The sequence below is a fragment of the Brumimicrobium aurantiacum genome, assembly GCF_003402975.1.
Classification (GTDB): domain Bacteria; phylum Bacteroidota; class Bacteroidia; order Flavobacteriales_D; family Crocinitomicaceae; genus Brumimicrobium; species Brumimicrobium aurantiacum.
In genome coordinates, this window is the sequence record NZ_QURB01000007.1 from 173014 (window position 1) to 215724 (window position 42711).

The 42711-nt window shown below is 33.3% G+C and carries 43 protein-coding genes (1 of these 43 only partly in view); 25 read left to right on the forward strand and 18 right to left on the reverse strand.

Annotated elements, in window-relative coordinates:
* The 5 genes from DXU93_RS11770 to DXU93_RS11790 form a co-directional block, all read left to right on the forward strand.
* On the forward strand, positions 1-772 hold the 3' portion of the coding sequence (locus tag DXU93_RS11770; RefSeq protein ID WP_116881492.1) for an XRE family transcriptional regulator. The gene continues 41 nt to the left of window position 1, outside the view; 772 of the gene's 813 nt are visible here — the last part of the coding sequence; its start codon lies beyond the left edge, outside the window; the stop codon is at positions 770-772.
* Positions 773-991: 219 nt separating this feature from the next.
* The gene (locus tag DXU93_RS11775) at positions 992-1363 is read left to right on the forward strand and encodes a response regulator (protein ID WP_116881493.1); all 372 of its coding nucleotides are present in this window, start codon (positions 992-994) and stop codon (positions 1361-1363) included.
* Positions 1364-2800, forward strand: a complete 1437-nt coding sequence (locus DXU93_RS11780) for a sigma-54-dependent transcriptional regulator (RefSeq protein ID WP_116881494.1) — start codon at positions 1364-1366, stop codon at positions 2798-2800.
* Complete coding sequence (locus DXU93_RS11785; protein ID WP_116881495.1) at positions 2797-4200, forward strand: sensor histidine kinase; 1404 nt, start codon at positions 2797-2799, stop codon at positions 4198-4200. Before DXU93_RS11780 ends, DXU93_RS11785 begins: the two co-directional genes overlap by 4 nt.
* A 4-nt stretch (positions 4201-4204) precedes the next feature.
* A complete protein-coding gene (locus DXU93_RS11790; RefSeq protein ID WP_116881496.1) occupies positions 4205-5647 on the forward strand; it encodes a hybrid sensor histidine kinase/response regulator in 1443 nt (480 codons plus the stop codon).
* Here the strand turns inward: DXU93_RS11790 and DXU93_RS11795 are convergent.
* Positions 5631-7115, reverse strand: a complete 1485-nt coding sequence (locus tag DXU93_RS11795; RefSeq protein WP_123776125.1) for a hypothetical protein — start codon at positions 7113-7115, stop codon at positions 5631-5633. The two genes, DXU93_RS11790 and DXU93_RS11795, sit on opposite strands and share 17 nt — an antisense overlap.
* Before the next feature lie 161 nt (positions 7116-7276).
* Here DXU93_RS11795 and DXU93_RS11800 point away from each other — a divergent pair, with 161 nt between their 5' ends.
* The 4 genes from DXU93_RS11800 to DXU93_RS11815 are packed head-to-tail and all read left to right on the forward strand — an operon-like array spanning position 7277 to position 11732.
* Positions 7277-7921: a protein-L-isoaspartate(D-aspartate) O-methyltransferase gene (locus DXU93_RS11800; protein ID WP_116881498.1), complete on the forward strand. Its 645-nt coding sequence runs from the start codon at positions 7277-7279 to the stop codon at positions 7919-7921.
* Positions 7921-8625 (forward strand): hypothetical protein, encoded by a 705-nt coding sequence (locus DXU93_RS11805; RefSeq protein ID WP_116881499.1) that lies wholly within the window; start codon positions 7921-7923, stop codon positions 8623-8625. The genes DXU93_RS11800 and DXU93_RS11805 overlap by 1 nt, the downstream gene beginning before the upstream one ends.
* Positions 8626-8627: 2 nt before the next feature.
* Positions 8628-9392 (forward strand): hypothetical protein, encoded by a 765-nt coding sequence (locus tag DXU93_RS11810; RefSeq protein ID WP_116881500.1) that lies wholly within the window; start codon positions 8628-8630, stop codon positions 9390-9392.
* A 9-nt stretch (positions 9393-9401) separates the two neighbouring features.
* On the forward strand, positions 9402-11732 hold the full coding sequence (locus DXU93_RS11815; protein WP_116881501.1) for a choice-of-anchor B family protein: 2331 nt from the start codon (positions 9402-9404) through the stop codon (positions 11730-11732).
* Between the two features lie 23 nt (positions 11733-11755).
* Here the strand turns inward: DXU93_RS11815 and DXU93_RS11820 are convergent, their stop codons facing one another.
* Together DXU93_RS11820 and DXU93_RS11825 are read right to left on the reverse strand one after the other, a co-directional pair.
* Positions 11756-11971, reverse strand: coding sequence for a hypothetical protein (locus DXU93_RS11820; RefSeq protein WP_116881502.1), 216 nt, complete (start codon positions 11969-11971; stop codon positions 11756-11758).
* A gap of 11 nt (positions 11972-11982) precedes the next feature.
* Positions 11983-12816 carry an alpha/beta hydrolase family protein gene (locus DXU93_RS11825; protein ID WP_116881503.1) on the reverse strand — a complete coding sequence of 278 codons (834 nt, stop codon included), beginning with the start codon at positions 12814-12816 and terminating at the stop codon, positions 11983-11985.
* Between the two features lie 157 nt (positions 12817-12973).
* Between DXU93_RS11825 and DXU93_RS11830 the strand changes: the two genes are divergently transcribed.
* From DXU93_RS11830 to DXU93_RS11845, 4 genes are read left to right on the forward strand one after another with little or no spacing between them, the layout of a single operon-like run.
* Complete coding sequence (locus tag DXU93_RS11830; RefSeq protein WP_116881504.1) at positions 12974-13357, forward strand: hypothetical protein; 384 nt, start codon at positions 12974-12976, stop codon at positions 13355-13357.
* A 1-nt stretch (position 13358) separates the two neighbouring features.
* Complete coding sequence (locus DXU93_RS11835; protein WP_116881505.1) at positions 13359-14360, forward strand: CBS domain-containing protein; 1002 nt, start codon at positions 13359-13361, stop codon at positions 14358-14360.
* On the forward strand, positions 14357-15355 hold the full coding sequence (gene aroF / locus DXU93_RS11840) for a 3-deoxy-7-phosphoheptulonate synthase (protein ID WP_116881506.1): 999 nt from the start codon (positions 14357-14359) through the stop codon (positions 15353-15355). Before DXU93_RS11835 ends, aroF begins: the two co-directional genes overlap by 4 nt.
* On the forward strand, positions 15355-16032 hold the full coding sequence (locus DXU93_RS11845) for a KdsC family phosphatase (RefSeq protein WP_116881507.1): 678 nt from the start codon (positions 15355-15357) through the stop codon (positions 16030-16032). Before aroF ends, DXU93_RS11845 begins: the two co-directional genes overlap by 1 nt.
* Positions 16033-16398: 366 nt before the next feature.
* Here DXU93_RS11845 and DXU93_RS11850 read toward each other — a convergent pair whose 3' ends face one another.
* Genes DXU93_RS11850 through DXU93_RS11860 form a run of 3 tightly spaced genes read right to left on the reverse strand, consistent with a single transcriptional unit; the run spans position 16399 to position 18695 of the window.
* Positions 16399-16932, reverse strand: coding sequence for a hypothetical protein (locus tag DXU93_RS11850; protein ID WP_116881508.1), 534 nt, complete (start codon positions 16930-16932; stop codon positions 16399-16401).
* A complete protein-coding gene (locus tag DXU93_RS11855) occupies positions 16932-17687 on the reverse strand; it encodes an META domain-containing protein (protein ID WP_116881509.1) in 756 nt (251 codons plus the stop codon). Before DXU93_RS11855 ends, DXU93_RS11850 begins: the two co-directional genes overlap by 1 nt.
* Positions 17688-18695 carry an amidohydrolase family protein gene (locus DXU93_RS11860; RefSeq protein ID WP_205679265.1) on the reverse strand — a complete coding sequence of 336 codons (1008 nt, stop codon included), beginning with the start codon at positions 18693-18695 and terminating at the stop codon, positions 17688-17690.
* 261 nt (positions 18696-18956) lie between these two features.
* Here DXU93_RS11860 and DXU93_RS11865 point away from each other — a divergent pair, with 261 nt between their 5' ends.
* From DXU93_RS11865 to DXU93_RS11895, 7 genes are all read left to right on the forward strand, one after another.
* On the forward strand, positions 18957-19676 hold the full coding sequence (locus DXU93_RS11865) for a hypothetical protein (RefSeq protein WP_116881510.1): 720 nt from the start codon (positions 18957-18959) through the stop codon (positions 19674-19676).
* Between the two features lies 1 nt (position 19677).
* Complete coding sequence (locus tag DXU93_RS11870) at positions 19678-20580, forward strand: alpha/beta hydrolase (RefSeq protein ID WP_116881511.1); 903 nt, start codon at positions 19678-19680, stop codon at positions 20578-20580.
* Positions 20581-20656: 76 nt separating this feature from the next.
* Entirely contained in the window at positions 20657-23335 is a 2679-nt protein-coding gene (locus DXU93_RS11875; RefSeq protein WP_116881512.1) for a T9SS type B sorting domain-containing protein, read from the forward strand.
* Between the two features lie 150 nt (positions 23336-23485).
* Positions 23486-24151 carry a metal-dependent transcriptional regulator gene (locus DXU93_RS11880; protein ID WP_116881513.1) on the forward strand — a complete coding sequence of 222 codons (666 nt, stop codon included), beginning with the start codon at positions 23486-23488 and terminating at the stop codon, positions 24149-24151.
* 11 nt (positions 24152-24162) lie between these two features.
* On the forward strand, positions 24163-24603 hold the full coding sequence (locus tag DXU93_RS11885; RefSeq protein WP_116881514.1) for a peroxiredoxin family protein: 441 nt from the start codon (positions 24163-24165) through the stop codon (positions 24601-24603).
* Between the two features lie 84 nt (positions 24604-24687).
* Positions 24688-25647: a M23 family metallopeptidase gene (locus DXU93_RS11890; RefSeq protein WP_116881515.1), complete on the forward strand. Its 960-nt coding sequence runs from the start codon at positions 24688-24690 to the stop codon at positions 25645-25647.
* 50 nt (positions 25648-25697) lie between these two features.
* Positions 25698-26579, forward strand: coding sequence for a patatin-like phospholipase family protein (locus DXU93_RS11895; RefSeq protein WP_116881516.1), 882 nt, complete (start codon positions 25698-25700; stop codon positions 26577-26579).
* 69 nt (positions 26580-26648) lie between these two features.
* On the opposite strand, the gene rlmD is transcribed toward DXU93_RS11895, so the two are convergent.
* From rlmD to DXU93_RS11920, 5 genes are all read right to left on the reverse strand, one after another.
* Positions 26649-28079: a 23S rRNA (uracil(1939)-C(5))-methyltransferase RlmD gene (gene rlmD, locus DXU93_RS11900; protein ID WP_116881517.1), complete on the reverse strand. Its 1431-nt coding sequence runs from the start codon at positions 28077-28079 to the stop codon at positions 26649-26651.
* An 80-nt stretch (positions 28080-28159) separates the two neighbouring features.
* Positions 28160-28936, reverse strand: coding sequence for an acyl-ACP--UDP-N-acetylglucosamine O-acyltransferase (lpxA, locus tag DXU93_RS11905; protein WP_116881518.1), 777 nt, complete (start codon positions 28934-28936; stop codon positions 28160-28162).
* Positions 28926-30338: a bifunctional UDP-3-O-[3-hydroxymyristoyl] N-acetylglucosamine deacetylase/3-hydroxyacyl-ACP dehydratase gene (locus DXU93_RS11910; RefSeq protein WP_116881519.1), complete on the reverse strand. Its 1413-nt coding sequence runs from the start codon at positions 30336-30338 to the stop codon at positions 28926-28928. The genes lpxA and DXU93_RS11910 overlap by 11 nt, the downstream gene beginning before the upstream one ends.
* Before the next feature lie 28 nt (positions 30339-30366).
* Entirely contained in the window at positions 30367-31395 is a 1029-nt protein-coding gene (lpxD, locus tag DXU93_RS11915) for a UDP-3-O-(3-hydroxymyristoyl)glucosamine N-acyltransferase (protein WP_116881520.1), read from the reverse strand.
* Positions 31396-31488: 93 nt separating this feature from the next.
* Complete coding sequence (locus DXU93_RS11920) at positions 31489-32760, reverse strand: HD domain-containing protein (protein WP_116881521.1); 1272 nt, start codon at positions 32758-32760, stop codon at positions 31489-31491.
* A gap of 23 nt (positions 32761-32783) precedes the next feature.
* Here DXU93_RS11920 and porX point away from each other — a divergent pair, with 23 nt between their 5' ends.
* The 4 genes from porX to DXU93_RS11940 are packed head-to-tail and all read left to right on the forward strand — an operon-like array spanning position 32784 to position 36733.
* On the forward strand, positions 32784-34334 hold the full coding sequence (gene porX / locus DXU93_RS11925) for a T9SS response regulator signal transducer PorX (protein WP_240623454.1): 1551 nt from the start codon (positions 32784-32786) through the stop codon (positions 34332-34334).
* Positions 34335-34367: 33 nt separating this feature from the next.
* Positions 34368-34784 carry a tRNA (adenosine(37)-N6)-threonylcarbamoyltransferase complex ATPase subunit type 1 TsaE gene (tsaE, locus tag DXU93_RS11930; protein ID WP_116881522.1) on the forward strand — a complete coding sequence of 139 codons (417 nt, stop codon included), beginning with the start codon at positions 34368-34370 and terminating at the stop codon, positions 34782-34784.
* Positions 34781-36001, forward strand: coding sequence for an alanine dehydrogenase (locus tag DXU93_RS11935; RefSeq protein ID WP_116881523.1), 1221 nt, complete (start codon positions 34781-34783; stop codon positions 35999-36001). The genes tsaE and DXU93_RS11935 overlap by 4 nt, the downstream gene beginning before the upstream one ends.
* A 36-nt stretch (positions 36002-36037) precedes the next feature.
* Positions 36038-36733 (forward strand): hypothetical protein, encoded by a 696-nt coding sequence (locus tag DXU93_RS11940; protein WP_116881524.1) that lies wholly within the window; start codon positions 36038-36040, stop codon positions 36731-36733.
* Positions 36734-36917: 184 nt separating this feature from the next.
* Here DXU93_RS11940 and DXU93_RS11945 read toward each other — a convergent pair whose 3' ends face one another.
* Genes DXU93_RS11945 through DXU93_RS11960 form a run of 4 tightly spaced genes read right to left on the reverse strand, consistent with a single transcriptional unit; the run spans position 36918 to position 39700 of the window.
* Positions 36918-37163 carry an RDD family protein gene (locus DXU93_RS11945; protein WP_116881525.1) on the reverse strand — a complete coding sequence of 82 codons (246 nt, stop codon included), beginning with the start codon at positions 37161-37163 and terminating at the stop codon, positions 36918-36920.
* 12 nt (positions 37164-37175) lie between these two features.
* On the reverse strand, positions 37176-37778 hold the full coding sequence (locus DXU93_RS11950; RefSeq protein ID WP_116881526.1) for a DUF1684 domain-containing protein: 603 nt from the start codon (positions 37776-37778) through the stop codon (positions 37176-37178).
* Positions 37779-37796: 18 nt separating this feature from the next.
* Positions 37797-38459 carry a YggS family pyridoxal phosphate-dependent enzyme gene (locus DXU93_RS11955; RefSeq protein ID WP_116881527.1) on the reverse strand — a complete coding sequence of 221 codons (663 nt, stop codon included), beginning with the start codon at positions 38457-38459 and terminating at the stop codon, positions 37797-37799.
* On the reverse strand, positions 38456-39700 hold the full coding sequence (locus tag DXU93_RS11960; protein ID WP_116881528.1) for a DUF1015 domain-containing protein: 1245 nt from the start codon (positions 39698-39700) through the stop codon (positions 38456-38458). The genes DXU93_RS11955 and DXU93_RS11960 overlap by 4 nt, the downstream gene beginning before the upstream one ends.
* Positions 39701-39873: 173 nt before the next feature.
* Here DXU93_RS11960 and rimO point away from each other — a divergent pair, with 173 nt between their 5' ends.
* A complete protein-coding gene (gene rimO, locus DXU93_RS11965) occupies positions 39874-41190 on the forward strand; it encodes a 30S ribosomal protein S12 methylthiotransferase RimO (protein ID WP_116881529.1) in 1317 nt (438 codons plus the stop codon).
* Between the two features lie 51 nt (positions 41191-41241).
* Here the strand turns inward: rimO and DXU93_RS11970 are convergent, their stop codons facing one another.
* From DXU93_RS11970 to DXU93_RS11980, 3 genes are read right to left on the reverse strand one after another with little or no spacing between them, the layout of a single operon-like run.
* Positions 41242-41643 carry a hypothetical protein gene (locus DXU93_RS11970; RefSeq protein ID WP_116881530.1) on the reverse strand — a complete coding sequence of 134 codons (402 nt, stop codon included), beginning with the start codon at positions 41641-41643 and terminating at the stop codon, positions 41242-41244.
* Entirely contained in the window at positions 41636-41980 is a 345-nt protein-coding gene (locus DXU93_RS11975; RefSeq protein ID WP_116881531.1) for a hypothetical protein, read from the reverse strand. Before DXU93_RS11975 ends, DXU93_RS11970 begins: the two co-directional genes overlap by 8 nt.
* A 30-nt stretch (positions 41981-42010) precedes the next feature.
* The gene (locus DXU93_RS11980) at positions 42011-42235 is read right to left on the reverse strand and encodes a YtxH domain-containing protein (protein WP_116881532.1); all 225 of its coding nucleotides are present in this window, start codon (positions 42233-42235) and stop codon (positions 42011-42013) included.
* Positions 42236-42711: the final 476 nt, after the last annotated feature.

Here is a 42711-nt window from a genome sequence, read left to right on the forward strand (position 1 = left end):
AAATAGAAAGCTTTCCCAAGAGGAAGTAGCCGGAAAGTTAAATTTAACCCGTTCATCTTATTCAGGTTATGAAAATGGTGTCGCTGAACCTGGTGTAGAGAATTTATTGAAAATGAGTAAGTTCTATCGAATCCCTTTAGATGATTTATTGAAACGTGATTTTTCTAAACTTACGGAAAATGACTGGGAAGCTATCCAGAAAGGAGTTTATGCAGATGTTAAAGGTAGAAGACTTCGTGTTTTGACTTCAATGGTCTCTGAGCAAAATGATGATGTCATTGAAATGATTCCACAAAAAGCCAGTGCGGGGTATACCTTAGGTTATTCTGATCCAGATTATCTAAAGGTTTTGCCAACTTTCCAACTTCCATTTTTAAAGAAAGACAAAAAATACCGTTCTTTTCCTATTCAAGGAGATAGTATGCCACCTGTTTCTCCTGGTTCATATGTTGTTGCAGAATATATACAAAACTGGGAATCACTTAAAAACAATCATCCATATATCATCATTACTAAAGAAGAAGGAATTGTTTTTAAAATCGTAAATAAAATTCCTGGTAAAGAAAATGTGATCCAACTTTCCTCTACAAATCCATTATACGAACCTTATTTGTTGGATATTAATGAGGTGATAGAGATTTGGAAATTTGTGAATTATATTTCCCATGACCTACCTGAAGTTACTATTTCAGAAGATGATTTGCTGAAATCTGTAAAATCTATACAAAAACAAGTCAATGAAATGAGATCGTTCATGCAAACTGATCAATAGTTATTCTTTGTGTTTAATCTTTAGGGGGTCTGAAAGAAACAAAACATTCGTTTGTAGCATTAAAAATATTGATTATTAATTTGTTGTGCTAATTATCGTCATTATGTAGTTGTCTTTCTACAATCTATTATTGAATTATATAAAATTTCATCTTTATTATGTTAATTTTGAACTAAGTTCAACTTGTATTGTTCTAGAGATAGGATTAATATTATTAAAATGAAGCAACCAGTTTTACTTATCGTAGATGATGAAAAAGACATCAGAGCGCTCTACCACTCAATTGTGAATCGAAATTTTGATTTTGGAATTATTGAGGCGGAATCTTTAGAGGCTGTTAAAAATCTTCTTCCTCATACAGTTCCAGATTTTGTATTACTCGATCTTTGTCTAAAAGATGGTAGTGGATTTGATGTTATTCCTGCTTTGAAAAAAGTGAATCCAGAGGTTAAAATTTTGATTATCACAGCCTTTAATCATTGTAAAGAAAAAAGAAAAGCTGTTGAAATGGGAGCTGTTGGATTATTGGCAAAACCATTTGATCAAAATCAACTGATTGACCATTTAAAAACAATGCATTATCCTGATTAAATGGTGAAAAAGAAAATTCTAATCATTGATGATGATGTTGACATCTGTATGCTTTTAAAAAGATTTTTTGAACGCAATAATTACGATGTTGAAATAGCTTTCAAAGGAAAAGAAGGAATCGATCTTTTGAAGGACAACAAAGTGGATCTTGTACTTACTGATTTTAGACTTCCAGATAAAAATGGTTTCGAAATGCTTGAAGCCATTAAATCAATTAATGAAGAAATACCAGTAATCATTATTACGGGATATTCTGAAGTCAACCAAGCGATTAAAGCAATTCGACTAGGAGCGCATGAATATGTGACCAAACCAATTTACCCTGAAGAAATACTTTTACTAATTCAAGATGCTTTAAGTGATTCAACAACTAATGTGGAATTTGAAAAAGAATCCACGTTTTCTGAACAGAAACCAGTTGAGCAAGAAAACGATAAAAGGAACCCTTCTCAGGTAAGTTCGGATACTTATATCATTCCAAACAGTGAGTCTTCAAAAAAAATACAGCAGCTCATTAATTTAGTTGCTCCAACCAATATGACAGTAGTTATAATTGGAGAAAGTGGGACAGGTAAGGAGGTTGCTGCAAGAATGATTCATGATGCAAGTGAAAGGAAAGGACAAGCTTTTATTCCCGTTGATTGTGGGGCATTGCCTCAGGAATTAGCTTCCAGTGAATTGTTTGGACATGTAAAAGGAGCCTTTACTGGAGCAACATCTGATAAAAAAGGAAGTTTTGAGTTGGCACATAATGGAACACTTTTTTTAGATGAAATAGGAAACTTGTCATATGAAAATCAAGTGAAGTTACTTCGCGTTCTACAAGAAAGAGTGATCAGAAAAGTAGGAAGTGAAAAAGATAAATCAATTGATGTAAGAATCATTGTTGCAACCAATGAAGATTTATCTGTTGCTATGGAAAAAGGAGATTTTAGAGAAGATATTTATTATCGAATCAATGAATTTAAAATTGAATTGCCACCATTGAGAAATAATCATGAAGCATTAAACGATTATATTCAGTTTTTCATTGACAAAGCAAGTGATGAACTAGGAATGAAGGTGAGCTCACTAAACGAAGAGGTGCTTAAATTATTCTCTTTATATGACTGGCCAGGAAATTTACGAGAACTTAAAAATGTAATTAAGTATGCTGTTTTGATGTCTGAAGGTTCAATTATTGAAAAACAAAATCTTCCAGTTGATATTTTAAAAGCTTTGAAAAATTTGCAAAACAAAAACTCATTTAGAGGTGTTAAAGAAGGGCAAGAAGAGTCCCTACTTTTAAAGGATATTACCGCAAATGCAGAAATTAAAGCCATACTGAATGCTTTAGAGATAGCAAATAATAATAAGACTCAAGCTGCTGAAATACTTGGTATAGATAGAAAAACGCTTTACAATAAGCTAAATAACTATGATTTATTGGATACATGATTAAAGACAAAGGATATAGCTATTATAATTATTTTTTATTCCTCTCATTATTTTTAATCGCGGGATATTTTATTACTTCTCTTTATTTGATGAATCGCTCGTCTCGTTCTGGTAAGCAGGCTGAGATGTTTGGTTATACTGTAGAAAAAACCAATAAAGTGATTCAACAAGTTACCCAATTAGAAACTTCTGCTTACAGTTTTATTCTAACAAAAGGGAAAAGAAGTAAAGCGATTTACTTGCATAAAAAAGAAGGTCTTCTTAAAGATGTTGATAAACTGATCAACCACTGTCTAAAATTAGAATTACCTTTTCATGAAACAGAAAAATTAAATAAGCTGATTATTCAACGTATTAAGACGCTAGAATATTTAATGAGCGAAGAAAATATGTCTTCTGATCATCAAATTGAACATATGGCTTTCGGTAATGAAACAACATTACAAATCTTAAACACCTTGAAAAAGATTCGATCTGTGAATGGACAGATGCGTGAAAGTAACCAAAGAGATGCTAAAATTGCAAATCGAAATGCGATGGTTTTACTGGCAATTTTTGGTGCGATTATGATTTTGATCGTATTCATTAGCTTCTTTAAAATGAGAAAAGAAATCATGAGAAGTGAGCGTTACCTTAAAGAAATTAATCAAATTAATTTTGAATTGAGTTCCATGAACGAAAATCTTGAGAATTTCGCATACGTGGCTTCACATGATTTAAATGAACCACTACGAAAAATCAAAACTTTTGGAGATTTAATCGAAATTGAACTGAGTAATGAAGAAATAAGCAGAGAAACAATTGTTCAACATGTTAATCGTATGCAATCTGCATCAACGAGAATGCAAGATTTGATAGAAGATCTACTTTCCTATTCTCGAATTTCTAGAGATTATGAAATCAATAAGAAAATCGACTTAAATAAAGAAGTTTTAACGGTTTTAAGTGATTTAGAAATTAGTATAAAAGAAAATAATGCCGAAATCATAATTAATCGATTACCACATGAAATTTTAGCTGACGAAGTACAAATGCGTCAATTATTTCAGAATTTAATCAGTAATGCAATTAAATTTAAGAAAGCCGACCAAGACCCGATTGTAAAAATAGACAGCGAAAGAGTTATTGCTCGTCAAACTGGAATTGAAGAGCTTCAGGCTTATGACAATAAAGAATATTGGAAGATTTCGGTTAATGATAACGGTATTGGTTTTGAAGAACAATATTCAGAAAAGGTATTTGCTGTTTTTCAACGACTACATGGACGATCTGCTTATGAAGGTACAGGGATTGGTTTGTCGATCTGTAAAAAGATAGCTGAAAATCACAATGGTTCAATTTCAGTAATTTCAAAGATTGGAGAAGGAGCAACTTTTGAAATTTATTTACCCGTAACATGATGCTATGAGTTTAAAAGTATTGATTATCGACGATGATGAAGATGACTATGTGATTATGAGTCATTATTTGTCTAAAATTAAAACCGAAGAATATGATGTTTTTTGGTGTAATGATTTTGACCTTGCGGAACAAGAAATTTTGAAAGATGAACATCATATTTATTTAATTGATCATTTTCTAGGTAAAGGTGAAGGTATTCAAATTATAGAAAGAATACGTGAACGTGGTATTCTTAAACCAATGATTTTATTGACAGGTTCTTCAAACTATGCCGTTGATGAAGAAGCAATGTCAAAAGGAGCCTCTGATTTTTTAATCAAAAAAGAAGTACGTGTTGATACTTTAGAGCGGGCCATGCGTTATGCTTTGGAAAGATATAATCAGGAAAAGAACATAAGAGCTCAAGAAAAAAAGTACAGAAGCCTTTTTGAATTAAGTCTAGAACCTTTTTTGGTCCTTAATTCAAATATGTGTGTTACAGAATATAATGCAGCTTTTTTAGATGTTTTCCACGATGCTAATACGCCAACACAATTACTTCAAAATACTTGTTTTAGTCAACTTTTTAAATACGAATTTGATTTCAATTCTTTAAAAAATCAATTGAACAAGGATGGCTTTGTGAAAGGTTTTAAAACAACTTTAGTCAATAAAGGTGTTGATGTGGTAGTTGTTTTATCAATTGCCCACATCCCTTATGGAACGGATGGAGATAAAGCTTATCACGTGGCCATTAGTGACTTAACAAAGTTGATGGAACAAGAGGCAGAGTTAAAAAAGGTAGAGAAAATGAGTATGTCTGGTCGTATGGCACGAATGATTGCGCATGAGGTACGTAATCCATTGACCAATATTCGATTGGCTGTTAGTGAATTGTCTGTAATTTCCTCTGACGAAGATGAAAAATCTGATAAAAAGCTTTTGGAACAGATGATAGACCGAAATACCATTCGTATATCCGATTTGATTGATGATCTACTCAAGTCTGCGCGTCCTCCTGAGTTAGAATTGGTCAATACTGAATTGAGAAAGGTGTTGGATGCAGCAATTCAATTTTGTGATGATAGGGTGAAATTATTAAATGTTCAATTGACACTTGATTATTGCGATGATGTTTTTGAAGGTTATTGGGATCCAGAAAAACTTAAGATTGCCTTGGTGAATATCATCATCAATGCTATTGAAGCAATGGCCGATAAAGAAAATCCAGAACTTTTAATAACCTTAACTAAAGAAGGAAACCGACCAGTGATTTTAATTAAAGATAATGGGAAAGGTATGGATGAAGAAACCCAAACAAATTTATTTGATCCATTTTTTACCAAAAGAAAAGATGGTCTTGGTTTAGGAATGACTGCTACATTGAACATTATCAACATGCATAAAGGAAAAGTTGTTGTAAATTCTACAGAAGGACACGGGACGAAATTTAAAGTGACCCTTTAATCCACTTTTGCTTTAATTTTTTGTAGTCTAATTTCATTGCAAGCAATATTAGTATAGCAATGTGAGCAGGAATGATATATCTAACTATTGCTCCTGATACTGGTGTTGTCCAGCCCACAATCATAGCCACAAATGCCCCAAAAAGTGAAAGTGTAATCAAAATTCTTTTATCGCTCTGATTTAAGGATCTTGGATAAATAACAAAGGACATTATAAAAAGTATGATAAAAAGAATGTTTTCAATAAATGCAGGATATTGCAACCATGTGCTTTTGCGATTAGGAATAGGTTGTACGAAGGAGTTGTAAATGGCTTCAGGAATATTTTTAATCATTTGCCAATAATCATCTTTGATCAATGTAACATCAACTTTACTACCCGTTTTAGCAAGAGAAAGGTAAATGGAATATGTTTTACCAACTTCATTTAGTTGCATCGGAAAGCGTTCAAAATTTTCATTTTTCTTCATATAATATGCTCCAACCGGCTCGATTAATGTAGCAGTATTATTCTTGAATTCAAAATGATCCCTATTGGAATGATAGATGTAGTAATAATGTTTATCATCTCCATTCAAATACAAACCTCCATCACGTAAATTGATAAAATCTTCTTGTTGATTTGCAATGATATATGCAATCTTGTCACCATATCCACTTACGGCTAAAATTGAAATTCCCAGTGCCAAATAAAAAGATAATGAAAGCCAAAGATTTTTAAATAACCTACTGAAAATAAAGTGATAAATTAAGGCTGCAAGCAGACAAATCAATGCATAGGGTTTTATGCTTACTGTTAAAAGTAATCCTATGATGATTCTCCATAACCTTCTAGAAGGTGAGAGATTATCAAACAAAGCTCTGATTAAGATAAATAATCCAAAAATCATAAGCGGTTCTTTGATAATGCTGCTACTCCAAAATGCTAAACTTGGGGCTAGTGTTAATGCTACAAGTAATATCCATTGGGGAATATTAGACTTCTTTTTAAGCCATTGAAAAACATCAACGCCACCCATAAAAGAAGCAAAACTAAAAAAGAGGAAATGAATAAAAACCTCTCCATTTGAAATGAAATAGAGTAATGCGTTAATGCGTAAAATATGTCTAGAATCATTGGGTAAAAAACGATCACCTCCATTCCAATGACTTGTCGCCTCTAGGTATTTATTGATCAACTCAGGGTCATTATTTAATCCGAATAAGAATTGAAAAAATGCCTTTGGTGAAGCGTAAAAGACATCGTGTAGAATTCTACTTTCATTAAAGAACATTCCCGCATCAGCGGTTAATTCACCTCCTCCATAATGATAGGTGTAGACATATAAGAAAAACAGTGCGAATCCTATCTTGACTAGAAATAAACCAGGTAAAGTGTATACAGGCAAATCAAGAATATGCTTTTTGTTGATTGAATAAGTCAACCATAAAAAAAGTAGGGTATAAAATGCTATTAGAATAATGCCCAAGAATCTATTTTTGTCCAAAAATAGAAAACATATTTGTAAACACACCTTTATTGGTGTTCTGTGACTTCATTTTAGTATCCTTTTTTTGAAATTCTACAATCTTATTAAAACTTTTAGAATAGGTTTAAACTTATGTTAATTGTTTCTTTATTTTTGCTACGATGATAGACAGTTATAGACATAAAGGCATGCGCAGGCAGCTGATCGAAGAGTTACAGTTAAAAGGGATTAACAATCAAAAAGTGCTTGATGCATTTGATAAAGTGCCGAGACACTTTTTTTTGGATTCATCTTTTATGAATCAAGCCTATACAAATATTGCTTTTCAAATTGGTGCCGGACAAACCATTAGTCATCCTTATACTGTTGCTTTCCAAACGACATTACTTGGGTTGGAACGTGGTCATCGTGTACTTGAAATTGGAACAGGATCAGGTTTTCAAACGGCAATCTTATGTGCCATCGGTGCCCGAGTGGTCTCGATAGAACGTCAAAAAGAACTTTTCATAAAAGCAAAACCGATTATTACTCATTTAGGGTATTCGCCTAATCTATTTTATGGTGATGGTTATAAAGGCAAGGTTTCTTATGCTCCGTACGATTCTATTTTGGTAACCTGTGGAGCTCCATTTATTCCGCAAGAGTTAAAAGACCAATTGAAAGTAGGTGGTAAGCTTGTGATTCCAATTGGTGGAGATGGTAAGCAGATTATGACACGACTGATTAAACTAGGTGAGGATGAATGGAAAACAGAAACTTTTGGAGACTTTAGTTTTGTTCCAATGTTGAAAAAAACAGCTAAATAATGAGGGAGTTATTACCGTTAACTATTTCCAGTAGCATTTCAGCTAAGCCTTCGGTATTGTTAACGCCCGAATTTGAAAAGTTTACTTTTATACAACCCTTAAACTCAGATTTTATTCTAGCCCAAACAATTTATTCTTTATTACATAAACACTTTAAAATTGAAACTCTTGAAGCAGGAAAGTTTAAATTGAATCAGGTGAATTATTTGTTAGCAAAAGAACATGAAGGCATCGTAAATGTGGATAATTGGATCGATTGCTTATGGACCTCAAAACGAAAATTCAATCATTTATTGAATCCCGATAAATTGTTTGTGATGTATTTAGTTAATCTGTTTTTTCCTGTTTTTGGTGAAACAAAAAAACTGCTATTGCCTGGTAAAAAAGATAGATTTGTAGTGGATGCTTATCCAATATTGACCAATAAAGAAGGAATTTATTTCAAGACAATTGATTTGAATCAGTTGGGTATTACGCAATTTGAATTTAAAAGCCTATTTGCCTATCTTCGTGATGATTTACCACAAATCCTTGATGATTTCTCTGTTTTACATCATGATAATCTTTATAAAGACTTAAAATATCAAGTAAGTTTATATCCTTCTATAAGAAATAAATATTGGAATGAACTGAAGAAATGCTTTGAACCTGATTTTAAAACTTTTGCATTTGCAGAAGTCGAAAATTATCTATTGAAACTGTAACTATGGAATCATTTTATTCAATTATCTATTATAAAACCAATCCATTAACGGATGAATTAGTGAGTATTGGAATTTTAGCTGGTGGAGGAGAAGGTCCATTTATGTTTGTTTCTGATGCAAGACTTGACTTGCTTAAGAAAACTTTACATCCCAATACATTTTTGTCTGTTCGTCGACACCTTAAATTTTTGCTTGAAAAGGTAAATAAACACCGTAATGAAGAAGGGGGGATTTTACTTTTTGATCCTATATTTTCTGTGGAACAAATGGAGTCTCTTGCTAAGAAAACCAAAGGAGCCATGGTGTATAGTCAACCCACAACAATTAATGAATGGCTAGATGAAAAGTTTTTTAAAAATCTATCAAACGCATTTTTCGGGGAGAATATCAAAAGTAAATCCAAAAAGAAAAAGGTTTTTCATTTAAAATGGAAAGCATTCTACAATTCTACTAAGTTTTTAGACTGGGAGAGAGATATTGCGATTTCTAATTTGATAGATTCCTCACCACTCAATATAAAAATTGACTTGGTGAATTTATCTAAGAAAGAAGTCATAAAAGGAATTGACTTTGATTTAAGTGAAACAAGCTTAAATAGAAAGCTTTATGAATTAGAGTTGATTGCTAATGCTTTACCCGATTATCAAGTTAAAGTTGTTTATCCCACGCCGAAGAAAAATACTGGTAAATCAGCCTTTGATACACTTCAAAAAAAGGAGATAGCTTTACAATTCGAAAAATTTAGTGAGTTAAAAAAAATGAACTAAATTCACATCATGAAAATATTATCACTACTCTTTCTCTTCATTACTTTTAATGTTTTTGCACAAGATTATAATTTAGACTCACTTTCACATGTCGATTATGATGCCCTACACTCAACCAAATTGAATGATGTTTGGGGTTATACCGATGAAAATGGAAATGAATATGCTTTAGTTGGTGCAAGAAAAGGTGTGGGGATTGTAGATATTAGTGATCCAGCAAATCCTGTTGAAGTATATTGGCACCAAGGATCCACAAGTGTATGGCGTGATATCAAAACTTACGGTGATTACGCGTATGTTACAACAGAAGAGAATGATGGGCTTTTAATTATTGATATGAGTCCATTGCCCAATAATCCTATTGTTGATGTAACAAATTATTATAGTAGTACCAGTTACTGGACTTCAGCACATAATCTTTACATAGATGAAAATGGATATGCTTATATTTTTGGAGCAAATCGAGGAAATGGTGGTGCTATTATCTTAGACGTTTTTACCAATCCTATGGCTCCAATTGAAGTTGGAAGTTTTGATGATTGGTATATACATGATGGTTATGTGGTTGAGGATACATTATACGCAGCACATGTAAATGATGGTTTCTTTACTATCATTGATGTGACAGATAAAATGAATCCAGTGGTATTGGGAAGTAAAGTAACGCCTTCAAGTTTTGCCCATAATATCTGGCCTACGGAGGATAGAAAATATGTTTTTACAACAGATGAAGTAAGCCGCGCTTTCCTTGCAGCTTATGATGTTTCAGATCCTAGTAATATTGTTGAAGTAGACAGAATTCAATCAAGTCCAGGTAGTGAAGTTGTTCCTCATAATGCACATGTTAATGGAGATTTCCTCTATACTTCTTATTATGCTGATGGAATTGTAATTCATGATATTTCAGATCCTGAAAACATGGTGGAAGTTGGACGATATGACACCTATCCAGGTACTGCTGATAATACGATTGGAAATTGGGGAGCTTTTCCTTTTTTTAATTCCGGGACGATTATCGCCACAGATATCGACAATGGTCTTTTTATTTTAGGGCCTAACTTTGATTATGCCTCAAAGGTAAATGGAACAATTACTGATGCCAATACCGGAAATCCAATTCAAGGAGCAGAAGTGACGATTTTAGGAGATGTTCAAAATGAATTCTCCAAAATTGATGGTAGCTATAAAACAGGAATTGGTATTGCTGGAAGTTATACTGTGCGTTATGAAAAGTATGGCTATGTTCCTCAAGAAATCAGCTTAAATCTAACTTCTGGAGTAAGTGTACAACAAGACGTTCAGTTGGTTCCTTTACCACAATATAATATTACGATAAATGTTGTGGACGAGTTGAATAATCCAGTTTTAGGTGCAAATGTAAAAATAAAACATGAAGGTGTTGTTTTTGAAATGCTTACAAATGGATTGGGTGAAGTTAACCAAAATGTAAGCTATGAAGATACATTTTTTGTAGCTGTTGGTCAATGGGGTAAAATTACAGAGTGTAGGGAGGCTGTCTTTAGTGAAACCAACAACAGTTTGACATTGACCTTGAAAGAAGGTTATATGGACGATTTCACTTTTGATTTTGAATGGTCAACTACCTCAACAGCTCAAATGGGAGATTGGGAACGAGCAGTTCCTTTTAATAATATAGAACCCGGTTTTCAAACTTCTCCAGATGGTGATAGTCCAAATGATTGTGGAGAATCTAGTTATGTTACAGGAAATGAATTGGAAAATGTAGTTTACGAAGGTGAAGTAACTTTGATTTCCCCTGTTTTCGACCTGACATCCTATTCAGATCCTTTTTTGAATTATGAAAGATGGTTCTTTTGTTATCACGGGTATGAAATATTTAACGATACGTTGAGAGTAGCCATCTCAAACGGAACTGAAATTGTTGAAATAGATAAGCAAGGTTCAGTTTTTTCTGAGCTGGGAGTTTGGACACCAAAGTCATTCAGAGTTTCTGATCATATTACCCCAACTTCAACAATGCAAATCTTTATTCAAACATCAAATTATGATGCGACAAATAATATCACCAATGCTGGTTTTGATAATTTCTATATTACCAATGAAAGTCCTTTGTATACTGAATATTTAAATCAAGAAGAATCAAATATCAGAATATATCCAAATCCTTTCGAAAATGTATTTATAATAGAAGGAGTAGAGGAGGAGACAACACAGGTAAAATTATATTCACTGGATGGTAAAGCATTGCCATTTTCATCAAGTTACGACGGAGGAAAAATGTATATCAATGGAGCGAAGCTTCCAAAAGGAAGTTATTTTTTACATATCAATGAAGAGGTTTTCACAATCATCAAATAATTACATTGAATTCAAAAGATGCTTTATTGAGAGTTATTTGGTTTCTTGAAAAAGATTTGCCATTCGATTACTAACCACAACAAAATGAAAATTAGTTGCACAGTTTGTAATTCGACACCTACATTCGCATGAAGAATGATATAAAAAATCAGATATATCATAATTGGATAAAGAATGCGAACAATAAACTTTGCACCAATTGAAAGCTGACTCACTTTTCTACGTAAATTTTCAAGCATGGAGATAGTTGTTATTTAGATTTTTGACATTCAATAAATTGTAGGCTTAAGACACATGCTTCATGAAGTTTGTTTGGCAATTCCTCTTCTTCGAAAGGGTGATGTGTACAAAATGTATGATTGGCATTTTTGATCACAATTAATTTTCCTTCTGTCCATAAGCTCAAAGCTTCAGATTCTGTTAAAGACACTGAGTCATCAATATCACCATGAAGATGTAAAGTAGGTACTTTGATATTACGTGCTTTCTTTTCGATATCTAAAGTTTCTTTATTTTCAATATAGTCTTCATAAAGCGAATAGTTATGAGGCATATCTTGCTTTGTACGTCCATTTTTTACAGTATAAAAACCTTTTTCTTTCCATTTCTGTAAAATTTCCCCTTCTGGGAATCGACTAGCAATATTCGAAATACTCCCCCAAGTTGTTACAGAAGTTACTCTTTCATCATCACTTGATAAGATAGAAATTCCGCCACCACGACTATGTCCGATTAAATGAACCTTTTTGTTACTTAAATCCACTTTTTTCTCTAGCCAGTCTAAAACATGTTTTACATCTTCAACTTCATAGGTGTATCTATTTTGAGCAAATGCCTCTAGATCGGGAAAATCAATACCCTCTTCAGCAGTTCCTCCGTTGTGACTCATATTGAATTTACAAAAGCCGATTCCATTGGAAACGAAAAAATCTTGAACTAGATTCCACGCTCCCCAGTCTTTAAAACCTTTGTAACCATGAATGAAAACAACAATATCGAAATATTCGAATCCTTCTGGTGATTCAAAATCAATTTGTGATTCACGACCTTTTGCACCAATATATTTCATATTTGTAAGCTTCATCTTCGATCTGTTTTTTTTGTAAATCTAAGAGATTTTATCAATTCTTCTTATTATTTCAATTCGAGAATAGATCTGTTTCGTTTCTTTAACCTTTGTTTTATTGTTTTCAATGAATAATTCTCCTTCCTTTTCGATTATCTTTATATTTTTGAACATCATGAAAAATTGGATTGTTGTATTAATACTCTCTTTCTTTATTCAAGCCTGTGGAATTTCGATGGGAGATAGAGTGGATAATGGAAACCTAAGTGTTTATTTTCTTGAAGACGTTGGTAAAAACAACGCAATTAAATTTTCAAGGTATTGGAAAAATAATGACTTAGTAGGAGAGCAAAAACAAGTAATTCAACTCGAAAGAATTGATGGTATAATAGTCATCAAGTTAATCGAACGCGAAATTTACCATGCTGATCCCTTCACCATAGAAGAGGAAGCAATGTTGCAAAATCTTGAAAGAGATTTAAAAAAGGAAGTGTTTGATGAAGATGTAGAAATTATGATCACTGACAACACCTTTCGACCAATAATTAAAAGACAATAAAATGAAAATTTCAGGCTCAATATATTCTGATAAAAATAGAAGTCTTCGAGATACTATACTAGATCTTGAAGCTCACCAAGTTGATTTGCTTCATGTAGATTGTAATGACGATGTAGCTGTTTTTGATGATATAGCTAAGATAAGAACTTGGTGCGATATGCCGATTGATCTACATATCATTACTGAAAATCCAGAGAAGTATTTTGATCTACTCCGAGAACATCCAGTAGAGTATGTAACTTTTCAATACGAACAATTACCAAAGAAATTAGAGATTCCTTCAGATATCAAAGGAGAAAAAGGTTTGGCGCTGATTACTCCAACGCCAGTTTCTGCTTTCGATGAATATGAATCGTTTGATTTTGTATTGTTTATGGCTACAATTCCAGGTCAAAGTGGAGGTGTTTTTGATCCAGAGAACTTTAGAAAAATCAGAACTTTTAAAAAGAAATATCCAGATAAAAACGTTCATGTTGATGGTGGAGTAAATGGAGAGGTTTCTTTTATATTGAGAAATATGGGAGTTCATTCGTCAGTTTCTGGAAGCTTTTTGTTTAAAGGTGCAAGTGTCGGTCACGCGCTAATGGATCTTACAAAAAGAGCGATAGAATCTCGTTTTAAGGTAAAGGATTTTATGATTCCTATAGAAGAATGTCCTGTTGTAGATATTGATGAAATGACTTTTAAACAAGTTTTGGAAGCCATAGAAAAAGGGAAGCAAGGATTTACCTTGATAGTGAAGAACGGTAGTTTTGAAGGAATAATTTCCAATGCTGATGTCAGAAAGGCTTTAATCAATAATTTTCAAGATATTCCCGGACTTGAGGTCAAGGAAATGATTAATAATAACCCAATTACAATTGATGCAGAAGCAAATGTGGACGAAATGCTCATTTTAGTTAGGGCTCAAAGTTTTCCAGTAATGTACCTACCTGTGATCAATAAAAACAATAAAGCTGAAGGAATCGTTAGTTTTATCAATTTAATAAAAGGAGAAATATGATATTAAAATTAAATACATCAATTAGTCAAGCAGAAGCAGCAAAAATAGCTGAAGAAATTAAAGCTTTTCACATTTCATATCAAGGAAGTGAACATTTAATTACTTCATCTTCTTTAAAAGAAGTGCCGGAAGAATTAAAAAGTAAGGTAGATCAAAACTGGGTGTTCCAAAACGATATGCAATTGGCTTCTCGCGAGTTTCAAGCGAAAACAAGAGAAATTAAGATTGGTGACTTAACAATTGGAGGTGATACAAATAATACCATTTTAATCGGTGGACCATGTTCTGTTGAATCTCTAGAACAGATTCAAGAAAGTGCTGGTTTAATTAAATCTTTAGGCTTAACCACATTACGTGGTGGTTGTTATAAACCTAGAACCTCGCCATATAGTTTTCAAGGCTTAGGATTAGAAGGTTTGAAATTGTTAGCCAAAATGCGTGAAGAACATGGTTTAAGTGTGATTACTGAGGTTCGCGATGCAACGCATGTGCAAGATGTTATTGAACATAGTGATATTATTCAGATTGGTGCTAAGGCAATGTATGATCAAGGGATTTTACGTGCTTGTGCAAAAATCAAAAAGCCTGTACTTTTAAAACGTGGATTTGGAACTACACTTCAAGAGTTTGTTCAAGCTGCTGAATTTATTCTCTCAGGTGGAAATGATCAAGTAATTTTATGTGAAAGAGGTATTCGTACTTTTGAAACGAAAACAAGATTTACACTTGATTTATGTGGTGTAGCTTACCTACAAGAGCATACAAATTTGCCTATTATACTTGATCCAAGTCATGCTTTAGGTTACCGCTATGGAATTGAAAAATTAGCCAAAGCATGTGTTGCAATGGGGATTGACGGGTTATTGATAGAAGCTCATCCAGATCCTTCTGTAGCGAAATCTGATGCCGCTCAACAATTGTCACATGATCAATTTAAGGCTTTAAAATCAGCAATAGAACCAGTTGCAAATAGTGTAGGTTATAAAATTGTATAATGAAATTATTGAAATCAAATTTAGAAGCTGAATTACAAAAAAGAAACTCTTCCTTAAGTGATTTCTTAAAAGAAAATGATGTGGCCAAAGTGGAAGATTTAACTTTGGGAACAGTGGAGCTTTTTTGTCATCGTGAAGGAATAAACTTAACTAATTTACTTTCATATAACTTAACAGTTGATAAAGCAAAAGCGAAGCAAATAAAGCTTTTAATTTTAGACGTTGATGGTGTGATGACTGATGCTGGAATGTTCTTCTCAGAAAACGGCGATCAAATCAAAAAATATAACGCCAAGGATGGTATGGCAATTATGGCTTTAAAAAAGTCAGGGGTTGATGTAGGAATTATTTCCTCAGGTTTTAAATTAGAAATGGTTAAGGCTAGGGCAGAGCTATTGATGATTGAACATTTGTATGTTGGACGAGATCCCAAACTAGACATCCTTAATGCTTGGTGTCAAAAATTAAACATTCAGCTTTCTGAAGTTGGTATCATTGGTGACGATATTAATGATCTCCCTGTAATGAAAAGTGTTGGATTTTCAGCTGCACCAGCTGACGCAGTTCCTGCAGTAAAGGAATATGTTGATTTGGTTTTATCTAAAGATGGCGGAAGAGGTTGTGTTCGTGAATTTATAGATCACTATTTATTGGATGAACCTTTATTAAGTAAATAAGGAATTGTGTAGGCCATTACAGTTTAACCTACACATTTTTTAGATTTTAAAAGGGGCTTAGAGGGAGGATTTGTGCTTATATTAATAAATTCTCCGTTTTTTCCTAAGGCTTTAAACGCAAAATCAAATCCTTGATCAAGTAATCGGTCTTTTTTCCTTCTCCATTTGGGTATCCTTGTTTCGTGTAGTTTCATATCTTCTTTTTATACAATAATAAGCAAGAATGATTCCATATTTTTAGAGAAGATACCTTGTGTACAATTTGTCTATTTAAAGGTGTTAAATGGGAAGTAAATGAGAAATGAGCATATAAAAAAAGCATCCTTAATAAAAGGATGCTTTTTAGTATGTCTGTTATAGATTAACCTAATTAACTTGCATAATCAAAACTCCTAATTGAGCATTTAACCCCATAATAGGTGTTGCCGCATAAGTTGAATTATCATATACTTTTGTCATTGGATTCTTAGCATTTACTAATTCAGTCTTACTAAAAACTGCCTCTTCATCTTTTTTGTTGGTACTTAAAATAGCCTTTCCAGTGGTGTGATCTACTAAAATTAATCGAGAAACATCAACATTTTTCAGTGACTGAATGAAATATTGATTTACTTGATTCATATTTTCATTAATCATTTCACTTCTAACCGCTAAAGCCAGTGTACTCACAAGTTGTTGTAGATGTTTTGCTTCAAGGCTTTTTAGTTGTTTTTCATGACTTACATTGATTTCAGTAATGTCCTTCTCGTATTTAGAAACTGTTGCGCGATTTTGAAAGTATCCCCATGCTACACTGACAATTAGTAATAAAAGTAAGAATAGGCTAAGGAAGTGTTTCTTCCAGAATGGTTTCTTCTTTTCGGCATTTATGCTAGCTTGATTTTTATTGTCTTCTTTCATTAATCTATTTTTTTAAGTTTAATACTTCCTTTAGGTGATTCAATTGTTAAATATAACCCTTCATGAGAATAGATAGGTTTACTTTTGAAAATTTCTAAAATTGTATTTTCGAGTTCAGTGGCCTCTCCACAAAACATACGTGTTGATGCTAATGGCTCAATAATCATTCTATTGTATTCAAAAGCTAAACTTCCATTAACTTGATTACAGCCAGCAAAACCACTCATTTTATTAGTTGACAAATTGAATTCGAAGTGAGGTCTTTCTTTCGGAAAATGATCTGTTGTCACCTTTTCACCATTCAATTGCTCTAATGCCCATATATCGTGCAGTTGTGGCTTTCCTCTATAAAATCCGCATCCAGAATAATCATAACCTTCTTTTTGGTCTGATTTTCTTAACATGATGTTTACGCGTTTTCCATTTTTTTCACAGTCCGCTATATCTATGCTCGCACGAAAAATTTGTGTAGCGTTTTGTGCAAAAATATTCACGATATCAGCTCCTTGAGCAATTTGACGGGTATTACTATCTGCCACAAAACTTATCTTGTTTTGTGTATCTGTGAAAACTATTTTTCCATCAAACGTTACAGAGAGTTTCCAGTTTTCATCACTGTTCTCTGCATAGAAATCTACACTACTAATATTTTGATGATCTGCTTTTATAACTTCAGTCTCCTTTGTGTTGCCACATGAGCTAAGCGTCATTAAGACACATGCGAAAAGTGCGTATGTTAATTTTTTCATTTTCATTTATATGTAATTGTTTTTATCGATTTTTAGCCAATCAGCAGTTGAGTTAGCAAAAATATCTTCTTTTACTTGTTTTGATAAATCACTATCTTCAATAAATTTACCTATTTCTAAATCTCCTAGTGGAAACGGGTAATCTGAACCTAAACAAATTTTTTCACTTCCTTGCATTTTGATAAGATATTTTAACATATCTATATCATGTGTGATACAATCTATCCAAAACTTACCAATATATTCTCTTGGATTTACTTGATTATCTATAGCTACCAAATCTGGTCGAGAATTGAAACCGTGTTCAACCCTTCCTATTGTGGATAAAAATGATCCACCTGCATGAGAGAAGCAAACCCTAAGGTCAGGAAGTTTTTCAAGTGTACCACTAAAAATTAATGAACATGCAGCTCTTGAAGTTTCTGCTGGCATACCTACCAACCACGGTAACCAATATTTTCGCATTTCATCAAATCCCATCATATCCCATGGGTGAATCATTACTGCCAATCCTAATCGCTCACATGCCTCAAAAATCGGGAAAAATCTTTCTTCACTTAGATTTAATCCGTTGATATTAGAACCAATTTGAATTCCTTTCATACCTAATTTTGCAATTCTCTCTAACTCCTGAATGGCTAAATCCGTATCTTGCATAGGAATAGTTCCTAATCCAATGTAATATTTGGGATATCTATCAACTAAATCAATGATATGATCGTTTAAAAATTGACTTACCTCTAATCCATCTTTAGGCTTTGCCCAATACGAAAATAATACAGGAATGGTACATACTACTTGAACTGAAGTATTGAAATCTTTATATTCTTTAATTCTCAAGTCTTCCTCCCAACAATTTTCTTTAATGGTTCTAAAGAACTTACCTCCTTGAATCATATCTGCTTTTCCATCATCCCTTTCCTTTAAAAAAATAAAATCACCATAACCAAATTTCTTAGTCCAGTCTGGTAAGGTTTTAGGAATAATGTGGGTGTGCATATCGATTTTTAGCATAGTTCTATTTTGTTTTTTATTCTTACGTTGGTTAATACTTTGTTCTATTATAAGTTGACAAAATACCAAAAAAAATAATAAATAGACATTCGATAAGTACACAATTGATGTTTATTCTAATATTCTTAATAAGATTGAGGATAGATATGATCATCAAGTAGTTTCATTATTTTTTTAAGTCCTTAATTAGATGGAGTTGTCCTTTTATACTGTCTGTTAAATAATTATCATTAATTTAATTATTTCACTATTTTTGATAACATGTACGTTTATAAATTATACACTTTAACAATTTTGATAGCTGTTTTAATGGCCTCATGTGGACCTGCTAGATTCGTTGAGCCTTTAGAAAGAAAACAAAATGCGGTATCCGTTGATTTGGGAGGTCCAGTTGTAGAGGTGCCTGGAGTAGCAACAACACCATTACCTTTTTCCTTAATTACCTATGGAAGAGGCTTGTCGCATCGTTTAACCTTGCATGGAAGTTGGTATACAACAGCAGCCGTTTTTGGTGTTGCTCAAATTGGTGGTGGAGCAACCTATGGTTTATGGAAAAGTGAAAATGAAAAACATGGTTTTACTTCAATGTTAGGTTTTACCTCAGCATTTGATGTTTTTGAAAATAATTTTAAGTTTTGGCCACAACTCGACGCTCATTATTTCTTGAAATATGATTTAAAAAAATTAAAGCAAGATGATTTATTGACCAATGGTAGATCTGTAGCGAATATGCTCTATTTTGGAGTTGGAACATGGTATGAATTAGATCGTGTTAAAGCACATAATGAAAAACAAGAAGATTTTGTGTTACCAATGATTAATGTTGGACATGATTTAAATTGGAAGAATTGGACATTAAAAACAGAGATCAAATTATTAGCCCCTTTCAATTCAAATAAGAATGTTGTTCTAGACTACAAAAGTTTAACTGGTGAATCTGGTGCTGTTGGCGTTTATCTAGGTGTACTTAAAAAGTTTTAAAATGAAAAATACTTTCAAATATATATTATTCATCTTTTTGATTGTTAGCTTGATGAGTTGTAGAAAAAGACTCGATAGCTTTCTTTTCAATAATGATAACAGTATTACTGAATATAAATTAGATAGCTATGGAGGTGAATTGTCTTTGGAACTTCCAATAGATTATTTAGTGCCAGATGATGATATTCATCTTTTTAGTTATTCAATTGAAGATAATGACCAAGAACTAGAAATTCAAGCAATTTTCGTAGGTGATTTGAATAAAATATCAAGTGATACGGTGATTTTGTATTGTCATGGAAACAAAGACCATATGGATCACTATTGGCCAAGGCAAAAAATATTGAGTCACCTTGGAAATCAAGGTCGTTTTGGCGTCTTAATGTTTGATTATCCTGGTTATGGTTTGTCGGAAGGAGAACCAACTGAGTCAAATATGTATGAAGCAACCAATGGTGCTTTAAATTGGTTGAAAGACCAAGGCTTAACCAATGATCGATTAGTGATTTATGGTTATTCTTTGGGGAGTGCACCAGCATCAAAATCAGTTGGGGATAAGCCATTTGTGATGAAACCTAGTAAAGTAATTCTAGAGGCTCCTTTTGCCAGTAGTGAAGTAATGGTTCAAGATGCATCAGTATTAAATATGCCTGGAAGTTACTTTGTAAATACAAAAATTGACAACGCAGAACAAATCAAAAAGTGTGAAGTACCTTTATATTGGTTACATGGCGTTAACGATGATTTTTTAGCTATGGAAACTCATGGAAGAGTGGTCTATAATAATCATACTTCAAGTTGGAAGCAAAAAAATGAGGTATCTGTCGCAGGGCATAATGATGTTCCAATATTCATGGGCTTAGATGTTTATTCCGAAAGTTTGCTCTCATTTATTATAAAATAATTAAATCAAATTATAAAAAAGACAACTATGACCAAACCAATATCGTTAACTATATAAACCAATAATATCTACAAAAATGTTGAATAAAATAATTTTAGGTATCTCATCACTATTTGTGACTGCAACAGTGTTCTCTCAAACCACAGTTTGTCTAGGAACTGATGTTAGTGCTTGTGTCGGATCACCCGTTACAATCGAGACATGTCCAGGAGGAGGTTTAAATTCCTCAATATATACGCTTACAAATCCATCTTCCTATTCTTTAGGAGATGATGATTTTACGCAATTGATTAATCTAGGATTTAACTTTGAATTTTACGGAAATACATATTCTCAAATTACAGTGAGTGACAATGGTCACGTAAGTTTTAATACTGCCAATGCCAATGGTTATTCTTCATGGGTTGTTGACAATATTCCTTCAACAACTCCATCTGCAATGAATTCTATTATGGCAGTTTGGCAGGATTTATACCAGCCGGCTGGTGGAAGTATTTATTATGAGACTATAGGTACAGCACCAAATAGAATAGGTGTAATTTATTGGGATGGTTTGTCAATGTTCTCACCTTCATGTCAAACGCCAAACCTTTGTTATACAGGCTCAGTTTTACTTTTTGAAGGAACAAATGTTATAGAAACACATATTTCAAATAAAACAACTTGTAATGCTTGGGGGAGTGGTTTAGCAACACACGGATTGAATAATATCAATGGAACTGTTGCTCATGCTGTACCTGGAAGAAATAACTCAGTATTTAGTATTCAAAATGATGGATATAGGTTTACTCCTGATGGATCAGGAGGATATAATTTAAACCCAATTCCTTTTAGTTTAGTAACAACTTCTACAAATAATGGTATTGTTTGGAACTCGACAAATGGAGCATCATTTCCTTACAATAATGGTGTATTAAATACAACGGTTCAAAATGGAACGGTTGGATACTTTATTGCTAGTTCAACTTGTGGTACAGGTGTAGGAGCATTATCTGATACAACTTTTGTTACAGGTTTGACTTCTAGCGTTAATGCTACTGCGGTTGATGATATTTGTAGTGCAAATGTTGGAAGTGTAACTGCTACCCCGGTAACAGGTGCCGCGCCATACACTTATTTGTGGCCAGGTTTAAATAATGCAACTACCCAAACGGTAAATAATGTTGGAGCAGGGACTTATACAGTTGAAATGACAGATGCTAATGGTTGTCTAAGTACTACAAATGTTACGGTTGGAGATACACCGGCAACTTTCCCAACGAGTTTTACTCAAGTTTCCTGTCCAGGAGGTTCTGATGGGACCGCAACTGCTTCAATGCAACCTATTCAAGGTACTGTGACTTATCAATGGAATGACCCTAATGCCCAAACAACAAGTACGGCTACAGGATTAGAAGCGGGTACTTATGAATGTATAGTGACTTCAAGCGTTGGTTGTGCTGATACTGTTTCTGTTACAGTAACTGAAATACCAGGTATGGTTGTAAATATTGTAAATCAAGTAGATGTTACTTGTAATAGTGGAAATGATGGTATTGCTGAGGTAAGTGTTACAGATGGAACGGCTCCATATACTTATAGTTGGAATGGTTCAAGTTCAACTACCGAAGAAGCAACAGATTTATTCGTTGGAACATCAACAGTAACCATTACTGATGCAAACGGCTGTGTTGTATCTCAAGATGTAACTCTTGGTGAGCCTGACCGTTTATTAATTGCACAAAAATCTCAGGATACTGTAATTTGTATTGGAGATTCTGTAAATCTTTTCGCAACTGGAACGGGAGGTAGCAGCCAGTATAACTTTACATGGACTGACAATGGTCAAAATGTAGGTATGGGAGGTTCTATCTTTGTAACACCGTCTTCTGATTCTACTCAGTATCGAGTAATCCTTACCGAGCAATGTGGTTCTCCAGCAGATACTTCTTATGTAGTTGTGAAGCACCCATTAGATGTAAATGTTGGTTTATCTCCTGATGTTACTGGAGCATGTTTCCCAGTTGAAGTCAATTTTGATAATGTAACCGTGACAGGTGAAACAATCGATTATACAATTTGGGGCTACAGTGATGGTGAACAAGACACAATTTATGGTCAAAATCCAGCTTATCATGAATTTGATGAAGGAACGTGGGATGTGACTATGGAAGTAGTTATTGATAGAGGATGTAGATATGTGGATACGTTCCCAAGTTTAGTCGAAGGTTATTCATACCCAGAAGCGAACTTCTACACCAATCCAAATCCAGCATCCATTTTTGAACCTGAGGTAAATGCATTTAGTCAATCAGGAAGTAATATTGTTTCTTACAATTGGTTGGCAGAAGGAGCAGATCCAGAGTTTGCAACATCACAAAACCCAACTTTTGTTTATCCTTCAGAAGTACAAAACTACCCTTTAATTTTGGTTGTAGAGAATGGCTTTGGATGTACAGATACTTTAGAAAAACTTGTAAGAATAGAAAATGAGGTGCTGATCTTTGCTCCGAATACATTCACTCCAGATGGAGATGGATTAAACGATAGATGGAAAGTTGAAATTTTAGGTATTGATGTTCAAAATTTCAGATTGCAAATCTTCAATAGATGGGGTGAAAAAGTTTTCGAATCACTTGACCCAAATGCAGAATGGGACGGAACTTATGGTGATAAAATTGTAAAAGAAGGAACATATATTTGGACAATTACCGCTAATGATTATGAAAATGATAACAAATATGAATTTAATGGTTCTATCAATGTTATAGAATAAGAACTTATTTTCTAGTATTCTAGAGGCTGTCTTTTTATAAAGGCAGCCTTTTTTTATGGAATAGTGATTTTTGCTTTTTCATTATTCTTCCCTTTATTTAATGTGTCAATAAATAAGTATTTATATTTGTATTTCATGGAAATATGCTAAATGGATCATTTAACACAAAGTGAAGAAAACTATATAAAGGCTATATATTACCTACAAAAGGTTCTGAAGAAGTCCGTTGGAACGAACAGCCTTGCTGAAAAAATGGATACTAAGGCCAGTTCGGTAACTGATATGGTACGCAGATTATCTGAAAAGTCTTTGATTGTATATGAAAAGTACAAAGGCTGTAAACTTACCAATACGGGAGAAAGTGTTGCATTAAAAACAATTCGTAAGCATAGACTTTGGGAAACTTTTTTAGTAGAAAAATTAAATTTTGGTTGGGAAGAGGTTCATGAAATTGCAGAACAGTTGGAACATATCCAATCAATAAAATTAACTGATAAGTTAGATGCATTTTTAGATTTCCCAAAATTTGATCCACATGGAGACCCTATTCCAGATAAAGATGGTCAATTCTCCCAAAGAGAGGAAACTTATAAATTGATCGATTTTAAATTGAATACTCCATCTATCGTAATTGGTGTAGATGATAATTCAGCGTCCTTCCTAAAATATCTTGATAAACATGGAATTAAGTTAGGTGTTTCATTAACTGTACTTGATCGATTTGAATTTGATAATTCAACTGAGGTTTTGCTTAATGGTGAGAAATTAAACTTATCAGCCGCTGCATCATCAAAGATTACTGTTCAAGTGAAATAAAATTACAAGCAATGACTTTACCTTCAGTACCGTTAACAGACCTTAATGATGAATCATTTACGCTTTCTTCTTTAATTCAAAAGAATAAACTCAATTTGATTTTGTTTTACAATACCAACTGTCTTGGTTGTACAGGTAGAGCAATACCTTTGGCATACAAACTTCATCAGAAACATTCGAATATTGCTTTAACTGTGATTCATTCCAATTTTATGAAAAAACCGTTTACAAAAGATGAGATATTGTCGGTTTTCACAGATCAAAAAAGTCCAATTCCTATTTATAGTGAATTGAATCATGAGCTATATGATTTTTTTGAATGTGAAGGAACTCCTCATTGGATTTTAATGAATGATCAACAAGAGATTCTTTACTCTTTTTTTGGGTCACAAGATGGTGCTCAAATAAAACTACAATACGCTATAGAAGAGTATGCTTCGCAGTTATCCTAAATATCCTGTTTACAACTTTAACAATTATTAAATTACAACTTTTATATTTCCTTTAATTTTGCCACTCACATTAAATAAAAATTAATGAAGTTTCTTTTCGTTTTTTGTTGTTTATATATTTCAACAGGATTTACTTTCTCCCAAATAGTTAAGGATACAATAGATTCTCCTAATGGAAAAATTCTAATGTACACCAACCAAACATGGGAATATCTTCATGACCAAAATTTTGATGGTGTGCTCAATGAAGCTGTTGAAGAATATTTTTCAAAGGATACGCTTTCAAATTTCACTTGGCCTTGGAATAGCAATATTTGTTACTCTTCGAATCGATCAAATGATATGACCATGATGAAAGACACGCTATGGTTATGTGTGACTGATTCAGTAAACTCAGACTTCGTGATTCCATTTGATGGAAAAATCACTTCACGTTATGGTTACAGAAGAGGTCGCTACCATAATGGAATTGACATTAGTTTGAATACTGGTGATACTGTTGTTGCTGCTTTTGACGGGAAAGTTAGATACTCAAAAATGAATCGTGCAGGTTTTGGAAACTTAGTGATCATACGTCATTTTAACGGATTAGAAACTTACTATGCACATTTATCTAAACGAAGTGTAGTACCAAATCAATATGTAAAAGCAGGAGAAATGATTGGGTTAGGTGGAAATACAGGGCGTTCTTATGGAGCGCATTTGCATTTTGAAACCCGTTTTTATGATGCCCCAATAAATCCTGAAGAATTTATTGATTTCGAAAATAAAACGATTCGCAATGAAAACCTATTTGTTCATCGTGGTTTATTTATTCCAGGTATTGCTCCAACTCATAAGTTAATGGAGAAGTATAAAACGAATGGAAGTCCAGCGTCACTAATGGCTGCTATGGAAAAGGAATCTTATTACCATATTAAAAGTGGAGATACACTTGGTGCTATAGCCCGCAGGAACAATACTTCTGTTAGTCAGTTATGTAAATTGAATAACATCAGTACTTCGACAACGTTAAGGATAGGTCGTAGGATTCGTGTAAGATAAAAAATCCTAAAACTGACAGAAAATCATCTTCTTTTATTTATTTTAAGGGTATGAATAAAAGAAAGCTCAAGATTATTGTGTCAATTGACGGTGGAGGAATTAGAGGTATTTTACCTTTAATGATTCTCAATCATCTTGAACAGTTGATGAAAGCCAATGATTTAGGTGATTGTCTTAGTGAAAAAGTAGACCTTATTGCTGGTACATCTACAGGGGCAATTATTTCAGCTGGATTAATCGTAAAAAATGATAATCAAAAACATATTTATTCAATTCAAGATTTATTAAATCTTTACATTCAAAGAGGTCCACAGCTATTTAATTTAGCAAACCCCTCTAATCCTGGTTCTGAAGGACTAAAATTGGTGTTGAAAAGAAAGTTTAAAAATTTATTACTTTCAGACTTAGATACCCAGTATGCTTTTGTAAGTCATGATGTCATAACTCATCTTCCTTATGTTTTTGGAAGATACAATCATTCATTGTCAAGAGTAGAATTAAGTACTGCACTTGCGGCATGTAGTGCTGTGCCTGGCTATTTTCCTTCCGTAAAAGTTGCCGATTCAGAATTGATAGATGGCGTTGTATCAGCCAAAAATCCTGCTTTAATAGCCTTGGAACATACTCAAATATATTACCCCAATCAAGCCTATCTATTGCTGAGTTTTGGGACTGGTGATTTGACGAATGAGAACTTTGATGAAATCGAACGCAAAGTGAATGAGGTGGATGATTTACTATCTGAAAAAGCAGAAATCAATGATAATTTAATTTATTACCGATTTCAACCAGAAATTATAACTGCTGCTCCAGAAATGGATAATGCTAGTCCTGAGAATATCGATGCATTAATTGCCGATGGAAAGACATTTATTGAGCATAACAAGGTGTTGTTTGATAGTGTGATTGCCAACTGGAAACAATATTCATAAATCGTCAACAAAAAAAAGAGGCTGAATTCATTAATGAAACAGCCTCAATATCATTTATTTAAAAAAAGTTTATTTTTCGAATAGTCCAACCGCTTCTATATGACTCGTGTGAGGAAATTGATCAACTAAACTAATTTTCTTTGTTTTATAACCGTATTCTTCCAGTGTTTTAATGTCTCTTGCTTGTGTTGAAGGATTACATGAAATATATACAATTCTTTCAGCACCTAGTTGAATAACTTTTTTCAAGGTTTTCGGAGCAATTCCAGCACGAGGAGGATCAAGAACAATCGTGTCAATCTTACCTTCATAATCTGGATATGCTTTCAGAAATTTACCTACATCAGCAGCATAAAAATCAATTCCTTTAATATTATTACGTTTAGCATTTCTTTTAGCATCGGCAATCGCTTCTTGAACAATGTCAACACCAATGATTTTCGTATCCTTAGTTCTTTGTGTCAATAATTGACCAATTGTTCCTGTTCCACAGAATAAGTCCATCACGACTTTATCTTCAAGTGAACGTTCACCTTCAAAAACATAATCAAGTGCCTTATTGTATAATCGTTCTGCACTTTTTGGGTTGGTTTGGAAGAAACTTTCCATACTAATTTCAAAGTACAGTCCATTTAACTCTTCAATTACATTGTCTTTTCCAAAGGCAAGGACACAGTCACCATTTTCAATTTTTGCTCTATCAGCAACATTGTCGTTAATTGTGTGTTGGAAACCTGCAATCCTATCTCCCATGTTATCCTTTAAGAATTGGGCAATAGCTTCTAAATCGAAGTTTTCAATTCCTTGAGATGAAGTTACTAAATTGATAAGTAGTTTATCTTCATAAAAAGATTTTCTAACCACAATATGTCTATAGAAACCTTCTTTTTTCGGTGGGTGCCAAGCCGGTAGATTAGTTTGTTCTAGAAATGTTCTGAAATCTTTCAAGAAGTTTTCCCATTGTGGATCAAATAATCCAGATGCTTTGTTCAAACTTTCCACTTTCCACCAAGTTCCACGGTGCTTAAAGCCTAAGGCAAATGCATCGTCAATTTCTTCATCATTTTCGATGTCGTGTTCAATACATGAAAAAGAATATTCCATCTTATTTCTGTAATGATAGTGCTCTGGAGAAGGAATAAATTCATCAAATAAATCATCAATGTTTTGTAGGTCCGCCAATCTACGGTAGACTTCTAAAGTTACCTTCTTCTTAGATTCTTCCTGTAAAGTAGGAGGGACGTGAATATAAGGAGCTCCACTTATTTCTTGATATTCGGATTTGATTTCTTGTGGAGATCTTTCCAAAACTTTTAGTAAGCTACATTCAGCATGCTTCTTTCTTTTTTTGGTGATTCTTGCCAAAACCTTTTGGCCAGGAAATGTATTGTTAACGAAAAGCACAAATGCACCGTTTTCGTCTTTTATTCTTGCAATTCCTTTTCCTCCAAAAGCTAAATCTTCAATTGTAAGTTCTATTGTTTGACCTCGTTTAATCAATTGTATGTATAATTTGAAATGAATATATTGGTTGAGCTTCTTTATAAATATATAAAGACTACATCAAAATCCTTTTCGGATTACATTAATCCGCGAATAATTCCTTTATCACTGTTTTTAACAAAATCAACTACGGTAGATTTTAGTTCGCTATCTGGCATTTCAGATTCTAAACTTTGTAATCCGTTTGAAATGTTGTTGTTTTGCACAAATAATATTCTGTAAATATCTTCAATAGTTTTCACATCATTATCTGTGAAATTTCGTCGTCGTAATCCAACTGAATTTACACCAGCATAGCTTAATGGTTCTCTTGCTGCTCTTACAAATGGTGGAATGTCTTTACGAATTAAACTAGCTCCACCGATGAAAGAATGAGCTCCAATATGAACAAATTGTTGAGCAGCTGCTTTTCCTTCTATAATTGCATAATCATCAATTGTGACATGTCCTGATAGTCCAACATAATTAGCAAGAATTACATTGTTTCCTAAAGTACAATCATGAGCAACATGCACATATCCCATTAATAAACAGTTGTCACCAACTGATGTTTTTAATTTATCGGAAGTTCCTCTATGAATGGTTACACATTCTCTAATTGTTGTATTGTTTCCAATTTCGACAGTTGTGTATTCACCTCCAAATTTTAAATCTTGAGGAACAGCACCTATTACAGCGCCAGGGTAAATTTTACAATTTTCTCCAATTCTTGTACCTGGAAAAATCGTTACGTTTGGACCAATATGGCAACCATCACCAATTGTAACATCTTCGTAAATAGATGTAAATGCTTCAATGGTAACTCCATCACCGATTTTGGCATCAGAAGAAACAGACGCTAGATTACTTATCATTATCAACTTTATCTTTGATTACTTGAGCCAACATTTCTGCCTCAACTACTAATTTACCGTTTACATAACCTTTTCCGGCCATATTTACTAAACCACGTCGCATAGGAGAAATTAATTTTAACTCAAAAACTACAGTGTCACCTGGCACAACTTTTTGTTTGAACTTTACATTATCAATTTTCATGAAATATGTAGAGTAGAGGTGAGGTTCATCCACTTTACTTAAAGCGAAAATACCACCACACTGTGCCATTGCTTCAATTTGGAATACACCTGGAAAAATTGGATTTCCTGGGAAATGTCCTGTAAATTGAGGTTCATTCATGGTGATGTTCTTTACACCTAAAATTGTATCCTCTGTAATTTCCAAAACTTTATCTACCAATAAAAATGGATAGCGGTGAGGAAGCATTTTCTCGATATCATTAATATCGTATAATGGATCCTTCGTTAAATCAAATTTACGTGGAGCATTTTTCTGCTTCTTAATTTGATCTTTTAATACTTTTGCAAATCTTGTATTTCCTGAGTGACCTGGTCTTGCAGCTAAAATATGAGCTTTAATTGGTTTACCCACCAAAGCCAAATCTCCAACAATGTCTAATAACTTATGACGAGCTGGCTCATTTTGGAATTTCATTTGGTAATTATTCAATGTTCCAATTCCTTGAACACTTACTTCTAATCCTTCTTTACCTAATGTTTTAGCTAGGTGATCTAATTCTTCTTGACTTACCTCTTCGCGTTCAACTAAAATAATTGCATTATCGATGTCTCCTCCTTTAATTAGGCCATTCTTCGCTAAAAACTCTAGTTCACGTAAGAATACAAATGTTTTACAAGTAGAAATTTCATCTTTAAACTCATCGATTTTATAAATTGTAGCATGTTGAGTTCCGAGTACTGGTGAATTATAATCAACCATTACCGTTAAACGATAAACACTATCAGGAACAGCTAAAAATTCAATTTCTTTCTCAGTGTCTTCCCAAGGAATTACTTCGTCAAGTTCTAAATATTCTCTAACTGCTTTTTGTTCTTCATATCCAACAGACTCAATAGCCTGAACAAATGGGTAAGAACTTCCATCCATAATAGGAATTTCTGGTCCAGAAATTTTAATTAATGCATTGTCAACCTGCATTCCATAAAGTGCAGCCAAAACATGTTCTGTGGTATACACCTTTGCACCATTTTTCTCCAATGTTGTACCTCGTTCAGTAGAAACAACTAAATCAGCATCTGCTTCTATAATTGGTTCCCCATCAAGATCCGTACGTTGGAATTTATAACCGTGATTATCTGGTGCTGGACAAAGTTCAATTGTTACCTTTTCACCAGTATGTAAACCTATTCCTACAAGTTTAACAGAAGATTTTAATGTTCTTTGATTTTCAATCATATCTATAATAACCTAAAAATGGATGTTTTTATTTTAATTTTTCTTCAATATCCTGAAGTCTTTGCAATATTAGTGGAAGACGACGGAATCCAATAAATGATTTTTTGTAATCGTTCATTGGAATTGCAGGAGAGCCCATTAATCTTGTATTTGGCTTTTTAACACTTCCTGGAATTCCTGATTGAGCAACGATTTGTGTTCCGTTGGCAATTTTTATGTGTCCACTAATTCCTACTTGTCCACCAACTAGCACGTTTTCGCCAATCTTAGTAGATCCTGCAACTCCTGCTTGTGCAGCCATTGCTGAGTTTTTACCAACATCAACGTTGTGGGCAATTTGAACTAAATTGTCAATTTTTACTCCACGTCGCAATATTGTTGAACCAAGTGTTGCTCTGTCAATTGTTGCATTGGCTCCAATATCAACAAAGTCCTCTAGAATAACATTTCCTATTTGTGGAACCTTTTGAAATTCACCTTTTTCATTTGGCGCAAATCCAAATCCATCAGAACCAATAACAGCTCCAGCATGAATTAAACATGATTTTCCAATAACACAGTCATGGTAAATCGATGCATTAGGATGAATCACTGTTTCATCACCAACTTGTACATTGTCACCAATAAATGTATTCGGATAAATCTTTGTCTTATTTCCGATTACCGCATTTTCACCGATGTATACATTGGCACCAATATAAACTTCTTCGCCAATTGAAGCAGACTCCGCTATAGTTGCGTTTTTCTCTATTTTTGGTTGCTTTTGATGCATTTGATCGTAAACCTCTAACAACTTGGCAAAACAACTGTATGGGTCTTCAACCTTAACCAAGGTTAGGGTAGAAGGCAATGATTTTGTTGGTTCGAAAGTTTTTGCTACAATCGCTATCGAAGCATTTGTGTTGTAAATATGTGGTTCATATTTCATGTTTGATAGAAAAGTTAGCGTCCCTGGCTGACCTTCTTCGATCTTTGATAATCCAGAAACTTTAACGTTTTCATCTCCTTGTACCTCACCTTCTAAAATGCCGGCGATTTGTTCTGCTGAAAATTCCATTCTTCAAAAATATAAAAAGAGTTTATTCAAACTCCTTTGATTTACTTTATTTTTCCACAAAATAACATGGGTTATTGTAAAAAGTGACAAATTCTACTTTGATTGGTGCGAAGGATAGCAGATAAAGTATTTTTCCACAGGCTCAGATAAAGCATGGATATTTAAATTATCGGCGGCTTGACTCACATCCTTTACACTACCGTCTTTCATCAATAAATTGATTTTCTCATGCATTTCGTTATAGGCATTATTCCTCAAAATTGCGGTTTGAACAAAGTTTTTTGCTTCTTCTTGATTTAGTCCAAATTGTGTTTTAACTTCATCAATCTCAAACTGAATGCGCTCTTTTGAAAACGGTTCGGTAGAAATTTCAATTTTAAATAGTTTTCTGTTAATTAGTTGACTTGCTAAAAGTGATAGGACCTTATCATCGCAAAACTGCCAAACTTTTACAGCTCCCATAATATCGAAATCATCTAACAATGCAAATTGATTGAGAAGGTTTTCATCATTTGCAAAATCTTCCATTTCTATATCTCTAGAAAGAAAGAGTTTAAATGCTGGACTGGCAAATAAATCATGCCCGTTTTGTACTAAGTTTTTAGCTCGTCGTAACAAAAAAGTGAGCATAACTTCTGATGAAACAACAGTTTTATGCATGTAAACTTGCCAATACATCAGTCTTCGTGCAACCAAAAACTTCTCAATAGAATAAACTCCTTTCTGTTCAACCACAAGTTGATTGTCTACAACGTCTAGCATCGCGATAATTCGATCACTTCCTATGACACCTTCAGAAACACCTGTGTAAAAACTGTCTCTATTAAGGTAGTCCATTCTATCCATATCTAATTGGCTAGATACTAATTGATGAAGAAACTCCTTATGGTATTTATTTTCGAAAATTTCAATTGATAAATCTAATTTCCCATCAAACTCCTGCGAAAGTTTTTTCATGAAGAGCAAAGAAATTTCTTCGTGACTTACATTTTTTACAATATCTCTTTCTAAAGTATGACTAAATGGTCCATGACCAATGTCGTGCAAAAGAATGGCAATCAAAGTTGCAGTTTCTTCCTCCTCTGTAATTTCAATACCTTTATAACGCAAGGCCTGAATGGCTTTGGTCATTAGGTGTGTGGCACCAATTGCATGATGAAAACGTGTGTGAAGTGCACCTGGATAAACCAGATGTGACATTCCTAATTGTTTAATTCTCCTTAATCTTTGGTAGAAAGGATGCTCTATTAAATCGAAAATTATATCCTTTGGCAATGAAATAAATCCATATACAGGATCGTTTAGAATTTTCTTTTTATTATTTATGTTGAGGTTTGGACGCAAATCTTTACTTTTATAATTCATGTAAAATTAAAAATAATCAGATAATGCAAGTAAAAATCCTTTGGGCAGATGATGAAATCGACTTATTAAAACCACATATCATGTTTTTAGAGCAGAAAGGATATGATGTAGAAGCGGTTCATAGTGGTGGTGAAGCCATAGAAAAATGTGAAGAGGAAGCATTTGATATTGTCTTTTTAGATGAAAATATGCCAGGTATTTCTGGTTTAGATGCCTTGGCAAAAATCAAAGAGATTCGTCCGATGGTTCCAGTGGTTATGATCACTAAAAGTGAAGAAGAAAGTATCATGGAAGAAGCCATTGGTGGAAAAATAGCTGATTATTTAATTAAACCAGTGAATCCGAATCAGATTTTATTGAGTTTAAAGAAAAACCTTGATCAAGGAAAGTTGGTATCTGATAAAGTGAACACTAATTATCAACGTGAGTTTAGACAAATTGGAATGGATTTGAGTGATCGCCTTGATGCTGAAGAGTGGGCAGCGATGTATAAAAAGCTTGTGAATTGGGATATCGAATTTTCGAAATTGGAAGATCAAGGAATGCAGGAAGTTTTTGATATGCAGCTGAAAGAAGCCAATTCTTCATTTTCAAAGTTTATCGAAGAAAATTATTTAGATTGGTTGAATAGCGTTGAGGAAGCTCCTCAAATGTTGCATACTTTGTTTAAAGACAAAATAGCACCACATTTAGACGAGCCTGTTTATTTATTGGTGGTGGATAATTTAAGATATGACCAATATCAAGCTTTGCGCCCAACATTAAGTAAATATTTTACATTTGATAGAGAAGATATTGTGTATTCTATTTTGCCAACCGCAACGCAATATGCGAGGAATGCCTTTTTTGCAGGCTTAATGCCGAGTGAAATTAAAAAGAAATATCCAGAATTATGGATTAGTGAAGATCAAGAAGGAAGTAAGAATGCTCATGAGGAGGAGTTGTTGCTAAAACAATTAAAACGACTTGGAACGGATGTGAAAGTAGGTTATCGAAAAATAACCAATATAGAAGCAGGGAAGAAGTTAGCTGAAAATTTGAATCAGTTAAAGAATAATGACCTGAATGTTATTGTCTATAATTTTGTAGACATGCTTTCACATGCAAGAACAGATATGAAAGTAATTCGTGAATTAGCTGATGATGAGGCTGCGTACCGTTCTTTAACGACAAGTTGGTTTGATCATTCTCCTCTTCAAGATATCATGAAAGAAATAGCGAAATCTGGAGCGAAATTAATTTTGACAACTGATCACGGTACGGTCAAAGTGAATAATGCTGTGAAAATTGTAGGTCCAAAAGAAACAAATACTAATTTAAGGTACAAAATTGGAAAAAACTTGAATTATAAAGGAAAGGAGGTTTTCGAAGTGAAGAACCCAGATGAAGCCTATTTACCTAAAGATAATATATCGGACGCTTATGTTTTTAGCCGAAATAATGACTTTTTTGTCTATCCGAACAACTTTAATCATTATTCGAAATATTATAATGACACCTTTCAACATGGAGGTATTTCCCTTGAGGAAATATTGATTCCATACGTTGAAATGAGAGGGAAAAAGAGAAATTAAATTTTAGCTTAAATTTGTAGGATACAAAAGTATATGAAATTTTACGCAAGAAACGAGAAAGACCTGATCAATATTAGTTCTGACTTTCTCGAACTGATGAAAGAATATAAATGTTTTGCATTTAATGGAGAAATGGGAGTGGGAAAAACCACTTTTATTTCATACCTTGTAAAAGCAATGGGGATCGTTGATCAAGTGAGTTCACCTACTTATGGTTATGTGAACGAATATGAAAGTCCTTTTTTTGGGACGGTTTATCATTTTGATTTATATAGAATTGAAGATGAAAGCGAAGCTTATGATATAGGAATAGAGGAATATATTTACCGTGATAATGTAGTTTTTATCGAATGGGCCGAAAAAATAGAGAACCTTTTACCCGAAGATTGCGTATGGATAAATATTACAAAAGATGACCTTGGTGGTCGGACCATTGAAACTGAAATATGAAGACAGATCCAGATATAATTAAAAGCTTAATGAAAGAGGGTCGGTTACTTCCACAAGAGGAAATGTTGGAAATAGCCCGAAAAAAAGGCAGATTAAAAATTGGAGTTCCTTGTGAAAATACTTTTCAAGAAAGGCGTGTGGCTTTGGTGCCAGAGGCCGTTTCTTTATTAGTAGCCAATGGACATGAAATAAAAGTTGAAACCAAAGCTGGTGAAAATGCAAATTTTTCTGATAGGGCCTATTCTGAAGCTGGGGCTGAAATAGTATATGATCGAAAGGATGTATTCCAATGTGACATTGTTTTTAAAGTTTCTCCGCCTGTAGAGGAAGAAGTTGAAATGATGGAAATGGGCTTAACTTTAATTTCTGCACTTCAAATTAGTATGCAACCACGCCAAGTGTTGCAGAAAATGATGAAAAAGAAAATTACTGCTATTGCTTGGGATTATATGCGTGATGAAGAAGGTCATTTTCCTGTTGTAAGTGCGATGGGGGAAATTGCAGGAAATACATCAATTCACATTGCAGCAGAATTACTCAATGCCTTTAAAAATGGGAAGGGAGTTATGCTGGGAGGAATTGCCGGAGTTCAACCAACTGAAGTTGTGATTCTCGGTGCAGGAACGGTTGGCGAATTTGCAGCAAAATCTGCAATTGGACTAGGATGTTCTGTTAAGGTTTTTGATAATGCGCTTGGAAAATTACGTCGTCTACAATCCAAAGTTGGTCAACGTATTTACACCTCTATAATTCAACCTAAAGTTTTAAGTAAAGCCTTAATGCGTGCCGATGTTGTCATTGGAGCAGTGCGTTCACCTTTTGGTAAAACACCTTGTATCGTTTCTGAGGAAATGGTGAGTAATATGAAATCAGGATCTATAGTGATAGATGTAAGTATTGATCAAGGTGGATGTTTCGAAACATCTGAATTAACTAATCATGAGCAGCCCACTTTTGATAAATATGGCGTAACACATTATTGTGTACCTAATATCGCTTCAAGGGTTTCAAGAACTGCCTCATTTGCCATCTCAAATATTTTTGCTCCTGTTCTTATTAAAATGGGGGAGAAAGGAGGTGATAAGGAGTTGATTAAACGAGATCATGGTTTTAGATGTGGTGTTTACATGTATAAAGGAACCTTAACTAGTGAGGTGCTTGGGAAAATATTTGACCTTAATCATAAAGAAATCGAACTTTTATTAATGGGGATGTAAGTTTACTCCTATTTTTGTAGTCTAATTTTATAGATTATGAAAGGAATTTGGAAAAGACTTCGTTATTATCTTATCGGTTTTTTAATTGGTACAATCTTCGTTAGTATCTTATTTGGAGATCGTGGTTGTTCTTGGACACCAACCAATAGAGTGAAAAATTCAATTCAAGATAAAATTATTGTTTTTCCCGAAGATGAAATTCCTACGATCAATGCAATGGGACTTAATCAAACTAATATCTATAGATTTTTAGTCAATGCAGATGTTGATTTTTCAAATAGTTTAAAAGATAGCTATCCAAAAGTTTACATCGTAGAAAATCATGATTCCATCGCTCAGCGTTTACAATTTTCATTGTATGAAGATAGTTATTTAACAGTGGTTCATACCTTAAAAGAGGAAGAGAAACCACAACGATATGAACAGCTAGAAGGTTGGGGAGAAATGGTAAGGCTACCTAAAGACTCAGCATTAGTTTTTATCGATAAATCAAATTATACACAATGTAAGGCTAGAAGATTGGCAACTACCGATCAGCAAGAAATTATTCAGCAAATGAAGCATACAGGGCGTGTAAACTTTTCAGAAAGTGATTTAATGTTGACTAAAGCTGTTCAGCAGATTCAATTTTATCAAAATGATACTTTAGAGGTGAATGCAAAAACGATTTGGTTTGAATCGCGTATTACTTTCAAAGATTTTGATTGGAAAGAAAAGTTAGAGTGTGAATAGTTGGATCAATAGTCAGAATTAAGATCGCTGTTTCTTCGTCTTTAAGACTACAGATTTTACGATGGAATCATGCAAAGCTTTATTTTTGGAACTAATTGATACAGCAAATAATGAAAATACACCAAGAAACAACTTTGCTATATATCGGATTTCTGCTGCAGGAAAAGATATATTTTTTTTTGTGTTACTTTCCTTTTTTTATTCTTATTCCAACAATATAATGACCAATGGTTGCGCCAAATATAGAGCTTGATAGAGGTTCATACAATCCGAAAATGGCAATAACAACCAAAATTCTTAAATAGGATGGAACTTCATCAAAAGAAGATAGTAGGTTGGTTGCAAAATAAATTAAAAATATGTAAACCATGAGGTCGGTATAAGAAGCTTTAATCCTATCTATTAATTCTGCGTATTCTATCCCTTCCATGTAATAATAGCGTTACTCTTTTTTTGTTGGATTCTTAACACCTGCATTGATTTTTACCTCTAAATGGTTGACTTCCGGAGTTAAAGGGCAAGAATAGCGATAAGAGTATACACAGTAAGGATTGTAAGCTAAATTAAAATCCACAGCAATAGTTTCTTCATCACCTGTCATGTTTAGGTCTAAATATCTTCCTCCTCCATATGTTTCTTCAGGTACGTTAGCATCTTTAAATGGAATAAAAACATAATCTTTATATTTTTCACCTTTTAAAGTCAAATTCTTATACACTTCAAGGTTTTGTTCTTTTCCATCAATCTCAAAAATCAAAATACCAATTCTTTGATACTTTACCTTTCTTGAAGAAGTGGTCGGCATTTTAAAAGGTCTACTTTTCTTTTTCTTAAATTGCGCTGTTATTACCCAACTTTTGTCAATTGGAAAATAGTTTAGGTTTAAAATCTTCTCTTTTTCTTGGTCATTGAGTACTTCATTCGAATGCAAAAGTTCTTGTTCAAATGAATCTCTTAGGTTCTGAACAGAGTCTATATAAGTATCTTGGGCGTGAACCAGTGAGCATTGTAGTAAAAAGAACAAAAAGATCAAATGTAGTTTCATAAGTGTAGTATTAATTTATTAATTTCGAGAACCAAAAATTGTACTCCCAATTCTTACCATATTACTACCTTCTTCAATTGCAATTTTGTAGTCGCCGCTCATGCCCATTGAGATAATTTCAAATGATTTATTGAATTTAAAGAAATGGCTTCTGAATATTTCAAAATAATTATTGAGTGTTCTAAACTCATCTTGAATTTTTTCTTCATTCTCTGTAAATGTTGCCATTCCCATTACGCCTCGAACATTGATGTTTTCAAGTTGAGTAAATTCTTGGCTTTCTAACATTGTTTTGGCTTCATCAAAGTCAAAACCATATTTACTTTGTTCTTGGGCGATATGAAATTGGAGAAGTACATCAATTGTACGTTCTTCTTTTTTAGCACGTTTATTTATTTCTTCAAGTAGTTTAAAACTGTCTACACCATGAATTAGGCTAACAAAAGGAGCAATATACTTTACTTTTTTTGTTTGTAAATGACCAATCATGTGCCACTCAATATCTTTAGGTAGAGCCTCGTATTTATCAACTAATTCTTGAACTCTATTTTCCCCAAATATGCGCTGACCAGCCTCATAAGCTGCTAAAATATCTTCATTCGGCTTAGTTTTAGAAACTGCTACAAGTGTAACGCCTTGAGGTAAATTTGATTTTACTTCTGATAACTTTTCTGCAATCATTCGTTTATTTTATAAATTGTTAAACCACTTCGCATTTTAGGTTCAATGAAGGTTGATTTTGGGGGCATAATTGCATTTTCATCGGCAACAGCCTTTAGTTGTTCCATCGTTACAGGGTACAATAGAAATCCAACTTGATATTCTCCGGAATTTACTGAATGTTCAATGGCTAAAATTTCGTCTTCACCACTTTGGAAGCTGATATTTTCATCCGTGGTTAGGTCATGTATGCCTAAAATAGGAGAGAGAATATATCGTGTTAGAATTTCTGCGTCGATACTACTTACAGCGTCTGTTTTAGTATGAGCTTCAGGTTTTAGCCTTAATTGATACCAATGTCTATCCACAAACATGTGAATATCATGTAATTGTTCTGGATTTTTTGGACGTTCTAATTTTGTTACAGTAAATTTTTCTTCAATTTGTTTAACGAGTTCTTCTTCCGAATGACCGTTTAAGGTTTTGCAAAGCCTATTGAAAGGCATGATATTCAGTCGTTCCTCATCAATGAAGAAACTCAAAAATGCATTGTAGTTTTTATCTAAATCTCTTTCACCTCGTGAATTGATTAAGTCATGTAACCTTACTGATGAAGCCGATCTATGATGACCATCAGCTATGTAACAATTTTCAATTTCTGAATATGCAGCTTGTATTTCTTCAACTTCCTGACTTGTTGCCAACCAGAGTTCGTGAATTGTTTCGTCTGTAGTTGCAAATTCATATTCTGGGCGATTTTTAGTGATTTTCGCCAAAATTTCATCCAATTTCTCACTTTTCTTATGACTTAATAAAACGGGTTCAGCATTGAATCCTACAATGTCCAAGTAATTGGTAAACAGTGATTCTCTTGAGGTTAAGGTTGCTTCGTGTTTTTTTATTTTATTGTTCTTGTATTCTTGAACACTAGCCCCACCAATAACCCCTAAATAACTGTGATGAGGTGTTGATTGTTTATAGATATATAATGTTGCTTCCTCATCTTGTTGAAAAATCTTACGCTCAGTAAATTCTTCATATTTATGTTTTACTTTCATAAATCGTTCAACAGAGTTGGGAACTGTTCTGTTGTCTTCATTTTCAAAAAATTCTGGGTGAATGATGTGAATGAAAGAATAAGGATTTGACTCAAGCTTTGCTTCTAGAATTGAGTTCTTATAAGTTGAAACAGCTCGTGAGGCAACTAGGTGTGCCATGCTTCTAGTTGGACGAATTGCTTTAAATGCTTTTATTTTTGTCATATATTGTTCTTATCTATAAAGTATTGCGGGCATTAAAGCAAATATAGAAAATTGTTTGATTTTCGGATCAAAATTGATTAGAACTAAACCAATTATTTCGAGATTTTAAAAGAGATACCATTCTTTTTTAAATGATGTGCAATATTGTGTTTAATTAGCTGTATTTTTGCAGCATGAAGACAAAAACGCTGAAAAAAAATAAAGTGAATGTTGTCACTTTAGGATGTTCGAAAAATATTTTTGATTCGGAAGTGCTGATGGCACAACTGAAGGCAAATAAATTTGACGTAGAACATGAGGCAAAACAAGACGATTCGGATATTGTAATTATCAATACATGTGGTTTCATTGATAATGCAAAGCAAGAATCAATCGATACTATTTTACGTTATGCTGAGGCCAAAAAAGAAGGTCAAGTAGACAAAGTATATGTTACTGGATGTTTATCTCAACGATACAAAGATGATCTTGAGCAAGAAATTCCAGAGGTTGATGCCTATTTTGGTACACGTGAATTACCACGTATGCTGAAAACGTTAAAAGCAGATTATAAACATGAATTAGTAGGGGAACGTTTATTGACAACACCTTCGCACTATGCGTATTTTAAAATTGCTGAAGGTTGTGATCGACCATGTTCATTCTGTGCTATTCCAATTATGAGAGGTGGACATAAGTCTACACCAATTGAAGATTTGGTAAAGCAAGCAGAAGGTTTAGCTGCTAAAGGAGTTAAAGAATTGATGTTAATTGCTCAAGATTTAACATATTATGGATTAGATTTATATAAAAAGCGAGCGCTTGCAGAATTAGTAGATCGTTTGGCAGATGTAGAAGGAATAGAGTGGATTAAATTGCACTATGCATTTCCAACAGGTTTTCCAATGGATGTTTTAGATGTAATGAAAAATCGTAGTAATGTTTGTAATTACCTTGATATGCCATTACAACACGGTTCAACAAGAATGTTGAAAGCAATGCGTCGTGGAACAACACGTCAGAAAACGGAGAAACTAATTGAAGAAATTAGAAATAAAGTACCTGAAATTGCAATTCGTACAACTTTGATTTCTGGTTACCCTGGAGAAACAGAGGAAGATTTTCAAGAAATGTATGACTGGGTAGAAAAATCTAGATTTGAACGTTTAGGAATCTTCACTTATTCTCATGAGGAAAATACACATGCTTATAATTTTGAAGATGATGTTCCTGCAGCAGTTAAACGCGAACGTGCAGATGCAATCATGGAACTTCAATCAGGGATTAGTTATGATCTTAATCAAAAGCATATAGGTCAAGTAAGAAAAGTATTATTTGATAGGGCAGAGGGAGATTACTTTATTGGAAGAACTGAATTTGATTCACCAGAAGTAGATAATGAAGTATTGATTAAAGCTGCAGATAATTATGTAAGAATTGGAGATTTTGCTCCGATTTATATTACCTCTGCTGATCATTATGATTTGTATGGTAAATTAGCTGAAGAGTAAAAAGTTATACTAAATGAAAAAGCCGCAAAAAATTGCGGCTTTTTTTATATGTTATTTTTTGATCAACTGATCAATTTTTTCGTCAATAAACGCTGAAATTATTTCTGTGAATTTATCTCTATTGTTTAGATAGTAACGATCAACGTATGATTTTACTATCTTTTTAATGTTAATACCTTTGGTTTTACTGCCATTCTTCGCAACTAAAGTCGTTGTTATTTTATCGTATAAGAAATCTAATGATAATCCAACTAGATATTCTTTTAAGTCGAAATCATCAGCCATTCCTGGTCTTATTTGATGACCAATTTTTTTCTCGAAAAAACCAAAAAGGTTCTCAGGTTCTAAGTATGATTTTATATTGATTTCCAGAAGACGTTTTGAAAGTTCGATTTGATTAATTAACCGTTCTTCCTCTTCTAATAAATCTTTATAACTATTTATATTATTCATATTTGTTCGTGATTAATCGAGTGAAAAAATTAAGTAAATAACGAAATGTTGAAATTTTAAAAACTCTCATTAAGATGATGGCAATAATAGGTATCATTCCAACAATTAAGAAGCCTAATGCATAAGATGAAAGTAAAGTTCCCAAATATATGGCCAATGCCAATCCTAGAAACGATATTCCAATCATTGTAAGTATTGTTACTAAAAGACTGTAAGCTACTCTAGTTGTGACTTCAGTTGCTTTCTTCATTGATCTTATTCTGAACAAAGCAATGTAAGTAGTAACCAGTTTTTTTAACTCATCTATGCCTTCTTTAGTAGTATTATTCTCTTTCATTGTTTTTATGCTTTAGCTTGTGGCGATTATTTACGATTTGATATTCGCTTGTTTTAAAAGCTCATCACTTTTATCTAATACTGCGTCCTTAGCGTTACCCAAAGCATCAACTGTTGCATCTTTAGCTTCATTAATTTTTGAAGCTAATGCTTCACGTGTTTCTTTTCCACTTGCTGGTGCAAGTAATAATGCTATTCCTGCTCCAACTGCTGCTCCTGCTAATGCTGATACTATAATCTTTGATTTGTCGTCCATAATATTTTGTTTTTTTATTTGTTAATAATGTATACCTCAAAATACCAATTTATTAGAGGTATTCAAAGTTTTAATTCTTAAAAAACATTAAAACTAATTTAAGTGAAAAGATTATAGAATATGAATTCTAGTTTTGGATAGCGCATTTTATTTACAGAGTTTTCTGTGTTTTTGCTATCTTTTTTTTGTGAAGTATATCTTAGTTAAATAAGTGGTGATGTGCTTTAGTTCGAGTATTGAGAAAGCTATTGAGAAGAAGATGTGTCTTTTTCCTTTATAAACGCATGTATTACTTTAAAGCAAAAAAAAAAGAGACCATCTTATCGATGATCTCTTTTTCTTAAATATATTTGTCCCGTCCTGATATAGCGATACACTAAAACATAGTGTAATGAAAACATCAAAAAAGACAGGGGTTTCGAAGCGTACCCAGAAAGATTATTCACTTTCTTTTAAGCTTCAATTAGTTCAAGAAA

Bases quoted from the DNA above. Each gene is read 5' to 3' on its own strand.
- DXU93_RS11775 (WP_116881493.1), top strand. From the start codon at position 992: ATGAAGCAACCAGTTTTACTTATCGTAGATGATGAAAAAGACATCAGA.
- DXU93_RS11780 (WP_116881494.1), top strand. From the start codon at position 1,364: ATGGTGAAAAAGAAAATTCTAATCATTGATGATGATGTTGACATCTGT.
- DXU93_RS11785 (WP_116881495.1), top strand. From the start codon at position 2,797: ATGATTAAAGACAAAGGATATAGCTATTATAATTATTTTTTATTCCTC.
- DXU93_RS11790 (WP_116881496.1), top strand. From the start codon at position 4,205: ATGAGTTTAAAAGTATTGATTATCGACGATGATGAAGATGACTATGTG.
- DXU93_RS11800 (WP_116881498.1), top strand. From the start codon at position 7,277: ATGATAGACAGTTATAGACATAAAGGCATGCGCAGGCAGCTGATCGAA.
- DXU93_RS11805 (WP_116881499.1), top strand. From the start codon at position 7,921: ATGAGGGAGTTATTACCGTTAACTATTTCCAGTAGCATTTCAGCTAAG.
- DXU93_RS11810 (WP_116881500.1), top strand. From the start codon at position 8,628: ATGGAATCATTTTATTCAATTATCTATTATAAAACCAATCCATTAACG.
- DXU93_RS11815 (WP_116881501.1), top strand. From the start codon at position 9,402: ATGAAAATATTATCACTACTCTTTCTCTTCATTACTTTTAATGTTTTT.
- DXU93_RS11820 (WP_116881502.1), bottom strand. From the start codon at position 11,971: ATGCTTGAAAATTTACGTAGAAAAGTGAGTCAGCTTTCAATTGGTGCA.
- DXU93_RS11825 (WP_116881503.1), bottom strand. From the start codon at position 12,816: ATGAAGCTTACAAATATGAAATATATTGGTGCAAAAGGTCGTGAATCA.
- DXU93_RS11830 (WP_116881504.1), top strand. From the start codon at position 12,974: ATGAAAAATTGGATTGTTGTATTAATACTCTCTTTCTTTATTCAAGCC.
- DXU93_RS11835 (WP_116881505.1), top strand. From the start codon at position 13,359: ATGAAAATTTCAGGCTCAATATATTCTGATAAAAATAGAAGTCTTCGA.
- aroF (WP_116881506.1), top strand. From the start codon at position 14,357: ATGATATTAAAATTAAATACATCAATTAGTCAAGCAGAAGCAGCAAAA.
- DXU93_RS11845 (WP_116881507.1), top strand. From the start codon at position 15,355: ATGAAATTATTGAAATCAAATTTAGAAGCTGAATTACAAAAAAGAAAC.
- DXU93_RS11850 (WP_116881508.1), bottom strand. From the start codon at position 16,932: ATGAAAGAAGACAATAAAAATCAAGCTAGCATAAATGCCGAAAAGAAG.
- DXU93_RS11855 (WP_116881509.1), bottom strand. From the start codon at position 17,687: ATGAAAATGAAAAAATTAACATACGCACTTTTCGCATGTGTCTTAATG.
- DXU93_RS11860 (WP_205679265.1), bottom strand. From the start codon at position 18,695: ATGCTAAAAATCGATATGCACACCCACATTATTCCTAAAACCTTACCA.
- DXU93_RS11865 (WP_116881510.1), top strand. From the start codon at position 18,957: ATGTACGTTTATAAATTATACACTTTAACAATTTTGATAGCTGTTTTA.
- DXU93_RS11870 (WP_116881511.1), top strand. From the start codon at position 19,678: ATGAAAAATACTTTCAAATATATATTATTCATCTTTTTGATTGTTAGC.
- DXU93_RS11875 (WP_116881512.1), top strand. From the start codon at position 20,657: ATGTTGAATAAAATAATTTTAGGTATCTCATCACTATTTGTGACTGCA.
- DXU93_RS11880 (WP_116881513.1), top strand. From the start codon at position 23,486: ATGGATCATTTAACACAAAGTGAAGAAAACTATATAAAGGCTATATAT.
- DXU93_RS11885 (WP_116881514.1), top strand. From the start codon at position 24,163: ATGACTTTACCTTCAGTACCGTTAACAGACCTTAATGATGAATCATTT.
- DXU93_RS11890 (WP_116881515.1), top strand. From the start codon at position 24,688: ATGAAGTTTCTTTTCGTTTTTTGTTGTTTATATATTTCAACAGGATTT.
- DXU93_RS11895 (WP_116881516.1), top strand. From the start codon at position 25,698: ATGAATAAAAGAAAGCTCAAGATTATTGTGTCAATTGACGGTGGAGGA.
- lpxA (WP_116881518.1), bottom strand. From the start codon at position 28,936: ATGATAAGTAATCTAGCGTCTGTTTCTTCTGATGCCAAAATCGGTGAT.
- DXU93_RS11910 (WP_116881519.1), bottom strand. From the start codon at position 30,338: ATGATTGAAAATCAAAGAACATTAAAATCTTCTGTTAAACTTGTAGGA.
- lpxD (WP_116881520.1), bottom strand. From the start codon at position 31,395: ATGGAATTTTCAGCAGAACAAATCGCCGGCATTTTAGAAGGTGAGGTA.
- DXU93_RS11920 (WP_116881521.1), bottom strand. From the start codon at position 32,760: ATGAATTATAAAAGTAAAGATTTGCGTCCAAACCTCAACATAAATAAT.
- porX (WP_240623454.1), top strand. From the start codon at position 32,784: ATGCAAGTAAAAATCCTTTGGGCAGATGATGAAATCGACTTATTAAAA.
- tsaE (WP_116881522.1), top strand. From the start codon at position 34,368: ATGAAATTTTACGCAAGAAACGAGAAAGACCTGATCAATATTAGTTCT.
- DXU93_RS11935 (WP_116881523.1), top strand. From the start codon at position 34,781: ATGAAGACAGATCCAGATATAATTAAAAGCTTAATGAAAGAGGGTCGG.
- DXU93_RS11940 (WP_116881524.1), top strand. From the start codon at position 36,038: ATGAAAGGAATTTGGAAAAGACTTCGTTATTATCTTATCGGTTTTTTA.
- DXU93_RS11945 (WP_116881525.1), bottom strand. From the start codon at position 37,163: ATGGAAGGGATAGAATACGCAGAATTAATAGATAGGATTAAAGCTTCT.
- DXU93_RS11950 (WP_116881526.1), bottom strand. From the start codon at position 37,778: ATGAAACTACATTTGATCTTTTTGTTCTTTTTACTACAATGCTCACTG.
- DXU93_RS11955 (WP_116881527.1), bottom strand. From the start codon at position 38,459: ATGATTGCAGAAAAGTTATCAGAAGTAAAATCAAATTTACCTCAAGGC.
- DXU93_RS11960 (WP_116881528.1), bottom strand. From the start codon at position 39,700: ATGACAAAAATAAAAGCATTTAAAGCAATTCGTCCAACTAGAAGCATG.
- rimO (WP_116881529.1), top strand. From the start codon at position 39,874: ATGAAGACAAAAACGCTGAAAAAAAATAAAGTGAATGTTGTCACTTTA.
- DXU93_RS11970 (WP_116881530.1), bottom strand. From the start codon at position 41,643: ATGAATAATATAAATAGTTATAAAGATTTATTAGAAGAGGAAGAACGG.
- DXU93_RS11975 (WP_116881531.1), bottom strand. From the start codon at position 41,980: ATGAAAGAGAATAATACTACTAAAGAAGGCATAGATGAGTTAAAAAAA.
- DXU93_RS11980 (WP_116881532.1), bottom strand. From the start codon at position 42,235: ATGGACGACAAATCAAAGATTATAGTATCAGCATTAGCAGGAGCAGCA.